The organism is Nocardioides sp. J54 (assembly GCF_000519005.1).
Classification (GTDB): Bacteria; Actinomycetota; Actinomycetes; order Propionibacteriales; family Nocardioidaceae; genus Nocardioides.
The window spans coordinates 1-49707 of sequence record NZ_JAER01000032.1 but is presented as its reverse complement, the minus strand read 5'-3'; the positions used below and the strand labels follow the sequence as shown (position 1 = coordinate 49707).

The 49707-nt window shown below is 73.5% G+C and carries 42 protein-coding genes; 23 read left to right on the top strand and 19 right to left on the bottom strand.

From position 1 onward, the window contains the following. Nucleotides 1–70 precede the first annotated feature (70 nt). The gene (locus tag NOCJ54_RS26640; protein WP_036517415.1) at nucleotides 71–358 is read right to left on the bottom strand and encodes a WXG100 family type VII secretion target; all 288 of its coding nucleotides are present in this window, start codon (nucleotides 356–358) and stop codon (nucleotides 71–73) included. 196 nt (nucleotides 359–554) lie between these two features. On the opposite strand from NOCJ54_RS26640, the gene NOCJ54_RS26635 reads away from it, so the two are divergent. The 5 genes from NOCJ54_RS26635 to NOCJ54_RS0117555 all read left to right on the top strand — a co-directional run bounded on the left by NOCJ54_RS26635 (nucleotide 555) and on the right by NOCJ54_RS0117555 (nucleotide 4825). Then, nucleotides 555–1751 carry a lytic murein transglycosylase gene (locus NOCJ54_RS26635; RefSeq protein WP_157514947.1) on the top strand — a complete coding sequence of 399 codons (1197 nt, stop codon included), beginning with the start codon at nucleotides 555–557 and terminating at the stop codon, nucleotides 1749–1751. A gap of 122 nt (nucleotides 1752–1873) precedes the next feature. Continuing rightward, entirely contained in the window at nucleotides 1874–2809 is a 936-nt protein-coding gene (locus NOCJ54_RS0117570) for a helix-turn-helix domain-containing protein (RefSeq protein ID WP_198020256.1), read from the top strand. A 168-nt stretch (nucleotides 2810–2977) separates the two neighbouring features. After that, entirely contained in the window at nucleotides 2978–3232 is a 255-nt protein-coding gene (locus tag NOCJ54_RS0117565) for a hypothetical protein (RefSeq protein WP_145723883.1), read from the top strand. 88 nt (nucleotides 3233–3320) lie between these two features. Beyond that, a complete protein-coding gene (locus NOCJ54_RS26630) occupies nucleotides 3321–3818 on the top strand; it encodes a hypothetical protein (RefSeq protein ID WP_051486004.1) in 498 nt (165 codons plus the stop codon). Beyond that, nucleotides 3815–4825: an NAD-dependent epimerase/dehydratase family protein gene (locus NOCJ54_RS0117555; RefSeq protein ID WP_028656537.1), complete on the top strand. Its 1011-nt coding sequence runs from the start codon at nucleotides 3815–3817 to the stop codon at nucleotides 4823–4825. Before NOCJ54_RS26630 ends, NOCJ54_RS0117555 begins: the two co-directional genes overlap by 4 nt. Before the next feature lie 85 nt (nucleotides 4826–4910). Here NOCJ54_RS0117555 and NOCJ54_RS28485 read toward each other — a convergent pair whose 3' ends face one another. Next, a complete protein-coding gene (locus NOCJ54_RS28485; protein WP_051486003.1) occupies nucleotides 4911–5894 on the bottom strand; it encodes a helix-turn-helix domain-containing protein in 984 nt (327 codons plus the stop codon). A 192-nt stretch (nucleotides 5895–6086) separates the two neighbouring features. On the opposite strand from NOCJ54_RS28485, the gene NOCJ54_RS30560 reads away from it, so the two are divergent. Next, a complete protein-coding gene (locus NOCJ54_RS30560) occupies nucleotides 6087–7946 on the top strand; it encodes a sigma-70 family RNA polymerase sigma factor (RefSeq protein ID WP_028656536.1) in 1860 nt (619 codons plus the stop codon). 192 nt (nucleotides 7947–8138) lie between these two features. Here NOCJ54_RS30560 and NOCJ54_RS26620 read toward each other — a convergent pair whose 3' ends face one another. From NOCJ54_RS26620 to hppD, 6 genes are all read right to left on the bottom strand, one after another. Next, nucleotides 8139–9455, bottom strand: a complete 1317-nt coding sequence (locus NOCJ54_RS26620) for an ATP synthase F0 subunit B (RefSeq protein ID WP_036518466.1) — start codon at nucleotides 9453–9455, stop codon at nucleotides 8139–8141. A gap of 104 nt (nucleotides 9456–9559) precedes the next feature. Then, complete coding sequence (locus NOCJ54_RS0117535) at nucleotides 9560–10798, bottom strand: Glu/Leu/Phe/Val dehydrogenase dimerization domain-containing protein (protein WP_028656535.1); 1239 nt, start codon at nucleotides 10796–10798, stop codon at nucleotides 9560–9562. Nucleotides 10799–10875: 77 nt separating this feature from the next. Continuing rightward, nucleotides 10876–12030, bottom strand: coding sequence for a fumarylacetoacetase (fahA, locus tag NOCJ54_RS0117530; RefSeq protein WP_028656534.1), 1155 nt, complete (start codon nucleotides 12028–12030; stop codon nucleotides 10876–10878). After that, nucleotides 12027–12908 carry a hypothetical protein gene (locus tag NOCJ54_RS0117525; RefSeq protein WP_028656533.1) on the bottom strand — a complete coding sequence of 294 codons (882 nt, stop codon included), beginning with the start codon at nucleotides 12906–12908 and terminating at the stop codon, nucleotides 12027–12029. The genes fahA and NOCJ54_RS0117525 overlap by 4 nt, the downstream gene beginning before the upstream one ends. Continuing rightward, a complete protein-coding gene (locus NOCJ54_RS26615) occupies nucleotides 12905–14158 on the bottom strand; it encodes a homogentisate 1,2-dioxygenase (RefSeq protein ID WP_051486002.1) in 1254 nt (417 codons plus the stop codon). The genes NOCJ54_RS0117525 and NOCJ54_RS26615 overlap by 4 nt, the downstream gene beginning before the upstream one ends. Before the next feature lie 30 nt (nucleotides 14159–14188). Continuing rightward, nucleotides 14189–15394, bottom strand: coding sequence for a 4-hydroxyphenylpyruvate dioxygenase (gene hppD / locus NOCJ54_RS0117515; RefSeq protein ID WP_028656532.1), 1206 nt, complete (start codon nucleotides 15392–15394; stop codon nucleotides 14189–14191). Between the two features lie 119 nt (nucleotides 15395–15513). Here hppD and NOCJ54_RS0117510 point away from each other — a divergent pair, with 119 nt between their 5' ends. After that, nucleotides 15514–16023 carry an Lrp/AsnC family transcriptional regulator gene (locus tag NOCJ54_RS0117510; RefSeq protein ID WP_028656531.1) on the top strand — a complete coding sequence of 170 codons (510 nt, stop codon included), beginning with the start codon at nucleotides 15514–15516 and terminating at the stop codon, nucleotides 16021–16023. Here NOCJ54_RS0117510 and NOCJ54_RS0117505 read toward each other — a convergent pair. Beyond that, complete coding sequence (locus NOCJ54_RS0117505) at nucleotides 16011–16460, bottom strand: hypothetical protein (protein WP_028656530.1); 450 nt, start codon at nucleotides 16458–16460, stop codon at nucleotides 16011–16013. The two genes, NOCJ54_RS0117510 and NOCJ54_RS0117505, sit on opposite strands and share 13 nt — an antisense overlap. A 43-nt stretch (nucleotides 16461–16503) precedes the next feature. Then, nucleotides 16504–17202 carry a hypothetical protein gene (locus tag NOCJ54_RS0117500; protein ID WP_028656529.1) on the bottom strand — a complete coding sequence of 233 codons (699 nt, stop codon included), beginning with the start codon at nucleotides 17200–17202 and terminating at the stop codon, nucleotides 16504–16506. 340 nt (nucleotides 17203–17542) lie between these two features. Between NOCJ54_RS0117500 and NOCJ54_RS0117495 the strand changes: the two genes are divergently transcribed. The 3 genes from NOCJ54_RS0117495 to NOCJ54_RS0117485 all read left to right on the top strand — a co-directional run bounded on the left by NOCJ54_RS0117495 (nucleotide 17543) and on the right by NOCJ54_RS0117485 (nucleotide 21054). Then, the gene (locus NOCJ54_RS0117495; RefSeq protein ID WP_157514946.1) at nucleotides 17543–17767 is read left to right on the top strand and encodes a hypothetical protein; all 225 of its coding nucleotides are present in this window, start codon (nucleotides 17543–17545) and stop codon (nucleotides 17765–17767) included. 231 nt (nucleotides 17768–17998) lie between these two features. Further along, on the top strand, nucleotides 17999–19822 hold the full coding sequence (locus NOCJ54_RS0117490) for a phosphoenolpyruvate carboxykinase (GTP) (protein WP_028656527.1): 1824 nt from the start codon (nucleotides 17999–18001) through the stop codon (nucleotides 19820–19822). A gap of 80 nt (nucleotides 19823–19902) precedes the next feature. After that, nucleotides 19903–21054 (top strand): zinc-binding dehydrogenase, encoded by a 1152-nt coding sequence (locus NOCJ54_RS0117485; RefSeq protein ID WP_028656526.1) that lies wholly within the window; start codon nucleotides 19903–19905, stop codon nucleotides 21052–21054. A gap of 262 nt (nucleotides 21055–21316) precedes the next feature. Here the strand turns inward: NOCJ54_RS0117485 and NOCJ54_RS0117480 are convergent, their stop codons facing one another. Both NOCJ54_RS0117480 and NOCJ54_RS0117475 read right to left on the bottom strand, forming a co-directional pair. Beyond that, nucleotides 21317–21658 carry a hypothetical protein gene (locus tag NOCJ54_RS0117480; RefSeq protein WP_028656525.1) on the bottom strand — a complete coding sequence of 114 codons (342 nt, stop codon included), beginning with the start codon at nucleotides 21656–21658 and terminating at the stop codon, nucleotides 21317–21319. A 1-nt stretch (nucleotide 21659) separates the two neighbouring features. Next, nucleotides 21660–23360 carry an FAD-binding dehydrogenase gene (locus tag NOCJ54_RS0117475; RefSeq protein WP_028656524.1) on the bottom strand — a complete coding sequence of 567 codons (1701 nt, stop codon included), beginning with the start codon at nucleotides 23358–23360 and terminating at the stop codon, nucleotides 21660–21662. 109 nt (nucleotides 23361–23469) lie between these two features. Here NOCJ54_RS0117475 and NOCJ54_RS26610 point away from each other — a divergent pair, with 109 nt between their 5' ends. Continuing rightward, a complete protein-coding gene (locus NOCJ54_RS26610; protein ID WP_051486001.1) occupies nucleotides 23470–26499 on the top strand; it encodes an MMPL family transporter in 3030 nt (1009 codons plus the stop codon). 24 nt (nucleotides 26500–26523) lie between these two features. Next, a complete protein-coding gene (locus tag NOCJ54_RS26605) occupies nucleotides 26524–27105 on the top strand; it encodes a TetR/AcrR family transcriptional regulator (RefSeq protein ID WP_051486000.1) in 582 nt (193 codons plus the stop codon). Nucleotides 27106–27110: 5 nt separating this feature from the next. Here NOCJ54_RS26605 and NOCJ54_RS0117460 read toward each other — a convergent pair whose 3' ends face one another. Next, nucleotides 27111–28274, bottom strand: a complete 1164-nt coding sequence (locus tag NOCJ54_RS0117460) for a hypothetical protein (protein ID WP_028656523.1) — start codon at nucleotides 28272–28274, stop codon at nucleotides 27111–27113. Further along, nucleotides 28274–29866, bottom strand: coding sequence for an adenylate/guanylate cyclase domain-containing protein (locus NOCJ54_RS0117455; RefSeq protein ID WP_028656522.1), 1593 nt, complete (start codon nucleotides 29864–29866; stop codon nucleotides 28274–28276). The genes NOCJ54_RS0117460 and NOCJ54_RS0117455 overlap by 1 nt, the downstream gene beginning before the upstream one ends. Before the next feature lie 75 nt (nucleotides 29867–29941). On the opposite strand from NOCJ54_RS0117455, the gene NOCJ54_RS0117450 reads away from it, so the two are divergent. From NOCJ54_RS0117450 to NOCJ54_RS0117435, 4 genes are read left to right on the top strand one after another with little or no spacing between them, the layout of a single operon-like run. After that, a complete protein-coding gene (locus NOCJ54_RS0117450; RefSeq protein ID WP_028656521.1) occupies nucleotides 29942–30457 on the top strand; it encodes a nuclear transport factor 2 family protein in 516 nt (171 codons plus the stop codon). Next, nucleotides 30454–30984: a PGPGW domain-containing protein gene (locus tag NOCJ54_RS26600; protein ID WP_036518475.1), complete on the top strand. Its 531-nt coding sequence runs from the start codon at nucleotides 30454–30456 to the stop codon at nucleotides 30982–30984. The genes NOCJ54_RS0117450 and NOCJ54_RS26600 overlap by 4 nt, the downstream gene beginning before the upstream one ends. Then, on the top strand, nucleotides 30981–31574 hold the full coding sequence (locus NOCJ54_RS0117440; RefSeq protein WP_028656520.1) for a sugar O-acetyltransferase: 594 nt from the start codon (nucleotides 30981–30983) through the stop codon (nucleotides 31572–31574). Before NOCJ54_RS26600 ends, NOCJ54_RS0117440 begins: the two co-directional genes overlap by 4 nt. Beyond that, nucleotides 31571–32524: a patatin-like phospholipase family protein gene (locus NOCJ54_RS0117435; RefSeq protein WP_028656519.1), complete on the top strand. Its 954-nt coding sequence runs from the start codon at nucleotides 31571–31573 to the stop codon at nucleotides 32522–32524. Before NOCJ54_RS0117440 ends, NOCJ54_RS0117435 begins: the two co-directional genes overlap by 4 nt. Before the next feature lie 18 nt (nucleotides 32525–32542). Here NOCJ54_RS0117435 and recD read toward each other — a convergent pair whose 3' ends face one another. From recD to recC, 3 genes are read right to left on the bottom strand one after another with little or no spacing between them, the layout of a single operon-like run. After that, nucleotides 32543–34342: an exodeoxyribonuclease V subunit alpha gene (gene recD / locus NOCJ54_RS0117430; RefSeq protein WP_157514945.1), complete on the bottom strand. Its 1800-nt coding sequence runs from the start codon at nucleotides 34340–34342 to the stop codon at nucleotides 32543–32545. Beyond that, a complete protein-coding gene (locus NOCJ54_RS0117425; RefSeq protein ID WP_028656517.1) occupies nucleotides 34339–37743 on the bottom strand; it encodes a UvrD-helicase domain-containing protein in 3405 nt (1134 codons plus the stop codon). Before NOCJ54_RS0117425 ends, recD begins: the two co-directional genes overlap by 4 nt. After that, on the bottom strand, nucleotides 37743–40970 hold the full coding sequence (gene recC / locus NOCJ54_RS26595; RefSeq protein WP_051485999.1) for an exodeoxyribonuclease V subunit gamma: 3228 nt from the start codon (nucleotides 40968–40970) through the stop codon (nucleotides 37743–37745). The genes NOCJ54_RS0117425 and recC overlap by 1 nt, the downstream gene beginning before the upstream one ends. Nucleotides 40971–41075: 105 nt before the next feature. Between recC and NOCJ54_RS0117415 the strand changes: the two genes are divergently transcribed. Then, nucleotides 41076–41684 (top strand): ACT domain-containing protein, encoded by a 609-nt coding sequence (locus NOCJ54_RS0117415; RefSeq protein ID WP_028656516.1) that lies wholly within the window; start codon nucleotides 41076–41078, stop codon nucleotides 41682–41684. Nucleotides 41685–41745: 61 nt separating this feature from the next. On the opposite strand, the gene NOCJ54_RS0117410 is transcribed toward NOCJ54_RS0117415, so the two are convergent. Continuing rightward, nucleotides 41746–42192 (bottom strand): nitroreductase family deazaflavin-dependent oxidoreductase, encoded by a 447-nt coding sequence (locus tag NOCJ54_RS0117410; RefSeq protein WP_028656515.1) that lies wholly within the window; start codon nucleotides 42190–42192, stop codon nucleotides 41746–41748. Between the two features lie 240 nt (nucleotides 42193–42432). Between NOCJ54_RS0117410 and NOCJ54_RS0117405 the strand changes: the two genes are divergently transcribed. Then, the gene (locus NOCJ54_RS0117405) at nucleotides 42433–43377 is read left to right on the top strand and encodes a 1,4-dihydroxy-2-naphthoyl-CoA synthase (protein ID WP_028656514.1); all 945 of its coding nucleotides are present in this window, start codon (nucleotides 42433–42435) and stop codon (nucleotides 43375–43377) included. Nucleotides 43378–43402: 25 nt separating this feature from the next. Here NOCJ54_RS0117405 and NOCJ54_RS0117400 read toward each other — a convergent pair whose 3' ends face one another. Continuing rightward, nucleotides 43403–43708: a hypothetical protein gene (locus tag NOCJ54_RS0117400; protein WP_028656513.1), complete on the bottom strand. Its 306-nt coding sequence runs from the start codon at nucleotides 43706–43708 to the stop codon at nucleotides 43403–43405. 131 nt (nucleotides 43709–43839) lie between these two features. On the opposite strand from NOCJ54_RS0117400, the gene NOCJ54_RS0117395 reads away from it, so the two are divergent. From NOCJ54_RS0117395 to NOCJ54_RS0117375, 5 genes are all read left to right on the top strand, one after another. Then, the gene (locus NOCJ54_RS0117395; RefSeq protein ID WP_028656512.1) at nucleotides 43840–45066 is read left to right on the top strand and encodes a cytochrome P450; all 1227 of its coding nucleotides are present in this window, start codon (nucleotides 43840–43842) and stop codon (nucleotides 45064–45066) included. Between the two features lie 129 nt (nucleotides 45067–45195). After that, the gene (locus tag NOCJ54_RS26590) at nucleotides 45196–46476 is read left to right on the top strand and encodes a GDSL-type esterase/lipase family protein (RefSeq protein ID WP_051485998.1); all 1281 of its coding nucleotides are present in this window, start codon (nucleotides 45196–45198) and stop codon (nucleotides 46474–46476) included. 43 nt (nucleotides 46477–46519) lie between these two features. Continuing rightward, entirely contained in the window at nucleotides 46520–47446 is a 927-nt protein-coding gene (locus tag NOCJ54_RS0117385; RefSeq protein WP_332249000.1) for a LysR substrate-binding domain-containing protein, read from the top strand. Nucleotides 47447–47601: 155 nt separating this feature from the next. Further along, nucleotides 47602–47787, top strand: coding sequence for a hypothetical protein (locus NOCJ54_RS0117380; RefSeq protein ID WP_028656510.1), 186 nt, complete (start codon nucleotides 47602–47604; stop codon nucleotides 47785–47787). 91 nt (nucleotides 47788–47878) lie between these two features. Then, on the top strand, nucleotides 47879–49123 hold the full coding sequence (locus NOCJ54_RS0117375) for an NAD(P)/FAD-dependent oxidoreductase (protein ID WP_028656509.1): 1245 nt from the start codon (nucleotides 47879–47881) through the stop codon (nucleotides 49121–49123). Nucleotides 49124–49707: the final 584 nt, after the last annotated feature.

Here is a 49707-nt window from a genome sequence, read left to right as displayed (position 1 = left end):
AGACGCAGGAGGCCGGCGGTCCCCCACGGGGCCGCCGGCCTCTGCTGCTCGCGGGCTGTGCGCGGTGTCGTCAGGACGACGCGAGGCTGCTGTCGAGGTCCTCGAACGCGGTCTTCATCTGGCGCAGCGAGGTCGCCATCGCCGGGATCGCCTCGAGGGCGGACTCCAGGCCGTCGCTGACCTCCTCGTAGGAGTCGAGGAACGAGACGGAGGCGGCGTTGGTGCTGAAGCTGCTCTCGGTCAGCTCCTGGACGAGGCTGCGCAGCTCGGACAGGAGGCTGTTGATGTCCTCCTTGCCGGTGTCCAGCTTGTCGGCGGCGGCGTCGATGTCGTCGTAAGTGAGTTCCTGGTCGGCCATGACGTGCTCCTTCGTGGTGAGGTTCCCGAGGCGTCGGCCGTCGGGTGGACAGGAGTCGTCTTCCGTCCCGCGTCCGCTTTCAAACCCCGGCCTCGCGATGCGTAGGCACGCGGGCGCCCGCACCACCCCAACGGGGGAGGGATCTCCTCACTACGGCAGATGTGTGGCGCCGGTCACGCGGGGTTGACTCCTCGCCATGGCAGCGAACCAGCAGACCCGAACGCGACGCATGGCGCGTCTCGCGGCGCTGGGGCCCCTCACCCTGGTCTCGGCGGCGTGGACGCTCAGCGTGGCCGGCGCCGGGGCCCTCCCCGCACCGACCGTCACGGCGGGCTCCGCCGGCCCGGCCGAGGCCGCTGAGCCGGCCGTCGAGGTGCCGGCGGACAGCGTCGAGGCACCGGCGAGCCCCCGGGGCAGCGCCACGCCCGGGCCGCGGACTGCCTCCGGCGGCGGACGAGTGGCGGTCGTCGCGGCGCGGAGCGGCACTTCGGTCCCGGCCCCGGCGATGGCGGCCTACCAGCGGGCGGCCGCGATCATGCGCGGCGCCGACGAGGACTGCGGCCTCGAGTGGCCGCTGCTCGCGGCGATCGGCTCCGTCGAGTCGGGGCACGGCACCGCCGGGGGCAGTGCCCTCGACGACGACGGCGTCGCGACCCCGCCGATCATCGGCATCCGGCTCGATGGCCGCCGCGGCACGGCGCAGATCTCTGACACCGACGGTGGCCGGTACGACGGCGACCGGGCCTGGGACCGCGCCGTCGGTCCGATGCAGTTCATCCCCACCACCTGGGGCATCGTCGGCGTGGACGCCGACAACGACGGGCAGCGCAACCCGCAGGACGTCGATGACGCAGCGCTGGCGGCCGCCGTCTACCTCTGCTCCGGCGACGCCGACCTCCGTCAGCCGGGGAGCGCCCGACGCGCCGTGCTGCGCTACAACCAGTCGTCGGCGTACGCGGACCAGGTCCTGGCCCTGGCCCGCTCGTACGCCGCCGGAAGTTCCGTCCCGCTGGCGGCCGGCATCGCCGTGCGCCCCACCGGGACGGTTCCCGCGGCGGGGAGCACGACCAGCCGCGACGGCCGCGGCGGCACGGATCGGGGGATACGTGCCGCCGCGCAGCCGGCGCGGGGCGGGCCCGGTTCCGCGAAGGGGAGCGACGGGTCTGGAGGTGCGCCCGCGTCGTCCACGCCGAGGACCGGGAAGCCGTCCGGTGGAGATGGGGACCGCGCGAAGCCCGCACCGAAACCCACACCGAAGCCTGCGCCGAAGCCCGCGGCGAAGGACGTGCTCGCACCCCTCGCCGAGACCCTCGACTGCACAGTGAGGAACCTCGACAAGCTCCTCCAGCCCGACGGCCTCGCCGCGTGCCTGGCGAAGCTGGGGGGTCGCTGAGGAGCAACCCGGCCCGCATTGCGGCGTGGCAGGCAGCGCGGGACTGTGGCCAGCAGCGACTTCCCGGGTTAGCGTGGCTGGGAAGCGTCCTCCAGACGACGGCGCGGGGGAGGTGGTTGCGCGTGCTGCTGTTCGAGAGCACCGAGCTCGGCGAGACCGAGGAATTCCTGAACGAGCACTACGCCCCGATGCGGATCGGGAGCACCGGGCCGACCCGCGCGAGGATCGCACGCGGCGCGTCCGACGGCGTGACCGTCGACCGCGTCGAGCTCGACTTCGTCATGTCGTACGACGTCGAGCCGCTCGGCCGGATCGGGCTCTGCGACGTGCGCACCGGCAAGGTCGAGGACCACGGGCCTGACGGGTCGGTGCACGAGTCCTTCGGACCGGGCGAGATGTTCTCCCTGGCCCCGCCGGACCGGTCCTACGGCGGCACGATCAACCGGTCGCACTACTCGGTGACGATGGTCGACCTCGCCCTGCTGAGCGAGGTCGCGGCCCCGACGGGCCGGGCCGAGTCCATCCAGCTCCTCGACCACCGACCCGTCGACGCCGCGGCCGCGCAGCGGCTGCGGGACGCGATCGACCACCTCGACCGGGCCGTGTTGAGCGACCCCGCCGCGGCAGCCAACCCCCTCGTCCTCGGCACGGCGAGCCGTTACGTCGCCGCCCAGCTGCTCGGTGCCTTCGCCACGACCGCCGACCCCGGGGGCGCATCGGACAGCCGGGACGCCCACCCGGCTGCGCTGCGGCGGGCGATGGCGTTCATCGACGAGAACGCCCACCTCGACCTCTCGCCGGCGGAGGTCGCCACCGCGGCGCACGTCAGCATCCGCGCGCTGCAGCTCGCCTTCCGACGCCACCTCGACACCACGCCGACGGCCTACCTGCGCGAGGTCCGCCTCGCCCGGGCCCGCCGTGACCTCCGCGCCGCGGAGGCGGGCGGCACCACCGTCGCCGAGATCGCGGCCCGGTGGGGCTTCTCCCACCAGGGACACTTCGGGCGGGCCTACCGGCAGCTGTTCGACGAGACGCCGGGCACCACGCTGCGCTCCTGATCCCGCCAGAAGGGCCGGGCGGTTCAGCGAGGCTTCGCAAACGGGACTGCAAGTCGGCGCTGCCCGGATACCGCGCGGGGCGATGCGTTCCTACGCTGGACGGAGTGCTGCTTGATCCCGGCCGACCCGGCCGTCCTCCGCTGCACCACCGACAGAGAGCGTGCAGCCATGACGACCGACTTCTCCTCGCGACCGCAGGAGCGGCCGCCCACCCCGCTCGAGCTGGCGGCGCTGGCCGCCCGGAACCGGAACGGCGGTGCCCGCATGTCGTCCGAGGCCCGTGAGGTCAAGCAGCTGGAGTGCCTGGTCTGCGAGGAGTGCACGCCCCACGAGATCGGTCCCGCGACGTACGGGCGCGACGGCGAGCTGCTGGTCCAGTGGTGGACCTGCCAGGCCTGCCGGGAGGGCCGCACCGTCGGCTGAGCGACCGACACCACCCCACGGCCGTCGTGTGTGATCGACGGCGAGGGGTACCTCGGGGGCCCACCACACCCCCTGAGGAGTGATCCCCGTGAACGACGCTGTGTTGAAGGGCTACCTGCAGCACCACTGGGTCGGCTCCACCGCCGGCGTGGCCGGCTTCCGGCGCGTCGGACGGTCGCACGGTGACCCCGCTGCGGCTGCCGAGATCCGCACCCTGTCCGACGAGGTCTTCGCCGACCGCGAGGCGCTGCGCGGCATCATGCGCAGCGTCGGCCTGCGCCCGAGCCTGCCCGGCACCGTGGTCGCGCGGGTCGGTGAGGTGCTGGGCCGGCTCAAGCCGAACGGCACCCTCTTCCGCCGCAGCCCGCTCACCGACGTGATCGAGCTGGAGACCCTGCGCCTGGCCGTGACCGGCAAGAAGGCCGGCTTCGAGGTGCTGCGCGCGGCCGCCGACTCCGACCCCCGCCTCGACCCCTACGCGCTGGACCGGCTGCTCGAGCGCGCCGACGAGCACGTCCGGGCCCTCGAGCGGCTGCACGTCACCGTCTCGCGCGAGCGCATCGTCTCCAGCAAGCCCGTCTCGTGAAGGTCGTCGTCACCGGCGCGACCGGCAACCTCGGGTCCGCCTGCCTCCGTGCGCTCGGCGCCGACGGGCAGCACGAGGTCGTCGGCGTGGCCCGGCGCGGTCCGCGGGTGCCGCAGGGCACGGAGGCGACGGCCGTCACCTGGCACCCGGCCGACGTCAGCGCGGACGACCTCGACGCGGTCGTCGCAGGCGCGGACGCGGTGGTCCACCTCGCCTGGAAGTTCCAGCCGACGCACCGGCCCGACGAGACCTGGGAGACCAACGTCGTGGGCACCCGTCGCCTCCTCGAGGCGGTACGACGCCAGGGCGTGCCCGCGTTCGTGACCGCCTCGTCGGTCGCGGCGTACTCCCCGGTCGACCACGACGAGCCGGTGGACGAGGGCTGGACGACCGACGGGGCGTCCGTCGCGGCGTACTGCCGCGAGAAGGCCTACAACGAGCGGATCCTCGACGCCTTCGAGGCCTCGACGTCAGGGACGTCCGGCACGCGGGTGGTTCGCCTGCGCCCGGCCTTCGTCTTCCAGCGCTCGGCGGCCAGCGAGCAGCGGCGCATCTTCGGCGGCGCCCTGCTGCGGCCGAAGATGCTGGACCGCCGCTTCCTGCCGGTGCTGCCGGTGCCGGCCGGGTTGCGGATGCAGGCCGTGCACGCCGGCGACGTCGCCCAGGCGGTCGTCGCCGCGGTCGAGCGCCCGGTAACCGGCGCCTTCAACCTCGCGGCCGACGACGTGCTGCGCCGCCGCGAGCTGGGCGAGGTCGTGGGTGCCCGCACCGTCGAGGTGCCCGCTGGCCTGGTCCACGGCGTCGTCGAGGCCGGGTGGTGGACCCGGCTGGTGCCGGTGCCCGGGTCCCTGCTGTCCGCGCTGCTGTCGGTGCCGCTGCTGCGCACCGAGCGCGCCCGCGACGAGCTCGGCTGGGTCCCCCGGCACAGCGCGGCGGCCGCGGTCAGCGAGCTGCTCGAGGGCGCGGCGATGGAGGCCGGGTCAGGGATGCCCCCACTGCACCCCTGACCCTTCCTCGAGTCCCGATCTGACCGGGACCGCGAGCCCCCCAGCCCTGCGGTCCCGGCCAGCCGTCACGCTCCCGTCGTGGCGGTCAGGTGGCGTCCTGGCGACGCGGTGCGAGCACCGGGTGGCCGGACTGGCGCTGCAGCATGCGGGAGGCCCGCTGGATGCGCAGCAACATGGCGGCGGACGGGGTGACCGATCCGCGCACGTAGGTGGACAGGCGCGAGGGCGAGGTGCCGATGCGCGAGGCGAACTCGCGCTGCGAGGCGCCGCTGACGGCGACGAGGTGCCGGATCTCGCGGGCGACCTGGTCGCGCTCGCGCTCGCGGCACCACTCCTGGCACTGCTCGACCGACCCGGCGACGGCCGCGAGGGCCGAGGGACGGTCGGAGGACTGCGCCAGCGCGAGCAGCTGGTCGGCGTACGGGCCCCAGGGGCTGGCCGCGACCGCGCTCAGCTGGGCGCGCCAGTCGGTGATCGAGCCGTGGTCGAGCAGGCGGTGCAGCTGGGCGACGGTGACGATCGGGGTGGCGGCGACGCCCTCCGGGTCGAGGTCCTCGAAGACGAGGTTCTGGGCGATCACCGCGCAGGTGGTGGCGACGTCGACGTCGACCTCCGTGGCCGGGTGGTTGCCCAGCTGGTTCTCGAGGTCCCAGCGCAGCAGGCGACGCACGGCGATCGTGGTCCACGGCAGCGCGGGGTCGTCCTCGAGCGCGATCGCGGCGCGCTGCTGCAGCCGGGCGAGGCGGGACTGGCCGACCTGCGCCTCGAGCTCGGCGGTCGCCGCGTAGTCCGCGGGCTCGTCGAAGACGATGATCGACACGAGGTTGGCGAGCACGGCGCAGCGCGCGGTCGAGCGCGGGTCGGCCTGGTTCTGCTCCAGGATCCGGACGAAGCGATCCCACAGCGCGGCGTGCTCGGCGGGGACCCGGTCGGCGCGGTCGAGCGTCGCGAAGAGGATGCGCCGCAGCGTCGTACCGGCCTGGACCGGCACCGGGTGGGAGGCGAAGAGGGAGCGCAGCTCCGGCGCAGGCGTCGGTGCCGGGCGGGTGCGGGTGGCGACGGAGCTCATGTGACGTCCTCGTCCTCGGGTGGTGCGGCCGCCGGAGCAGCCCTTGCACCCACCCAGACGGGACCCGGCACGGAACATCACGCGGTTTTCGCGATTTGCCCGAACTTTTTTCCGGAGCCACCGTTGGACCCGTAGCGGCCTACGATCGTGGGGTCGTCCCGCGCCTGTGGGGGCGGGGCAGGAGGAGGGAACATGAGCGCCGACGGGGCCGCCGAGCAGGGCCGGGACACCGTGCCCGTCGCCGGCGCGCCGCTGCCCGGCGGTCTCGACTTCGACCAGCTCTACCGCGAGCACGTCGACGACGCCCGCAAGCTCGCCACCATCCTCGTCGGTGCGGAGCAGGCCGAGGAGCTCGTCGCGGAGTCCTTCGCGCGGGTGCTCGCCCAGCTGCGGGCCGGTCGCGGTCCGCGTGACAATTTCCGCGCCTACCTCCACGTCACGATCCGCAACGGCTTCCGCGACTCGCTGCGCACCCCGCGCGAGGCGCCCGTCTCCGACCAGCCGTGGCTGCTCGACGACGCCCAGCCCTCGGCCGATGAGCTCGTCGAGGACCTGGCGGACGACACCGCCGCGCACGCCTTCGCCACGTTGCCCGAGTCGTGGCAGAAGGTGCTCTGGTACGTCGAGGTGGAGGGTCGCAAGCCCGGCGAGGTCGCCGACCTGCTCGGCATGCGCGCCGGGGCGGTGTCGTCGCTGGCGCACCGGGCCCGGGAGGGCCTGCGCCGCGCCTACCTCGACCAGCACGTCGTCGGCCAGCACGTCGTCGGCCAGGCCGCGGCGTCGGACTGCGCCTGGACCCGGGCCCGGCTCAGCCAGTACGTCCGCAGCGACCTCAGCGCCCGCGCCGAGGAGAAGGTCGCCGCGCACGTCGGGAGCTGCGAGGAGTGCCTCGCGGCCTACCTCCAGGTCGAGCGGGTCAACCGCAAGCTCGCCGCCTGGATCTTCCCGGCGGTCCTCGCCGGCGCCCTGCCCGCCTCGGGCAAGGGCCTGGCCTGGCTGCTCGGCGCCGCCGGGCTCGCCGGCGCCGGCGGGTCGGGCGGCAATAGCGCCGGCAGCTCGTCGTCGAGCGCGACGAGCACCACCGTGGTGGCCGCCGCCGCAGCGGTGGCCGCGGGCATCGCCGGCGTCACCTGGGCGGTCACTGCCAGCGACACCGACCCGGCCCCGTCCCGGGCCGGGGCCAGCAACGCCGCGCCGTCGGTGGCGGGTACGACGGCCGCGGCCGACCCGGCCCCGGCCAGCGACCCGGTCACCGACCCCGCGCCCGAGCCCGACCCGGTCGTGGTCTCCCCGTCCCCGGTGACGCCGGCGCTCGACCCGGGGCCGGGTCCCGCGCCGTCGCCCACCCCGTCGCCGGCGCCCTCACCGACGCCGAGCCCGTCGCCCAGCCCGTCGCCCAGTCCCTCGCCGCGCCCCGACCCGCCGGTCGTGGTGGTCGCGCAGGCACCGACCGCGACCGCGATCACCGCGTGTGGCACGTGGGGCAGCCTCACCCTCCCGACGACCCGCGGGGTCCGCTACGAGCGCACGGCCGGCGACGGACGCTCGGGTCGGTGGGAGGTGCGGGCCACGGCACGCGACGGCTACGCGCTGCGAGCCGGGAGTCGTCGTACCTTCAGCGGAGACCTGGGCGACCACCGCTCCTGCGTCACCCTCGCGTCGTTCGGCGTCTCGTCGCACGCGCTGGCGAACTTCAACCACTGGGACCTCGTCGTCGGCGTGGGTGCGGACGACGCGGACGCGGCCGACGACGTCACCGCGACCTTCGCCTTCGACCAGCCCGTCCGGCTCAGCCACGTCGAGGCCTTCGCGGGCGACGGGTGGTTCTGCCGCACCTCGAGCGGGACCGCGGTCAGCCCGCGGGCCAACCCCGGCCTCGTCCTCGGCCCCGGCGGCCAGGGCGCGCTGGTCTGCTCCTACGGCGAGTCCGGCACCCCGACCCAGCTGCGCGTCCACGCCGCCGCCTTCGACGGCCTCGACCAGCTCTACCAGCCCTCCGGCACCTTCACCCTCGCCAGCAGCGACGGCGTCGTCGCCACCCGCCCCTTCTGACCCGGGCCAGGGCGGTAGTCCCTGACGAAAAGCACCGCGACACGCCGTACGACGGTGCTTTTCGTCAGGGACTATCCCGCCGGAACGGGCCCGGAGATCGTCAGACAAGGGCGGTAGTCCCGGGTCAAAGGCACCGGGACACGCCGGTCGAGGGTGCTCTTGACCCGGGACTACCGCAGCTCGTCCACAGGGTCAGGAGCGGCGGCTGCGCCAGCCGCGCTTGCGCACGGGGGGCTCGTCGGCGGGGTCGGGGGTGGGGGAGGCCGCCGTGGGGGAGGAGCCGTCGGGGCGGTACGGCGTGATGGGGGCGTCGGCCGGGATGCCGGGCGGGGGCGAGACGAAGCCGGGGGTCGAGCCGTTGCCGTAGCCGGCGAAGCCGCCGTCCTCGGCCGGATCCGCCGCGTGGCTCGCCGTGGTCGGGCCGGTGCCGACGGCCTCCTCAGCCGGCGGCGCCTCGGCCGACGGGGCCGACGAGGCTGCCGGTGCCGCCGGGGCGGGGTCGGCGGCCGGCGGGTCGAAGAAGGACACGCGCTGGGGCTCGGGGGTCTCGACGGTCGGCTCGGGACTCGGGGCCGGCGCCGGGTCCGGCTGTGCCTCCACGACGGGCGGGAGCCCGGCGCGGGCCGGCTCGGGCGCGACGTGGGTGCGGAAGGACGGCGCGGCGTCGTACGCCGGACCGCGCAGGCCCTCGGTGATCGCCTCGACGCCGTGCAGGACGCGGGTCCGGATCTCGTCCATCCGCGCTGCGTGGCGGTTGGCCTCGGCGAACAGCTCCTCCTGGGCGGTACGACGGATCCGCTCCAGCTCGCCGTTGATCCGCTCGCGCTCGGCGGCGGCCTCGGCGCGCAGGCGCTGCGCCTCGCGGACGTCGTCCTCGCTGGCGCGCACGATCTCGGCCGCCTCGGCGCGGGCCTGCTCGAGGATCGCGGCGGCCTCGGCCTCGGCGGCGGTCTTGCGCTGCTCGAGGTCGCGCAGCGCCTCGCCCTGCAGCGCCTCGGAGGCCCGCATCGCCTCCTCGATGATCCGCGACGCCTGGCTGGTGGCCTCACGCCGCTCGTGCAGCGCGGCGGCCGCGGACTCCTCGGCCTCGCGGCGCAGCGCGATCAGGTCCTGGAAGGTCTGCGCCGACGGCAGCGTGGTGCTGTCCGGGACGGTCGGCTCGTCCGCCACCGGTCGCTCGTACGACGGCGCGCCGGTCGCGTCGTCCTCGGACTGCGCGGTCGACGGGGCGGAGGAGCCCGCGCCGTTCACGGCCGTCGACAGCGGCCACGACTCGCGCAGCGAGCGCGACTCCACCGTGGGGGCGGTGTCGGCCGGTTCCTCGGCGGGGTCGCCCGGGGCAGCGGTCCCCACCGGGGCGGCCGGGTCGGCCAGGTCGGCGGGGTCGAGCGGGTCCGTGAGCGGCTCGCGCGGCCGCGGGTCGGTCAGGGGCGACCCGCGCTCGGCTCCCGGGCCGCTGGTGGCGGTCTCGTCGGTCGGCGGGCGGAGGTCGTCGTCGGCCATGTCCATCGGTTCCCCTCAGCTGCGGCGCCCCGTCCCGGGCTGGGACGGTCCACGCGTCGCCGCTCGGGGGCCCACGATAGAAGGCGAGCCCCGCGCTGACCATGCCCCGGTCAGACCAGCTGGTCGAGCGCGATCTCCAGCGCCGTCGCGGCGACCAGGGTCGGGTGCGCCGAGCGCTCGTGGCACTTCTCCAGCGCGGTGCGGATGGTGCGGGACACGTCGCCGAGGATCAGCTCGTCGGAGACCTCGCCGATGCCCTCCATCAGCAGCGTGAAGGTCCGGGCCATGCCGCAGTTGGCGATGAAGTCGGGGATCACCGCGACGTGCTGGTCGGCGAACTCGTAGGTCGGGCCGTAGAAGATCTCCGGGTCCGCGAAGGGCACGTTGGCGCCGGCCGAGATCAGCTCGAGCCCGCCGGAGACCAGCCGCTTCACGTGCTCGGCCGTGACCAGCCGCGACGCCGCGCAGGGCAGGAAGATCTCCGCACCCATGTCCCAGATCCGGTCGTCGAGCTCCTCGAAGGGCACCAGGCCCTCGGCCCGCAGGGTGTTGCCCGCCTTGCCGAGGAAGAGCGCGTGCACCTCGTCGCGGGTGAAGCCGTCGGGGTTCATCAGCCCCCCGTTGCGGTCGATGATGCCGACGACGCGGGCGCCGGCCTGGGCGAGGTAGTAGGCCGCTGCGGAGCCGACGTTGCCCCAGCCCTGCACGATGACGCGCTTGCCCTCGAGCGACTGGCCGGCCGCGGCGCCGTACGTCGCGTAGTAGTGCACGACGGACTCGGCGACGCCCCAGCCGGTGACCAGGTCGGCGATCGTGTACTTCGCGTCGCGGTTCGGCGTGTAGCGCGGGTCCTCGACGACCTTGGAGACGCCGAGCCGCAGCATGCCGACGCGCTGCACCAGCTCGCGCTCGTCGGCGGCGAAGTGGCCGTTGACGATGCCCTCCTGCGGATGCCACAGGCCGTGGCGCTCGGTCAGCGGGATGACGTCGTGCAGCTCGTCGACGTTGAGGTCGCCGCCGGTGCCGTAGTAGGTCTTGAGCAGCGGGGTGACCGCCTTGAACCAGCGCGCCAGCACGCCCTCGCGGCGCGGGTCGGTCGGGTCGAAGTCGATGCCCGACTTGGCGCCGCCGATCGCGGGTCCGGAGACGGTGAACTTCACCTCCATGGTCTTGGCCAGCGACTCGACCTCGTTGCGGTCCAGCCCGGCGCGCATCCGGGTGCCGCCGCCGGCCGCGCCGCCGCGCAGCGAGTTGATGACCGCCCAGCCCTTGGCCTCGGTCTCGGGGTCGTGCCACTCGAAGACGATCTCCGGCGGTCGGGCCTCGAAGCGCTCGAGCAGGTTCTTCATGTCGGGTCCTCGCCTGGTGGAAGGGGTGGTGGTGGGGGTGGTGGTGGGGGTGGTGCTGGTGGTGGTCGCGGTAGCGGTCACGGGCGCGCCTTCGCGATCCGGCCGCGGCACTCGCCGAAGCCGATCCGGGTGCCGTCGACGCCGGGGGCGGTGGCCCGCAGGACGACCTCGTCGCCGTCCTCGAGGAAGCCGCCGCCGCGCTCGATGAACGAGCCGACCTGGTCCGGCTGGGGGCCGGAGATCGTGCCGGAGGCGAACAGGTCGCCGGTGCGGGTCGGGGCGCCGTTGACGGTCAGGTGCGCCAGCATCTGCGCGGGCGACCAGTACATCGAGGAGTACGGCGGCCGGCTGACGACCTCGCCGTTCCACTCGACCTCGAGCTCGATGTCCAGCCCCCAGGGACGGTCCATCGCGAGGTACGGCAGCACCGGCGGGTCCTGCACCGGGGTGTCGACGCGGGCGGCCTCGAGCGCGGCCATCGGCACCACCCACGGGGAGATGGTGGACGCGAAGGACTTGCCCAGGTGCGGGCCGAGCGGGACGTACTCCCACGCCTGGATGTCGCGTGCGGACCAGTCGTTGAAGAGCACCACGCCGAAGAGGTGCTCCTCGGCGTCGGCGGCGGCGATCGGCGTACCCATCTCGTTGCCGACCCCGACCACGAAGCCGAGCTCGGCCTCGATGTCGAGGCGCGTGGACGGGCCGAAGGCCGGCACCTCGGCGCCGGCCGGCATCCGCTGCCCGCAGGGGCGGACGACCTCGGTGCCGGAGACGACGACCGACGCCGCGCGGCCGGTGTAGCTGACCGGGAGGTGCTTCCAGTTCGGCAGCAGCGGGTTCGGGTTGTCCGGGCGGAACAGCCGACCGAGGTTCGACGCGTGGTGCTCGGAGGCGTAGAAGTCGACGTAGTCGGCGACCGTGAACGGCAGGTGCAGCACGACGTCCGCGACCGGGTGCACGCCGTCGGCCGGCAGGCCACCGGACAGCGCCTCGGTGATCGCGCCGCGCACCTCGTCCCAGCGCCGGCGGCCCTGGGCGAGGAAGGCGTCGAGCGTCGGCTGCTCGAGCACGGGGTCGCCGAGCAGCCGGCCCAGGTCGATGACGTAGTCGCCGAGGCGGGTGCAGGCGCGCGGCTGCGAGCCGTCGACGGAGTAGATCCCGTAGGGCAGGTTGGCCGGGCCGAACAGGTCGGGACCGGTGCCGGTGGCGCTGGCAGGGGCAGGGCTGCTCATCGGACCACCTCCGGGAGCAGGCCGAGGTCGGTCAGCTCGTCGACCGGCTCGGTGATCGAGCAGGTGCCGATGGAGCCGAGGAGCGTGGGCCGGGGCCGGTCCGGCAGCTTGTGGGGGTCGCGCTCGGCGAGGACGGCGGCCACCGCGTCGGCACCGGCGCCCTGGGCAGCGGCGTCGGTGGCGGCGAGCAGGTTGAGGAAGCCGTGCTGCTCGAACCCCGTCTCCGGGTCGGTGTTGCGCACCGCGTGGTGCAGCCCGGCGGTCGCCTTGAACGGCACGCCGCCGCGCACCAGCATCACGACCGCGTCCGCCAGCTCGGTCTCGTCGGGGTACATCTCGGCCCGCACCCCGCCGGTGCGCAGCTTGGCGTGGTGCGCCGTGCCGGCCAGCGCCGCGACCAGCGCCGGGCGGCGCTCGTCACGAGGGAGCTCGACGTAGGTCGTCGGGAGAGTTTCGCCGGTCGACCGGCGAAACTCCTCCTTGACCGACGAAGTTTCGTCGGTCAGGTGTGAGCTTCGTCGGTCAGGTCCGCCCAGGGCGGCGTCCAGCGCGGGGATGACGTCCCCGGCGGCCACCCCCTCCGGTACGGCCACCTCGAGCGCGGCCAGCCGGACGGCGCGGATGCCGCGCGCCCGCTCCACGGCAGCGGCCACGACCGCGGGGGAGGGGACGGTGACGCTGACCGCGATGCTGCCGGCGGGCAGGTCGGCGGTCGTCTCGGCCAGGGCCGGGAGGTCGGCGAGCGCGACGACCAGCGGGCCGAGCAGGTCGGCGTACGGCGCGACGCCGTGGGCGAGGTGGGCGCGGACCGCGTCGGGCAGGGGCAGGTTGCCCGGCGGGAAGATCGCGGCGTCGTCGAGCAGCAGCGGGAAGGTCACGACGCACCCCCACCGTTGCTGGTGTCTGTGCTGGCGTCTGTGCTCGTGTCGTTGCGCACCCACGACGTCACGTAGACGCCGTCGTCGCAGGCGAGGCCGCCCTCGCCGAGCTCCAGCGGGCGGAAGGTGTCGACCATGACGGCGAGCTCGTCGAAGAACTCCACGCCGATCGACCGCTCGTAGGCGCCCGGCTGCGGGCCGTGCGCGTGCCCGCCCGGGTGGAGGCTGATCGAGCCCGGCCCGATGCCGGAGCCCTTGCGCGCCTCGTAGTCGCCGCCGACGTAGAACATCACCTCGTCGGAGTCGACGTTCGAGTGGTAGTAGGGCACCGGGATCGACAGCGGGTGGTAGTCCACCTTGCGCGGCACGAAGTTGCAGATCACGAAGTTGTGGCCCTCGAAGACCTGGTGCACCGGCGGCGGCTGGTGCACGCGGCCGGTGATCGGCTCGAAGTCGGCGATGTTGAAGACGTACGGGTAGAGGCAGCCGTCCCAGCCGACGACGTCGAACGGGTGCTGGGGCACGACGTGCACCGTGCCGGCCAGCCCGTTCGCGCCGGGGCCTCGGTGCTTGATGAAGACCTCCACCGGCCCCGCGGTGCCGGCGTCGGCCAGCAGCGGCGCGGACGGCGTGCGCAGGTCGCGCTCGCAGTACGGCGCGTGCTCGAGCAGCTGCCCGAACCGCGACAGGTAGCGCTTCGGCGGGGTGATGTGGCTGTTCGCCTCGATCGCGTAGACGCGCAGCGGGTCCCGGCCCGTCGGCACCCAGCGGTGCGTCGTGGCGCGCGGCAGGATGACGTAGTCGCCCTGGCCGACCTCGAGGGCGCCGAAGACCGTCTCGACCAGCGCGGTGCCGGACTCGACGTACACGCACTCGTCGCCGATGCCGTTGCGGTAGAGCGGGGAGGGCGCCCCGCACACGGCGTAGGAGATCCGCACGTCACCGTTGCCGAGCACCAGCCGGCGCCCCGTCACGGCGTCCACCGACGTCCAGTCGTCACCGGGGAAGAGGTCGTGCAGCGCCAGGTGGCGCGGCACCAGCGGGTGGTTGGGGGTGGTCGCCTGGTCGGGCAGGTCCCACTCCCGCGCCTCCACGACCGCCGACGGCAGGTGGCGGTGGTAGAGCAGCGAGGAGTCGGAGGAGAAGCCCTCCTCGCCCATCAGCTCCTCGAAGTAGAGGGTGCCGTCCTCCGCCCGGTGCTGGGTGTGCCGCTTCGGCGGTACGTCGCCGATCCGCTGGTAGTGCGCCATGTCGCGTCCTCGACTCGAAGTTGTCGCGGCTCAGAAGTTGCCGCGGCGCGCCTGCTCGCGCTCGATGGCCTCGAAGAGCGCCTTGAAGTTGCCCTTGCCGAAGCCCAGCGAGCCGTGCCGCTCGATGAACTCGAAGAAGACGGTCGGACGGTCGCCGATCGGCTTGGTGAAGATCTGCAGCAGGTAGCCGTCCTCGTCGCGGTCGACGAGGATGCCGCGCTTCTGCAGCTCCTCGACGGGCACCCGCACCTCGCCGATGCGCGCCCGCAGCTCGGGGTCCTCGTAGTAGGAGTCCGGCGTGGCGAGGAACTCGATGCCCTCGGCGCGCAGGCGGTCGACGGTCTCCAGGATGTCGTTGGTCGCCAGTGCGAGGTGCTGCGCACCGGGGCCGTCGTAGAACTCGAGGTACTCGTCGATCTGCGACTTCTTCTTCGCGATCGCCGGCTCGTTGAGCGGGAACTTCACGCGGTGGTTGCCGTTGGCGACGACCTTCGACATCAGCGCCGAGTAGTCGGTCGCGATGTCGTCGCCGATGAACTCGGCCATGTTCGTGAAGCCCATGACCTTGCGGTAGAACTCGACCCAGTCGTCCATCTTGCCGAGCTCGACGTTGCCGACGATGTGGTCGAGGGCCTGGAACAGCCGCTTCGGCGCGCCGTCCCGCTTGACGAAGGTGGAGGTACGGGCGACGTAGCCGGGCAGGTACGGGCCGTCGTACCGGCTGCGGTCGACGAGGCTGTGCCGGGTGTCGCCGTACGTCGCGATCGCCGCGACGCGCACGGTGCCGTGCTCGTCGGAGACGTCGTGCGGCTCCTCGAGGACGGTCGCGCCGACCGATCGGGCGTGCTCGATGCACTTGTCGACGTCGGGGACCTCGAGCGCGATGTCGATGATGCCGTCGCCGTGCTTGCGGTGGTGGTCGAGCAGGGTGCTGCGCGGGTCGACGCCGCCCTTGAGCACGAACCGGACGGCGCCCGACTTGAGCACGTAGGCCATGTGGTCGCGGTTGCCGGTCTCGGGGCCGGAGTAGGCCACCAACTCCATGCCGAAGGCGGACATGAAGAAGTGCGCCGACTGGGTGGCGTTGCCGACCGCCCACACCGCGGCGTCCCAGCCGGTCACCGGGAACGGGTCCGCGTGGTCGTCGTACTCGACGAGGCCGACGAGCTGCTTGAGCGTGTCGAGGTCGAGCTCGGCGAGCCGCTCCTCGTTGGTCAGGGTCTCCTGGAGGGACATGTGAGCAGCACAACAGTCCCGCCCGGGGCTCACAACCTGCGCACCACGAGGTCGTCAGGTTGGCCAGTTCTGCCTAGGTCGAGGGTGCTTCGACTGGTCAATCTGGCTAGCATCACAGGATGCCGGAACCGCTCACCCTCGACCAGGTCGACATCGCCCTGCTGACCGCGCTGACCGAGCACCCCCGTGCCGGTGACCTCGAGCTCTCGCGCGTCACCCGGGTGGCCCGGGCGACCGTGCAGAGCCGGTTGCGGCGGATGGGCGAGGCGGGCGTGATCGCCGACTGGGACCCGACCATCGACGTCGCGGCCGCGGGCTACGAGGTGCAGGCGTTCGTCACCCTCGAGATCTCGCAGGGCGCGCTCGACGAGGTGGCGCGCGACCTGGCCGCCATCCCGCAGGTGCTGGAGGCCTACGTGACGACAGGGTCCTCGGACGTGCTGTGCCGGGTGGCGACGCGCTCGCACCCGGAGCTGCAGGCGACCCTCGTGCGCATCGACCAGTCGTCGTCGGTGGTCCGCTCCACCAGCGTGATGGTGCTGTCGGTGCTCATCGCGCCACGGGTGCTCCCGCTGCTCGCCAGCGCCGACCCGGCGCCGAGCCGGCGGGCACCGGCCTACCGGGACTGACCCGCCTCGCCGCCCTCGCCACCCTCGCGGTCAGCACCGTCGTCGTCACCGATGTCGTCGGTGTCGTCGGGGTCATCGATCACCTCGGCGTCGAGCAGGTGCTCGATCATGCCGAGCGCCTGGCCGGGCGTGAGCGTCTCCGCGTCCGGACCGCCAGCACCGTCGCAGGCCTCGCCAGCCTCGGTGGGATCGGCAGCATCGTCGGCGGCGTCGTCCCCCTCTGCCTTCCCGGCAGCGGCGAGCTCCTCGGCCACGGCCTCGCGGTCCAGCCGGGCGACCTCGCGGGCCACCTCGCGCCACCACGCGGTGCGCGCCGCCTCGACGTCACCCTCCCGGGCGTCGTACTCCTCCGACGCCGGCACGGTGCGGTAGAGCTCGCCCAGCGTGCTGCGCCCGCCCGGCCGGTCGTCCGGCGAGAGTGCCCCGTCGTCCCCCATGGCCCGAGCCTAGGGGGTGCGACGTGGTCGGCACCGGACGTGGTCAGGACTGGAAGAGCAGCGCGACCTTGTAGTCGGTGTTCATGTAGTTCACCAGCGACTGCAGCTTCTTCTCGTTGACCTTCGCGTTCGTGGTCCCGATCGTCACGCCGACGACGTTGCCGTAGACGCTGTGGTTCCACTTGCCCTGGACGAAGTCGTCGTGGATCGAGCCGTCGGGCAGGTCGAAGTCCTTGTCCTTGACCTTCGCCTCGGCAGCCTTCGCGTGCCGCTCGGTGTCGAAGACCAGGAAGATGTGCGTGACGCGGGCCTTGCCGTTGAGGGCGGAGTAGCTCCACTGCACGGCGTACTCGCAGCGCTGCTGGGTGAAGACCGAGCCGGTCTCGACGGGGGCGCAGCTGGCGTGGTCCCACGACTGGCGCAGCTTCGCCTTGTGCGTGACGTCGCCGTACTTGAAGTCCCAGTCGCCCTCGAAGTCCGAGGACTTCACGTCGAGGTGCACGTCGTCGCCGGTGTCGTCGCTCGGGGAGTACGGCGTCGACGGGACCGTCGAGGAGGGGCCGTCGGTCGGCGCCTCGGTCGTCGTGTCGGTGGTCGTGTCGGTGGTGGCGTCAGTCGGGGACGTGGCGTCCGTGGGGGACCCGTCGGTCGTCGCCGACGAGCCGCCGCTGGCCTTCTCGTCGCCGTCGTCGCGGTTGGCCACGATCACGGCGGTCGTCACGATGCCGCCGACGAGCAGCACGACGAGGGCGACGATGCCGATGATCAGGCCCGTGTGCCGGCGCGGGCCGCCACCGCCACCACCGCCGTACCCGGGCTGGCCGGGCGGGCCCCACCCGGGCGGCGGGCCCGGCGGCGGGCCCTGGGGCGGTCCCTGGGGTGGCTGGCCCCAGCCGGGCTGCCCCTGCGGGCCGCCCTGCGGCGGCGGTCCCCAGCCAGGAGGCGGGCCCTGTGGCGGGCCCTGTGGCGGGCCCTGTGGCGGGCCCTGCGGCGGGCCCTGCGGGGGTCCGGAGGGCGGCCCCCAGCCCGGCTGTCCGGAGGAGGGCGGGGGCGGCTGGTTCATCGGTGCTCCTGTCGTGCGGGTGCCACGGGCGCTTCCTACCCCACGACGCCGCTGCCCAACCCGGGGTCAGCGAGCGGCGAGCACCACCCTCGCCGAGGAGCCCGCGCTGCTCGACCTCGTCACCCAGCGCTACCTGACGCGAGGGGCCCCCCACGAGTCGGTGCTCCGCTCGACCTACCAGTCGCGGGCGACGTACTTCCGCCGGCTGCGCCGGGCCCGTGAGCTCCTCCTGGCGGCCACCTGAGAGGATCCGGGCCGCCGCTTCCTTGATCGATCCAAAGGGTTCGGGGCCGTTCACGGGTGTGATCTCGCTGGTTGGCGCGGATGTGCGTCGGCGGCGAAGCGGTGTCATGGTGACTGTCACGCGGACGACGGTGTCCACGGATCACAGTGATTCGAACCCCGGATTTTTCCGGGTGGCCGGTGGGGTAGCGTGCCCGCACGGCTGACTTGGACCGAAAGGCTGGCGAAACACATGGTTGATGTGGAGCGGACGCTCGACGAGGCGGGACTCACCAACCCCCACGTCCGTGAGTACGTCGCACACTGGGCCAACATCACGGGAGCAGAGCGCGTCGAGGTCGTGTCCGCGGCCGACGACGCGCGCCTGATCCAGGAGGCACTGGACGCAGGCGAGCTCCTCCCCGCCGGCGAGGGCCGTTACTACTCGCGCTCCTACTACAAGGACACCGCGCGCGCCGAGGAGCGCACCATCGTTGCCACCAGCAACGAGGCCGACAAGGGCGTCTACAACAACTGGAAGCCCTCCGCCGAGATGAAGCCGAAGCTCATCGAGCTGATGACCGGCGCCTCGGCGGGCAAGACGATGTACGTCATCCCCTACCTCATGTCGCCCAAGGGCTCCCCGGTGGAGAACTTCGCCGCCGGCGTCGAGCTCACCGACAACCGCAACGTCGTGCTCCAGATGATCCGCATGGCGCGGGTCGGCGTGGAGTTCATCAACGACCTCGGCGACTCCTTCGTCAAGGCCGTGCACGTCACCGGCGACCTGGAGAACCTCGGCCAGGGCACTCCCGACGACAAGCGCTACTTCGTGACCGTCGCCGACGAGCGCACGATCCTGCACTTCGGCTCGTCGTACGGCGGCAACGCGCTGCTCGGCAAGATCGCCCACGGCCTGCGCCAGGGTGCCTACGACGGCTGGAAGAACGGCTTCCTCGTGGAGCAGTTCATGCTGCTCGGCATCACCGACAAGCAGACCGGCAAGAAGTGGAACATCTGCGGCGGCTTCCCGTCGGCGTCCGGCAAGACGAACCTCGCCATGACGCTCGCGCCCGACGCCCTCGGTGACCGCTACTACGTCGAGTTCTACGGCGACGACATCGCGTGGATCTGGGTCGGCGAGGACGGCAAGCTCTACGGGATGAACCCGGAGAACGGCGTCTTCGGTGTCGCCAAGGACACCAACGAGAAGACCAACCCGACCGCGATCGACTCGATCGTCCCGGGCACCGGCGCGATCTTCACCAACGTCGCCTACAACACCAAGACCCAGGAGGTCTGGTGGGAGGGTCGCGGCGAGAAGCCGACCGACCTCGACGGCTGGGAGGACTGGAAGGGCGAGGTCATCGCCGACCGCGCGCCGGAGCACGCCGACGACCCGTGGGCGCACCCGAACAGCCGGTTCACCACCACCCTCGCGAACGTCCCGAACGTCGCCAAGGACTTCGAGGACCCGAAGGGCGTCGAGATCCACGGCATCATCTTCGGTGGCCGCACCCGTGACCGCGAGCCCCTGATCCGCGCGATCAAGGACATCGCCGAGGGCGTCTACGACGGCCTCACCCTGGGCGCCGAGGCGACCGCGGCCGCCGACGGCCTCGAGGGCGTGCTCCGCTACGACCCGATGTCGATGCGCCCGTTCATGTCCTACTCCGAGGCGGACTACGCCGCGCACTGGCTCGAGGTCCTCGGCCGCGCGACGACCAAGCCGATCTTCGCGCACGTCAACTGGTTCCAGCGCGGCGAGGACGGCCGCTTCCTGTGGCCGGGCTACCGCGAGAACCTGCGCCCGCTCGTGTGGCTGATGCAGTACCTCGAGGGCGAGGTCGAGGGCGTGCAGACCGCCGTCGGCGTCCTGCCGAAGCGCGAGGAGCTGCTCCTCGACGGCCTCGACGAGCAGGCCCTCGCCGACCTCGACACGGTGCTGAGCATCGACGTCGAGCGCTGGCAGCAGGAGATGGGCCACCGCGAGAAGCACCTCGCGCAGTTCGACGGCCTGCCCGAGGAGATCTGGGAGGCGCACCGCCGCGTCGCCCAGTCCCTCGACAACGCCTGACCCGTCCGGCGTCGTACCTGACGCAGCGCCCCGGCTCGACGAGCCGGGGCGCTGCGCATTTCCTCCCCTAGGCTGCGCGCATGCGCGCCGTCGTCTGCCACCAGTCCCGGCTCACCGTCGAGGACGTCCCGGACCTGCGGCCGGCGCAGGGCCAGCTCCTGCTCGACGTCGAGCGGGCCGGGATCTGCGGGTCGGACCTGCACGCGCGCACCAGCTGCGACGAGACCGCGGACGACGCCGCGGCCCTGGGCTACGAGGACTTCATGCGCTCGACCGACCGGGTCGTGATGGGCCACGAGTTTGTCGGCACCGTCGCCGAGCACGGGCCCGGCACGCGGCGCTCGGCCTTCCCCGCGGGCGCTCGCGTCGTCGCCCTGCCGGTGCTGCGCACCCCGGACGGCGTGCACCTCACCGGCCTGAGCGCGAAGGCGCCGGGCGGGTACGCCGAGCAGGTGCTCGTCGACGCCGCCATGACCATGCGGGTGCCCGACGGCCTCGAGGCCGACGCGGCCGCGCTGACCGAGCCGATGGCGGTGGCGCTGCACGCCGTGCGCCGTGGCCAGGTCGGCGCCCGCGACACCGCGGTCGTCGTCGGCTGCGGACCGATCGGGCTGGCGGTCATCGCGATGCTCAAGGCCACCGGCGTGCGCCACGTCATCGCCAGCGACTTCTCGCCCGCCCGCCGCGAGCTCGCCGCGCAGATGGGCGCCGACGTCGTGGTCGACCCCGCGACCGAGTCGCCGTGGTCCTCCTTCGCCGACTCGCGGCGCTACCTGACCGAGGCGATCGCGCTGGCCGAGGTCGGCCTCGACGCGATGGACAAGCTGCGCGCCGTACCCCTGCTGCCGTGGGCGCACGTCCTGCGCGCCGCCGACAAGGTCGGTGCGACGCCGCGCGGTCCGGTCGTCTTCGAGTGCGTCGGCCTGCCCGGCATGATCGAGCACGTCGTCGCGCACGCGCCGCTGCTCACCCGCGTCGTCGTGGTCGGGGTGTGCATGGGCCAGGACTCCTTCCGCCCGTCGATGGCGATCAACAAGGAGGTCGACCTGCGCTTCGTGTTCGCCTACGACCCCAGCGAGTTCCACCAGTCCCTGCAGTGGATCGCCTCCGGCAAGGTCGACGTCCGCCCGCTCGTCACCGGCACCGTCGGCCTCGACGGCGTCGCCAACGCCTTCGACGACCTCGCCGACCCCGAGCGGCACGCGAAGATCCTCGTGGACCCCACCCGTTGAGACGTCACCTCTGGCCTGTTGAGTGGTCAGTTCTGGCCTGTTGAGTGGTCAGTTCTGGCCTGTTGAGTGGTCAGGTCTGGCCTGTCGAGTGGTCACTTCTGGCCCGTCGAGTGGTCACGCCGTACGTCGATGGATCGGTTGGGCAGGAAATGACGTCTCGACGCGCCACAACTGACGCTTCGACCGGCCACAAGTGACGCCTCGACCGGCCGCAAGTGACGCTTCGACCCGCCACGAGTGACATCTCGACCGGGGAGTCGGGTCAGGTGGAGCCGAGCCAGATGGCGGCGAGCAGGGCGGCGCAGGTGGCCAGGACGATGCCGATGACCCACCACTGCCGGGTGCGGCGGGCGCGGAGCAGGCCGGTCACCAGGAGCACGAGCAGGCCGACGCCGCCCGCGGTGGCGCTGGTGGCCTTGAGTCCGGTGGACGCGGACTCCGACAGCGCGCCGGCCACGACGGCCACGCAGGCGGCCAGGGCCGCGAGCCGCGCCGCGAGGTAGCGCGCGACGTCCTCGGCGATCCACCCGGCGAGCTGGCCGCCGGTGGTGTCGTCGGGGACCTGGTCCGGCGAGAGTCGGTCCGGGTCCGTCGCGCCGGCCACGTCAGCCCCGTCCGATCGCGCGACCGGCGGCGCGGCCGGAGAAGATGCAGCCGCCGAGGAAGGTCCCCTCGAGGGCGTTGTAGCCGTGCACACCGCCACCGCCGAAGCCCGCGACCTCGCCCGCGGCGTACAGGCCGGGGAGGACCGAGCCGTCGGGGCGGACGACCTGGCTGTCGAGGTTGGTCTTGATGCCGCCGAGCGTCTTGCGGCTCAGGATGTTGAGCCGTACGGCGATGAGCGGGCCGTGTGCGGGGTCGAGGATCCGGTGCGGCTTGGCGACGCGCATGATCTTGCCGGTGCGGTCACGTCGTGCGTTGTGGATCGCCATCACCTGGGCGTCCTTGCAGAACGGGTTGTCGACCTGGCGGTCGCGGTCCTCGACCTGCCGGCGCAGGTGCTCGACGTCGAGGACCCGCCCGCCGCGGGCGATGCGGTTCATGCCGGCCACGAGGTCGTCCAGGTTGTCCGCCACGACGAAGTCGTCGCCGTGCTCCTTGAACGCCTCGACCGGGCTGGTGGCGCCCTTGGCGAGCCGCTCCTTGAGCATCAGCCGGACGTCCTTGCCGGTCCAGTCGGGGTTCTGCTCCGAGCCGGAGAGGGCGAACTCCTTCTCGATGATCGACTGGGTCAGCACGAACCACGAGTAGTCGGCGCCGGTGGCCAGGACCTGCTTCATGGAGCCGATCGAGTCGGCGCCCGGGACGCCGGACATGCCGGTGAGCCGGTTGCCGTCGGCGTCGAACCACATCGACGACGGGCCGGGCAGGATCCGGATCGCGTGGTTCGGCCACACCGGGTCCCAGTTGTGGATGCCCTCGACGTAGGCCCACATCCGGTCGCGGTTGACCAGGTTGGCGCCGGCGGACTCGCTGATCGCGAGCATCCGGCCGTCCACGTGGGCGGGCACGCCGGCGATCATGTGCTCCGGCACCGGCCCGACCCGCTCCGTGGGCCAGTTCGCGCGCATCAGCTCGAAGTTGTGGCCGATGCCGCCGGAGGAGACCAGCACCGCGGGCGCCCGCACCTCGAACTCGTCGACGACCTCCCGGCTGGAGGCCTCGCCGCGCGGCTGGCCGTCGTTGGGCTCGAGCACCGAGCCGCGCACGCCGACGCAGCGGCCGTCCTCGATGAGCAGCTCGTCGACACGGTGGCGGAACGCGAAGCGCACCAGGCCGCGCTCCTCGGCCTGCTCGACCGGCTCGAGGAAGACCCGCACGACCTCGGGGCCGGTGCCCCAGGTCAGGTGGAAGCGCGGGACGGAGTTGCCGTGGCCGCTGGCCGAGCCGTCGCCGCGCTCGGCCCAGCCGACGAACGTGAGCGACTTCAGGCCGAGTGCGCGCAGGTAGTCGCGCTTCTCGCCGGCCGCGAAGTCGACGTACGCCCGGGCCCAGCGGCTGCCCCAGTGGTCCTCGCCGCGGTCCGGCCCGTCGCCCTCGCCGATCCGGTCGAAGGCGGCCGAGCCCTGCCAGTCCTGCCAGGCGAGCTCGCGGGAGTCCTTGATGCCCATCCGGCGCTGCTCGGGGGAGTCGACGAGGAAGAGCCCGCCGAGCGACCACCAGGCCTGGCCGCCGAGGTTCTCCCGGTTCTCCTGGTCGAGCACCAGGACCTTCTTGCCGGCGCGGGTGGCCTCGAAGGTCGCGACGAGCCCGGCGAGGCCGGCGCCGACGACGATGGCGTCGGGGGTGAAGTCGTTCTCGGTCACGCGGCGAGCCTGCCACACGGGTGCCACCCGGAAACGGCGATCGGGGCCGCGGAGTGGGTCCGGACACACTTCCTTGCCACTGGCAAGGAACCGGTTCTAGTTTCCTAGGGTGACCAAGGGGACGGCCGGCGGGGACACCGGCACGAAGGCCGCGGGCTGGGCCCGCTTCGTCGTACGACGGGCGGCGTGGGTGGTGCTCGCCTGGCTCGCCTTCACCGCGGTGGTGAACGTCGCGGTGCCGCAGCTGGAGGAGGTCGCCGGGCGCGACTCCTCGCCGATGGTGCCCGGGGACGCGCCGTCGATGGTGGCCGTGAAGGCGATGGACGAGGCGTTCGGCAACGGCGGCAGCGAGAGCTTCGTGGTCGTGGCGATGGAGCGGGCCAGCGGCCTGACGAGGGCCGACCGGCTCTTCGCCGAGTCGCTGGTCGACGACCTCGGGGCGCTCGAGGACGACGTCGTGTTCGTCCAGGACATCCGCCAGCCCGGGCTGCGCAAGGCGCTGACCAGCGCGGACGGGCAGGCCCGCTACGTGCTCGTCGGCATCACCGGCGCCACCGGCGCGCCGTCGTCGCTGCGCCAGGTGTCGGCGGTGCGCGACGTCGTGCGGGACAAGGCCCCCGACGGCCTCGTCGTCGAGGTCACCGGACCGACCGCGACCGTCGTCGACCTCACGGTCGAGACGGAGGAGAGCGTCCTGCGGATCACGATCGTCACGATCGGGCTGATCGGGCTGATCCTCTTCGTCATCTACCGCGCGCTCGCCGTGCCGGTCATCGTGCTCGGCGTCGTGGGGCTGGGCCTGGCTGCCGGCCGTGCGGTCGTGGCGTGGTGCGGCATGGAGGACTTCTTCGCGGTCTCGACCTTCAGCGGGTCCTTCCTGACCGCGGTCATCCTCGGCGCCGGCACCGACTACGCCGTCTTCCTCGTCGCCCGCTACCACGAGCAGCGCCGCCTCGGCGTCGACCCGGTGCGGGCCGCGGGCATCGCCGCCAGCCGGGTCGGCGGCGTCATCGCCGGCTCCGCCGTCACGGTGGTGCTCGCGACGCTGTGCATGGTCGTCGCCGACCTCGGGTTCTTCAACACGACCGGCCCGGCGATCGCGGTGAGCATCGCGGTCAACCTGGTCCTCAGCCTCACCCTCACCCCGGCGCTGCTCGCGCTCGCCGGCAGGCGCGGCTGGGCCGAGCCGCGGGAGTCGAAGGCGGGCGAGGTCTGGCAGCGGGTCGCCAACGTCGTCGCGGCGCACCCGGTGCGGATGCTGGCCGCGTCCGCGGTCCCGCTCACCCTGCTGGCCGCCCTCTTCCCGCTCCTCGACCTGTCGTACGACATCCGCGACCCGCTGCCGGAGGAGGCCGAGAGCAACCGCGGCTTCGCCCTGCTGGCCCGGCACTTCCCGGTCAACGAGGTGCTGCCCGACTACGTCCTCGTGCAGGCCGACCACGACCTGCGCAACACCAGGGACCTCGCCCTCATCGAGCGGGCGGCCGCCGCCGTGGAGCAGCACGAGGGCGTGGCGCTCGTCCGCACCGTCACCCGCCCCACCGGCGAGCCGATCACCCAGGCGTCGGTGGCCTACCAGTCCGGCGAGGTCGGCGACCGGCTCGGCGACGCGAAGGCCAGGGTGGCCGAGGGAGCCGGCGGCGCGCGGCAGCTGGCCGACGGCGCCACCCGGCTCGACGACGGCGCCAGCCAGCTCGCCGAGGGCGCCGGCCAGGCCGTCACCGGGGCCGACCGGATCGCCACCGCCAGCGCCCGCCTCTCCGCCGGCATGGAGCAGCTGCTCGACGGCGCCGACGCCGCCGTGTCCGGCACCGGTGACCTGCGCACCGGCGCCGCCGCGCTCGCCACGGGCCTGAGCACCGCCGCGGACCAGGTGGAGGTCGCCGTCGAGGGCCTCGCCCTGGTGCACGAGGCGCTGTCCCGCAAGAGCCTCACCTGCGGCCTCGACCCCGCGTGCCGCCAGGCGCGCGACGGCATCAAGCAGATCTGGGAGGCCGAGCGCGACCAGCTGCTGCCCGGCCTGCGCGAGGCCGCGAAGGGCGCGCGCACGCTCGCGAGGGGCACCGGCGACCTGCGCGGCGGCCTGCGCCAGCTGCGCGGCGGCCTGGCCCAGGCGCGGACCGGCACCGAGCAGCTTGCAGCCGGGCAGCGGACCTTCGCCGACCGGCTCGAGGAGCTCGCCGGCGGCGCCGACGAGCTCGCCTCCGGCGCCGACCGCCTGCGCGGCGGGACCGAGCAGGTCGCGGCCACGCTGCCCGAGCTGGAGGAAGGGCTCGCGGCGGCCGCCCGCCACCTCAAGAAGACCCGCCGCGCCGCCGACGGCCCGGGCGCCGGCGGCTTCTACCTCCCGCCGACGGCTCTCGAGAACCAGTCCTTCGCCGCTGCCAGTCGGCTCTTCGTCTCCGAGGACGGCCGCACCGCGCGGATCGCCGTCCTCGGCAGCACCGACGCCTTCGGGCCCGAGGCCTCCCGGCGTGCGGCCGACGTGCGCGACCTCATCGAGACGTCCTTCAACGGAACCCGCCTCGACGACGCCACCGTGTCGGTCACCGGCATGGCGGCCACGAACAACGACCTCCGCGCGTACTCCACGTCCGACCTCGAGGTGATCGCGCTCTGCTCGCTGGTCGCGGTCTTCCTCGTCCTGCTCCTGCTGCTGCGCAGCCTGGTCGCGGCGTTCGCGCTGATGGCCACCGTCGTGCTGTCGTACGGCGCGGCGATGGGCCTGTCCCTGCTGGTCTGGCAGTACGGACTCGACGTCCAGCTCGACTGGACCGTCGCAGCCATCGCGTTCGTGATCCTCGTGGCGGTCGGTGCGGACTACAACCTGCTGCTGACGAAGCGGATCCACGAGGAGGCGCCGGACGGCTCGGCCACCGGCATCGCCCGGGCGACCGCCGCCACCGGCGGGGTGATCACGACCGCGGGCGTGATCTTCGCGGTCAGCATGCTGGCCCTGCTCGCGGGACGGGTGACCACCATCGGCCAGGTCGGCTTCACCATCGCGGTGGGCCTGTTGCTGGACACCTTCATCGTGCGCTCGTTGCTCGTGCCGGCCATCGCCACACTGCTGGGCCGTCGGCTGTGGTGGCCGCAGCGTGTGGAGCCGGCCGCCGGCGGGGCAGACTCCGGGGCATGAGGAACAGGTCATGAGGGACGCGTCGTGAGGCGGGGGGACCTGCGCCAGCGCCTGCTGCGGGCCGCCGAGCAGGAGATCGCCTCCAGCGGCCCGGCCCGGGCCAGCCTGCGCGGCATCGCTCGCCGGGTCGGGGTCTCCCACCAGGCCACGGCGCACCACTTCGACGATCGCGCGGGGCTCTTCACCGCGCTCGCCGTCGAGGGCTTCGAGCTGCTCGTGGAGCACACGGCCGCCGCGGTCGCGGGCGCGGAGGTCGGCTCGGGTGCGCAGGTCGCGGCAGCGGGCGCGGCCTACGTGGAGTTCGCGCTGCGCCGACCCACGATGTTCGACGTCATGTTCCGCCCCGAGCTGCTGCACGCCGACGACCCGGCGCTGGTCGACGTGCGCGGCCGCCACCGCGAGCTGATCGTCGGCGTGGTCGCCGCGGCGCAGGCCGCCGGTTGGGGGACCGCCGTGCCGACCGAGGAGCTCGCCACCATCGGCTGGGCAACCGTGCACGGCCTGGCCGTCCTCCAGCGCGACGCGCAGCTGGCCGACGTGCTCCCGGAGGCGGACACCGCCCGGCTGCTCGCCCTGGTCGCGCGGGCGCTGGACGCGCTGGCCTGAGCGGCTCAGCGACCGATCGAGCGTGCCTGGCTGACCGCCCTCACCGCAGGAAAACCGCTGCGCCGCGCGGTGACCCGCACCGAGATCCGGCGACCGCGGTCGGCCTTCGTCGTCGTGTAGGTGCTCCGGGTCGCCCCGCGGACGACCTTGCCGTTGCGCAGCCACTGGTAGGCGTAGGTGTGGCCCGGCGCCTGCCACGTCCCCCTCCGGGCGGTGAGCCTGCGGCCGACGCGGGCGGTGCCGGTGAAGGACGGGCGGGTCAGGTTGAGGGCGGCGACGTTGACGAATCCGCTCGTGACCGGAAGGGCGCTCGGTTTGCCGTCCAGCGTGGCAGTCACGCGAACGGACACACGGCGACCAGCGTCGGCCTTGCCCAAGCGGTACGTCGGAACGTTCGTCACGGCGATCGGCGTGCCGTCATGCAGCCAGGTCCAGGTGCGGGTCGCGCTTGTCGGTGCAGGAGCCGCTCCACTGGCCGTGAGCGTCTGACCCGGCCGGCCCCTTAGAGGCAGGCTGACGGTTGCGAGAGCGATCCGCACGGTGATCCGCTTCGTCGCCTCGGCCGGGAGTGCCCCGGGGGCTTGTTCGTCGTGACCTACGCGAACACCGACAAGGTGGATCCCGGGCTCGGTCCAGTCCAGGGTGACGTACTCAGCGGAGGGCGGCGCGTCGTCGTAGTCCCCGTCGCCGTCGAGCTCCCACTGGTAGGTCCGGGTGCTCCAGAAGGGGAAGTTCGAGACCGTGGCGCCGATGGAGACCTGGTCACCGACGGCGACCGAGATGTCAGGGCCGAGGCTCACCTTGAACTGCTCGATGACGTGGATCGTCCACGTGTCGACGAACTGTTGCCCACCCACGACTGCCTGCACGGACACGTCGTAGGCGCCCACCCCGACGGTTGCCCGCAGCGCGGGGTTCCAGAGTGCGGCGTCGCCGGACGCATCATCGAACTGTCCGTCGTCGTCGAGGTCCCACGCGAACGCAACGGGTGTGCCGTCGGGCGGTGACTCGTCGAGACCTGCGACGAGGAGCTGTGCGACGGCATCGATCGGGACGAACTCAGGCGGGTCGATGATGCGCACCGCTGACGGGGCCGCCGTCGCCGGTCCCACCAGCACGCCCGCCACCAGTGCCAGTGCGGCCACCACCGCGCCCGTCACGCGTCGCATCAGCAGCTCCCGTCCTCCGGCACGGCCAGCCGGGTCGTCGTGCTCCGGCCCCGCAGGATCGTCTCACCGTCCTCCACCCAGCGGCCGGCCTCGGCGGCGTCGGTGCGGCGGGCAGCCTCGACGGTGTCCCACGCGGCGAGGACGCAGCCGGGGACGTCCTTGGCGAGGTCGGTGAGGCGGGCCGCGGAGTTCACCGCGTCACCGATGACGGTGTACTCGAAGCGCTGCTCGTGCCCGACGTTGCCGGCGACGACCTGGCCGGTCGCGACGCCGATCCCGGCGCCCACCTCCGGCACCTCCTCGCGGAGCCGGCGGGCGATGGCGCGGGCGGCCGCCAGCGCAGCCGCGGCGTGGTCCTCGTGCTCGACGGGCGCGCCGAAGATCGCGAGCACCGCGTCGCCGATGAACTTGTTGACCAGGCCGTGGTGGCGGTCGACCTCGTCGACGACGACCGCGAAGAACCGGTTGAGCACGGCGACGACCTCGGTCGGCCCGTGCTGCGTGGCGTACGTCGTCGAGCCGACCAGGTCGACGAAGAGCACCGAGCACTCGCGGGTCTCACCGCCCAGCTCGATCTCGCCGGCGCCGAGGGCGGCGGCCGCAGCCGCGACCTCCTCGCCGACGTGGCGCCCGAAGAGGTCACGGATCTGCTCGCGCTCGCGCAGCCCTGCGACCATCGCGTTGAAGCCGCTCTGCAGCTGCCCGAGCTCGGTGCCGTCGTACACGACGACGTCGGTGTCGAGGCGGCCGTTCTCCACGGCGCGCAGGGCGTCGCGCACCGACAGGATCGGCGCGACCACGGAACGGGCGTTGAGGTCGGTGAGCAGGAACCCGAAGACCAGCACGATGACGCACACGATGATCGTCACGACCGCCAGCTGCTCCAGGGTGGCGTCGTTGCCGGCCGGCGTGATCGCGAGGATCGCGGCGATCATCAGCCCCACGACCGGGGCACCGGTGCCGAGGGTCCAGAAGATCGCCATCCGCGGGCCGACCCCCACCCCGCGGACCCGGCCGGTGACCCGCACGTCGGTCAGCGCCCGCGCCGCGATCGGGCGCAGCGAGAACTCCGTCAGCAGGTAGGAGACCCCGGCGACGACGACGGCTCCGATGCCGACGGTCAGCGCGGTGCCGAGCGCCCGGGACGGCTGCAGGACGATCGTCAGCACCGTGAACAGGGCCGTGCCGACGCCCCACATCAGCAGCTGCGCGCCGGTCAGCACCAGCGGCACCCGCAGGGCGCGAGCGCGCTGGGTGCGGTCGGGGTCGACCTCCGGCTGGGTCGCCCAGCGCAGCGCGCGCAACGCGGCGGTCGTGCCCCAGACGGTGCCGACCGCGGCGGCGAGCATGACGTAGGTCGGGATCGCGATCGCCAGCGCGACGACCATGTCCCGGTTGGGGGCCGGCGAGGGGATCGCCCAGGTGTTGATGACGAAGACGACCAGGGCGCCGATGAGGTTGGTGCTGACCAGCAGCACGGTCAGCAGCAGCTGGATCCGGACGCGCAGGTGCCGCGGCGGCTGGTCGCGCGGACCGAGCAGCCGCGAGCCGAAGGGGCTGCGGCGCGGTCCGGTGCTGGCTCGCCGGGGCATGGGCCGAGCGTAGGGGGTGCCGGACGATCCCGTGGTCGTGCTGTGGCGGTTGACGAGACCTGATTGGATCGACCCATGACGGGCTCCCCGACCGTGGCATTCTCCGCTGCCGAGATCACGGAGGCCTACGCGGCCTTCCACGAGAAGGTCGCCGGTTTCACCGCGACGGGTGACTGGGCCGGGTACGCCGACCTCTTCACGCCCGACGCGGTGTACGTCGAGCACGCGATGGGAACGTTCCACGGGCGTGAGGAGATCCGCGAGTGGGCGGTGCGCACCATGACGTCGTACCCCGGCCGGCTGATGACCGGCTTCCCGATCAGCTGGCAGGTGGTCGACGAGCAGCAGTCCCGCCTGGTCTGCGAGGTGCTCAACCCGATGCCGGACCCCGGTGACGGCACGGTGCTCACCGAGCCGAACATCACGATCATGACGTACGCCGGCGACGGGCTCTTCTCGCGCGAGGAGGACGTCTACAACCCGCTCCGCTTCCACGCCCAGGCGAGAACGTGGGCGCGGATCGCGCAGGCGCACGGCAACGCCGACGAGGACGTCCTCGCGTGGCTGGACAAGTGGGACGGTGGCCGGTGACCGGCGCAGCGAAGCGGGTCGCCCTCGAGGTCCTCGGCTGGGTGCTGCTCCTGGCCGGTGTCGCCGCGCTGGTGCTGCCGGGCCCCGGCCTGCTGCTGATGGCGGCCGGCCTCGCGATCCTGTCGCAGCAGTACACCTGGGCCGAGCGCCTGCTCGAGCCGGTGCTGCTCCGGGCGCTGCGGGCCGCGGCGGAGGGCGTCGAGACCTGGCCGCGGATCCTGATGTCGACCGCCGGCGCGCTCGCCCTCGGCGGCTTCGGCGCGCTGTGGCTGGTCGGCCCGGACGCCCCGTCGTGGTGGCCGGTCGCGGACAAGTGGTGGCTGGTCGGCGGACCCTGGACCGGTGTCACCCTGGTGCTGTCGTCGCTGATCGCCCTCGGCCTGCTCGTCTACTCCTACCGCCGCTTCCACGGCAAGCCCGAGGCGCGGGCCGCCCTCGAGAGCCAGATCGAGGAGGCCGACGAGGACGCGCACGAGCAGCGCGACCGGCTGCGCAAGCGTGAGCCGCACGAGCGGGAGGACTCGTGACCTTCGAGCCGCCCCCGTCCGACGACGGACGCACGATGACCGAGCGGATGCTCGCCGGTGACTGGTACGTCGCCGACGACCCCGCGATCGTCGAGGCCCAGCGCCGTGCGGCCGCCCTCGTGTCGGCCTACAACGGGCCGGAGGCGCTCGACGGCACCCGACGGCGCGAGCTGCTCGTGGAGCTGCTCGGGTCGGTGGGCGAGGACACCGAGATCCGTCCGCCGCTGCACGTCGACTACGGCTCCCAGCTGCACGTCGGGGCTCGGTCCTTCGTGAACTTCGGCCTGATCGCCCTCGACGTCGTCGACATCGTCATCGGTGACGACGTGCAGATCGGCCCGAACGTGCAGCTGCTGACGCCGGTGCACCCGCTCGAGGCCGGTCCGCGCCGCGACAAGTGGGAGGCGGCGCGGCCGATCACGATCGGCGACAACGTGTGGCTCGGCGGGGGCGTCATCGTCTGCCCAGGCGTCACCATCGGCGCCGACACCGTGGTGGGTGCCGGCTCGGTCGTCACGAAGGACCTCCCCGCCGGCGTGCTCGCCCTGGGCAACCCGGCGCGGGTCCTGCGGGAGCTGGACCGGTCGTGAGCGGCACCTCCCTGCTCGACGCCCTCGCCCTCCGCCGGCGCACCGGCAGCCGGCCGGGGCAGCGCGACGACGACTTCCGGATCGCGCTGGCGATCGAGGGCGGCGGCAACCGCGCCGCCTACTCCGCCGGAATGGCCCTCGCGCTCGACGAGGCCGGTCTCACCGACGCCTTCGACGACGTCTACGGGACGTCCGCCGGCGCCCTCAACGGCGCGTGGCTGCTGACCGGCCACGCCCGGCGCTGGATCCGCAGCTGGGCCTGGCCCGAGGTCGCTGCCGCCGGCGTCACCGACCCGCGCCGGGTGCTGCGCGGCGGCCCCCTTATCGACCTCGGCCGCCTGGTCCACCACGTCTACGAGTCGATCACCCCGATGGACTTCGAGGCCGTGCTCGCGAACCCGGTCCGGTTCCACCCGATGGCGACCGACGCCCGCACGGGGGAGGCGACCGACCTGTCGCCGTACGTCGAGGACCGGCTCAGCCTCCAGACCGCGCTGCGTGCCAGCTCCTGCCTCCCGCTGCTCGCGGGCCGGCCGGTCCGCCTCGCCGGTCGCACGTACGTCGACGGCGGGCTCTCCGAGGGCGTGCCCTACCGGACCGCGCTGGCCGACGGTGCGACCCACGTGCTGGTGCTGCGCACCCGCCGCACCGACCAGCACGCCGCGCCACCGTCGCGGCTGGAGCGGGCCCTGCTGGCGCCGTACTTCCTGCTGCACGGGCGGCACGCCGGTCGCGCGCACGTCGAGCGGCACCAGTCCTACGCCGCGGACGACCTCCACCTCGCCGAGGCGTCGGTCGCGCCCGTCGCGACGCTGGTCGAGGTGCGCCCGCCGCTCGGCTCCCCGGACATCAGCCGGCTGAGCAGCAAGCTGGACGAGATCGCCGACGCCATCGAGCGCGGTCGGGTCACGATGAGCGGCGTGCTGCAGCGGCGCGAGTCGCCCGCCTGACCCGATCGGGCGGACAGGTCAGCCGGGCAGGTCAGCCGACAGCCGCGCCGCCAGCCCGGAGGCACGGCTCGCCTGGCGCTCGATGGCGTGCGCCACTGCCTCCGGGGTGCCGACGACGGTGACCGTCGAGCGGGCACGGGTGATGGCGGTGTAGAGCAGCTGTCGGGTGAGCAGGCGCGAGTCGGCCTCGGGGAGCACCACCGTGACCTCGTCGAACTCGCTGCCCTGGCTGCGGTGCACGGTCAGTGCGTGGGCGACCTCGACGTCGGAGAGGCGGGCGAGCGACACGACGCGGCCGCCGTCGCCGTCGTCGAAGAGCGCCTGCCGCTCGTCGCCACCGAGCACGACCCCGGTGTCGCCGTTCCACAGGCGCAGGCCGTAGTCGTTGGCGGTCTGCAGCAGGGGTTGTCCGGGGTAGCGGGCCGGCAGCCAGTCCAGGCCCTCCTCGATGCGCAGCCACTGCTCGACGAGGTCGTTCCAGTGCGTGACCCCGAACGGTCCCTCGCGGTGCGCGCAGAGCAGGCGGTGGCGGGAGAGCTGGCGGACCACCTCGGCGTGGTCGCCGGCGACGGCTGCGGCGCGGAGCGCCGTCACGGTGGGCATCACCAGTCGGCGGACCTCGTCGACGTCGGCCGGGTCGACGAGCCGGACGTCCGGCGCGGTGCCGGTCAGCAGCCCCGTCGCGATGCCGGCCTCCCCGTCGCGGACCGCCTCGGCGAGCCGGCCGATCGTGCCGCCGAAGCGGTGCGAGGTCTCGAGCCGGCTCACCGGCGTGGGGACGCGGTCGGCGAACCCGGCGACCACGTCGTGCAGCACGGCGCCAGCCTCCACGGACGCGAGCTGGTCGGCGTCACCGAGGAGGACGAGCCGCGCGTCCGGACGGATCGCCTCGACCAGGCGGGCCATCAGGCTCAGCGAGACCATCGACGCCTCGTCGACGACGACCACGTCGTGCGGGAGCCGGTTGCCGCGGTGGTGGCGGAACCGGCTGTGGTTGTCGGGGCGGAAGCCGAGCAGCCGGTGCAGGGTCGAGGCGGTCAGGCCCTGGAGCCGCTCCCGGTCCTCCTCGGGGAAGGGCACGTTCTCGTTCGCGAGCGTGCCTGCGAGTGACTGCGTCATCCGGGCGGCGGCCTTGCCGGTGGGCGCCGCGAGGGCGATCCGCAGGGTGCCGTCGGCCTGGTCGGCGAGCACGGCGAGCAACCGAGCGAGGGTGGTGGTCTTGCCCGTGCCGGGACCGCCGGTGATGACCGACGTCCAGCGCCGCGCGGACTCCTCGACGGCCTTCCGCTGCTCCGACCAGTCGACCTGCTGTTGGGGCTCCCCGGCCGCCACGGCACCGGCCGGGTCGGCGACGACGGGGAAGAGCCGATCGAGAGCGGCGGAGAGCCGGGCCTCGTCGACCGCGGGCTGGGGCCGGGCGAGCCGGTCGTGCAGGTCCAGCACCACGGCGCCCTCCTCGCCCCAGTACCGGTGGAGGTAGACGAGGTCGTTCTCCACCTGCAGCGCCACGCCCGTCAGCGGGCTGGCGGTCACCGCCGCGAGCCAGGCGTCCGGGGCCGGCCACGGGTGCTCGGGCAGCAGCTCGCCCGGCTCGCGGAGGTCGACGCACACCGAGCCGTGCCGGGCCGCGCGGACCAGCAGCGCGACGGCCAGCTGCACGTCGGCCGACAGGTCGCCGCCGAGCCGGCACACGGCCTCGGCGGTGCGCACGTCACCCGCGGTCAGCAGGCCCGCCTCGTTGAGGACGGCCAGCGGGCCGTCGTACCCCTGGAGGAGGCGGTGGTCGGCGAGGTCGGTGGTCTCGAAGAGCTCGGTCATGCCAGGCCTCCCACGGGTGCGCCGTCGAGCAGGTCGGACAGCTCGACGACCAGCGCGGCGGGCGGGCGCCACGAGAACACCCCGCAGGGGTCGTCGCCGACCAGCGGGGTCTCCGGCCCGCACATCCCGCGCAGGTAGAGGTAGACGACGCCGCCGAGGTGGCGCTCGGGGTCGTAGCCGGGGACCCGCCAGCGCAGGAAGCGGTGCAGCACGACGGCGTAGAGCAGCGCCTGGAGGGGGTACGACGAGTGCCCCATCGCCGCGGCCAGCCGGTCGGGTGCGTAGGCGGCCGCGGTGATCGGTGCGTCCGCGTCGCCGAGCCGGTTGGTCTTGTAGTCGCAGATGACGAAGCGCTCCTCGCCGTCGTCGCCGGCCACGCGGAAGACGACATCGACCGAGCCGGTGAGGAAGCCGCGCAGCACCTGGTCGCCGAGCGCCGGGTCGTCGAGCGCGCCGGCGTAGGGGAGGAGCGGGTCGTCGGCCGGCAGGTGGCGGCGCAGCAGGGTGGCGATCTCGCCCAGCCGGCGCAGGTCGGGGACGGGCTCGTCGCCGCCGCCCATCGGCAGCTCGAAGTCGAGCTCGCGCAGCCGGTCGCGCAGCGGAACGCCGCGCAGCGTGCGGCCGGGCAGCAGCGGACCGAGGGGCGAGTCGCAGACCTCCACCAGTGCAGCGGCGAGCGCCTCGGGGGCGAGGTCGACGGGCCACTCGACGAGCTGCTCGCGCACGTGCCGGAGCAGCTCGGCCTCCCAGTCGGGGGCGTCGGGGTCGGCGTGCTCGAGCACGGCGTGCACCAGCGAGCCGAACCGGGCCCCGGCCGCGAAGCCGGCGAGCGGGGACGGCACGTCCAGCCCGTCGGCGACCTCCCCCGCCTCCTCGGTCGCACCGGCCGCGGGCGCGACCAGCTCGGGCTCGTCGTCCTTCTCGACGACCTCCGGCTCGCTGCCGACCGCGGGCTGCTCGGCCTCGCCGGCCGCCGCGAGGGCGGAGTACGAGGTGCGCCGCCACAGCTGGTCGACCTGGCGGTCGAAGGTGCGGGTGGCGAGCTCCGTCGGGTCGTCACCGGCGGGCAGCGGCGGGGGCTCGACCGGCTCCGCCCGGGCCAGGGCGGGTCCACCGATCTCGGGGTCCCCCCAGCGGCGGAACCACTGCACGACGACCTCGTCGGCGGGCGGGTCGACCAGGTCGGGGACGTCGGGCCCGTCGGGCGTGCGACCGAGCAGCACCCGGTGGAGGGCGGAGCAGCGGACGTTGTTGCCGGCCGCCCACCACACGACGAGGCGGGACCGGGCGCGGGTGAGGGCGACGTACAGCATCCGCAGCGACTCGCCGGCGTCCTCGGACCGGTGCCGCGCGACCATCGCCCTGGTGCGCTCGCCCGGGGCGCCGATGTCGAGGACCCGCTCGCGGTCGTCGTCGTGGTAGATCAGCGTCGGCGGCAGCTTGTCGTTGACGTAGCGGTCGGAGAGGAAGGGCGCGAGCACGACGGGGTACTCCAGGCCCTTGCTGCCGTGGATCGTCACCAGCTGCACGGCGTGCGCGTCGGAGTCGATGCGCCGGGTCCGCTCGGAGGTCGCGTCGTTGGCGTCGCGCTGCCGCTCGAGGAACCACGCGAGCAGGCCGGACAGGCCGAGGTTCTCGCGGGTCGCGGCCGAGTGGAGGAGCTCGGCGAGGTGGCGCAGGTCGGTCAGGTCGCGCTCGCCGCCGACCGCGCCGAGCACCCGCGCGGAGAGTCCGTCGGTGACGAGCGCCTCGAACACGGCGGCCACGCCGCGGGAGGTGAAGACCGCAGCCAGCTCGCGCAGCCGGTCGGAGAGCTGGTCGGTGAGGTCGTCACCACCGGCGTCGAGGTCGGTGCCGGTCAGCCCGAAGAACGCCGTGATCGCCGCGGCCCGGGCCAGGCGGGTGCGGTGCGGCTGCGCCATCGCCTCCAGCAGCGCGCGCCAGTGCCGCCCCGCCTCGGTGGCGAAGACGCTCTGCCCGCCGGTGATGACGGCCGGTACGCCGACCTTGCGCAGGGCGTCCTGCACGAGCTCGAGGTCGCGGCGGGCGTGGGCGAGGACGGCGACGTGACCGGCGGTCAGCGGCACCCAGCGGCACTCCTCGCCGTCCCAGACCTCGGCCCCGGCGCCGAGGTAGGTGCGCACCTGGAGCGCGACGTCCTGCGCGATCCGGGGGCGCACGACGTCGACCCTCGCCAGCTCGTCCGGCCCGACACCGAGGTCGGCGCGGAGCAGCGCGCGCAGCTGGAAGGACGCACCGGGCAGGCCGCGCACGCGGTCGTCGTCGGCGGAGCGGGCCGCCTCGATCGGGTGGACCGCGATGAGCGGGTCGCCCAGCCGGGCGTGGTTGAGGATCGTGTGCACCGACGCCACCAGGTCGTGGTCGCTGCGCTGGTTGGTGGTCAGCGTCTGCCGGGTGTCGGCGACGTCGGCGGCCCTGAGGTAGGTGAACACGTCACCGCCGCGGAACGCGTAGATCGCCTGCTTGGGGTCGCCGATCAGCACCAGCACCCCGTGCCGGTGGAAGGCCTTCTCGAAGACCTGCCACTGCACCGGGTCGGTGTCCTGGAACTCGTCGATGAGGACGATGCGCCACCGGTCGCGCATCCGCGCGCCGGCGACCGAGGTCGGGTCGAGGAGCACGTCGCGCAGCTGCACCAGCAGGTCGTCGAACGACAGCACGCCGAGCCGGCGCTTGCGGTGGTCGAACTCGCGGGCGACCTGGCGGGCGAAGGAGACCCGGGCGTCGTCGACGGAGCCCTCCTCCGGGTCGACGGGGGCGAGCCGGGCGCCGGGGTTGCTGACGATCGCGCGGGCGATGGTGCCGGCGTCCTCGTGCGACAGCCGGTCGTCGCCGGCCCAGCTTCCGAGCCAGACGTCGTCGACGACCTCGCGGCGCAGGTCGGTGAGGTCCTCGACGAGGGTCGCGCGGGGGTCGGTGTCGCCGGCGATGCCGAGCCCGCGGAGCACGAGCTGGCAGAACTGGTGGATGGTGACGATCGTCGAGGTGTCGAAGGTCGCCAGCGCCGCGCGCAGCCGGTCGCGGCGGGCGAGCAGCTCCTCCGGCGGCGCGTCGACCAGGTGCGCCATCAGCGTGTCCGGCGTCGTCGGCGGGTGGCCGGCGAGGGTGTCGTCGATCCGCGCCGCCACCTCGGCGAGCCGCCTGCGCACCCGGTCGCGCAGCTCGCTGGTCGCCGCGTTGGTGAAGGTCACCGCCAGCACCTGGTCGATCGTGGCGTGGCCCTCGGCGACGTAGCGCGCCACCAGGGCGGCGATGGTCCACGTCTTGCCGGTGCCCGCGCTCGCCTCCAGCAGCGTGGTGGTCGGGACGAGGCCGTCGGGGCCGACCCCGGGAAGGCCCGCGGTGATGTCGAACGGCGTCGGGTCGGCCGGGTTGCTCATCAGCTCCACCCCTTCTCGTGGGCGACCAGGTCACCCCAGGCGTGCTCGGCGATCCGGGCGAGGTCGGTGAGTCGGTCCATGCCCGCGCCGGGCCCGAGGAAGTGCGTCCACGCCGCGTCGTCGCGCTCGGGGCGGAACCTGTCCCACTGCCATGCGCGCATCGCGTTCTTCCACGCCGCCGCCCGGTGGCCGCGACCGAGCGCCCAGGCCCGGCCGGTCGTCAGCGGCAGGTGGCACAGCTGCTGGAGGCCGTCGTGGCGCAGCCGTGCCCACGCCGCCAGCGTCGAGCGGGCGAGGTCGGGGGCGACCGGGAGGACCTTGCCGACCCGGTTCTTCGCGACCACGCAGCCGGAGACCTGGAGGTCGGGGCGCATGGCCTGGACGGCCAGCACGTCGAGCCACAGCTCGAGGGCGTGCCGGGCGCCGAGGCTGGAGTAGGTGACGTGCACGACCGTCGACCCGTGCAGGTCGCCGACCCGCCCGGTGAGCTGCCGGCCGTCACCGAGGTCGAGGGTCACGTCGGTCGTCACGGGTTCGCCGACCCGGAGGTTGCGGGCGCGGCCGACGACGTCCTCGGCGGCCTTGCCGATCTCGCGCAGCGCCGCTGCGCCGAGCTCGCCCGGCGGCAGGGCGCCGCGGTGCCGCTCGGCCGCCGCGATCGCCTCCGCGGGGCGGTCGTCGAGCAGGGCCGCGACGATCCGGCCGCCGACGGCCCACTTCTCGAGCCCGTTCGGCGAGATCGGGATGTCGTTGGCGGGCGGGTCCACGTCGTACGGCAGGGCGACGTCGAGGTGGTCGAGCAGCGCCCGGGCGGGGTTGGCCAGGAAGCGGCGCAGGTCCTCGAGGGTGAGGTCGGGGTCCGGCGGCGACACCGGCGCGGAGAGGAAGGCGGGCGTGGGTCCGGGCGCCCGGGCGGCCGTCGCCGCCCGCAGCGCGACCGGGTCGAAGGTGCGCGGGGCCGAGGCCTGCAGCAGGCGCTCGTCGTGCGGCTGCAGCGGCTGGCGGACCAGCACGTGCGCACGGACCGGCTCGGCGGCGGTCAGGTCGAGGGCGTCGAGCAGCTCGCCGACCGGGATCGCCGGCGGTCGGTCCTGGCCCGAGTGCTCGGACATCCCGGCGTAGGTGATGACGAGCGCGTCGCGGGCCGACATCACCGCGTCGAGCAGCAGCTGCCGGTCCTCGGCGCGCAGGTCGCGCTCGCCCGTGCGCGGGTCGCGGGCCAGCGCGTCGTCGCCGTCGACCGTCATCGAGCGGGGGAACGCGTCGGCGTCCATCCCGAGCAGGCACACCACCCGGTGCGGCACCGAGCGCATCGGCACCAGCGTGGAGACGGTGAGCGCGCCGGTGCGGAAGCTCGCGCGGGTCGGCCGCGGCGCGACCCGGTCCTCGAGCAGCCGGCGGACGTCGGCGACGCCCACCCGGGTCGCGGTGGAGGCGGCGGCCAGGCCGGTGAGCTCGTGCGCGAGCTGGGCCGCCTGCCACTGGTCGTCGTACGACGTCGCGGTGAGCCGGGTGACGTGGGTGAGCAGCGCCTCGCTCCACTCGGCGGGGGTGCTCGCGGCGCCCAGCGCCTTCACGGCGTCGTCGAGCCGGGCCATCACCTCGGCGAACCGGCCGGCGAGCTCGAGGTCCGACGACCCGACGTCGTCGAGCGGCAGCGCGCGCCCGAGCAGCACCTGCTCCTCGGGCATCACGACGCCGGCGAGGATCCGTTCGAGGCCGAACCGCCAGGTGTTGTCGTGCAGCGGCAGCCCGTGGTGGGCGCGGTGCTCCTCGTCGAGGCCCCAGCGGACGCCGGAGCTGACCACCCAGCGGGTGACCGTCTCGAGCTCGTCGTCGGTGAACCGGAACCGGCGGCGCACCGGCGCGGAGCCGAGCAGGTCGAGCACGTCGGTGGCCCGTGCCCGGCCCTCGACGAGCCCGACGAGGTCGGCGGCGAGCGCGAGGAGGGCGTTGGTGCTGGCGAGGCCGCGGTCGGCCATCGACACGCGCAGCTGGCGCGCCGGGTGCTCGTCGGGCACGGCGCCGAACACCGCGTGGATGAGTGGCGCGAACGCCTCCACGTCGGGGCACATCACGATGATGTCGCGCGGCTCGAGGGTCGGGTCGTCGGCGAGCAGCGCGAGCAGGGCGTCGCGCAGCACCTCGACCTGGCGCAGCGCGCCGTGGCAGGCGTGCACCTGCACCGAGCGGTCGTCGGGGCGCAGCGCGCGGGCGGCACGGTCGGCCGACGTGGTGCCGAGGTCGCGGTCGGCGCGCAGGTCGGCCTGCAGCCAGCCGAGCAGGTGGTCGCCCGGCGCGGGCGCGTCGGCGACCTCCTCGGCGGGGGAGAGCGGGGCGAGGACGGCGAGCTGGCGCTGCACCTCGCGGGCGTCGCGGCCCAGCGTGGCGAGCAGCGGGTGCCGGACCACCTGCGCGGAGGTGTCGTCAGCTCGCTGCACCGGGCCCTCGGCGACGGCCGGGGCCAGGCCCTCCCACAGCGACGACGACACCTGCGGCAGGAACAGGTGCACGTCGCGGTGCTCGGCGAGCGCGCCGACCAGCTCCACCTCGGTGGCCGGCAGGCGGGTGTGGCCGAACAGGCTGAGCCGGGCCGGCAGCGGGAACGCGTCGGGGCGCTCACGCAGCGCCGCGCAGGTCTCGGCGTGGCGCACGTCCGGCGTCGGGGCGTCCACCAGCGCCACGACCCGGCGCCACAGCTCCGGCTGCCACGCGAGGTCGGCGGGCAGGCCGTCGGTGCGGCCCGCGGTCCAGTCGGTGAGCAGCGTCGGCCGCTGGACGGCGTACGACGCGAACAGGCCGGCCAGGCGCCGAGCCAGCGAGTAGCGCCGGGCCCGGCGCAGCTCGCGCTCGACCTCCTCCGGCCGGTCGGCGCCGAGGTGCCTGGCCAGCGGCTGCGCCCAGGCCTCGCCGAGGCTGTCGTCGACGACCTGCAGCACCGGCCACGCCAGCCGGTCGGGGTGCCACGGGTCGGTGCGCTCGGTGCCGGTCAGCATCGCGACCAGCGAGCGCGGCCGGAGCAGGTCGATGCCGGCGCACACGCCGTCGCCGCCGCGCGGCCCCGCGCCGAGCCGGGTGGACAGCCGCTGCGCGAGCCACCGCTCGACGCCCTTCGCCGGGACCACCACGACCTCCTTGGCGAAGGGGTCCGCCGGCGGGGTCGCGAGCAGCGCCGCCAGCGAGTCGGCGAGCGCAGCGGTCCCGGGGCCGCGGTGGATGGTCAGCACAGGGGGAACCCTAGAACGCGGGTCCGAGCCATGCCCGGGGAACTGCCACGCCCGACGTGTGGGCGTGCAACGACCACGAAACCCGCTCCGGTTAGGGTCGACGCCATGCCATTCCTGCTGCGCGTGCTGCTGCCCGACGTCCCCGGTTCGCTGGGCCGGGTCGCATCGGCCATCGGTATGGCGGGCGGTGACATCGAGGCGATCGAGATCGTCGAGAAGCGCGACGACGGCACGGCCGTCGACGACGTGCTGCTGGAGCTCGAGCAGGGGATGATGCCCGACTCCGTGGTGTCGGCGTGCAGCGCGCTGGACGGCGTCGAGGTGCTGTGGGTGAGTCGCTACCCCGCCGGCGGCAACCTGGTCATGGACCTCGAGGCGGTCGAGGAGCTCACCGCCTCGCCGGCCGAGGCGTTCGACCGGCTGGTCGACCTGCTCCCCGCGACCTTCCGGGTCGACTGGGCCGCGCGGGTGCACCGCGCCAAGGGCGTCGTGCACCGCACCAGCGCCGCGCCGGAGGAGTTCGACTTCGTCGAGATCGAGAGCCCGACCCGGCTCGAGGTGCCCGAGGACGAGATCACTTTGTACGCCGCCAGCCGGCTCGACGGCAACGAGGTCGTCGTCATCGGCCGGCGCGGCGGGCCGGAGTTCGCGGACTCCGAGATCGCGCGCCTGGGCCACCTGTGCGGGCTCGCGGTGACGATCGCCAACAGCTGAGGCACGGGCGCTCCTCGCGCCCGTCGGTGGGGCTCAGTCGGTGGGGCTCAGTCGGTGGGGCTCAGTCGGTGACCGGCTCGAGCACGAACACCGGGATCTCCCGGTCGGTCTTCTCCTGGTACTCCGCGTAGGTCGGCCAGGTCGCGACGGCGTGCGCCCACCACTTGCTGCGCTCGTCACCCTCGACCAGGCGTGCCTTGTACGGCTTCGGCTCCGGGCCGTCCTGCAGGTCGACGAGCGGGTGGGCGAGGAAATTGGCGTACCAGCTCGGGTTCTCGTCCGCGCCGCCCTTGGAGGCGACGGCGACGTAGACGCCGTCCTTCTCGACCCGCATGACCGGGTTCTTGCGCAGCTTGCCGGACTTCGAGCCCACCGAGGTGATCACGACGATGCGGTCCTTCGAGCCGCGCAGCGTGTTCGCCTCGCGGCCGCCGGACTTCTCGTACTGCTCGACCTGGTCGCGGACCCACTGCCACTGGCTCGGCTCGTACTCGCCCTGAAGTGTCATGGCTCCAACAAGACCACGCAGGGGCGCGCTATTCCAGCACGGCGCCGGACGGCCCTGCCTGAGCCGGCCAGGGCCGGGCCGATCTCCCGGTCCAGCGCCGCCTTCGGCCGTGCGCCGCGCGGCTCGTGCACCGGCTCGCGGCGCGAAAGAGGATCCTCGTCGGCAGGACGCGCGACTCGTGGAAGCGCAGGTCAAGCCCCGCTCGGGAGGCAGCCCGCTGATGCCCTAGGTTCAGGTGCCATGAGTGCGATCGAGGGTGTGAGCGAGACGTTCGACGCGAGCCAGTGGGACGTCGTCCCGGGCTTCGAGGACCTGACCGACCTGACCTACCACCGCGCGAAGGCGCACGGCACGGTCCGGATCGCGTTCGACCGCCCGGACGTGCTCAACGCCTTCCGGCCGCACACCGTCGACGAGCTCCTGCGCACGCTCGAGCACGCGCGCCAGTCGGCGGACGTCGGCTGCGTCCTGCTCACCGGCAACGGCCCGAGCCCGAAGAACGGCAAGCGCTCCTTCTGCACCGGCGGCGACCAGCGCATCCGCGGCAAGGCCGGCTACCAGTACGAGGACAAGGAGATCGGCGCCGACGACACCGGCGCCGAGGAGCCGAGCGTCATCGACAAGGCGAAGCTCGCCCGCCTGCACATCCTCGAGTGCCAGCGGCTGATCCGCTTCATGCCGAAGGTCGTCATCTGCGTCGTCCCCGGCTGGGCGGCCGGCGGCGGCCACAGCCTCTTCGTGACCTGCGACCTCGCGCTGGCGTCGAAGGAGCACGCCCGCTTCAAGCAGACCGACGCCGACGTGGGCTCCTTCGACGGCGGCTACGGCTCGGCGTACCTCGCCCGCCAGGTCGGCCAGAAGTTCGCCCGCGAGATCTTCTTCCTCGGCCAGGAGTACGACGCCGAGGACGCCGTCCGCATGGGCGCCGCCAACCGCGCCGTCCCCCACGACGAGCTCGAGGCGACCGCGCTGGAGTGGGGCCGGATCATCAACGGCAAGAGCCCCACCGCCCAGCGGATGCTCAAGTACTCCTTCAACCTCCTCGACGACGGCCTCGTCGGCCAGCAGCTCTTCGCCGGCGAGACCACCCGCCTCGCCTACATGACCGACGAGGCGCAGGAGGGCCGCGACCAGTTCCTCGAGAAGCGCGAGCCCGACTGGTCGCCGTACCCCTGGTACTACTGAGCCGCCGCTGGCCGGCGTCCGCCGGTCAGGGGTCTGCGGAGCCGGTCTGGTGCGGTTCGTACGATAGGTCGCTGGACCACCACCGCCAGTCGACGGGCGAGCCGGGTACGAGCTCGACGTAGTTCTTCGGGGTCAGCGTCACGCTCGCGACCGCCAGCGCCCACCCCAGGAGGCCAGCCTCGAGGACGGCGTCGGCGACGGCCGTGGCGCTACCGCGGCGACGGAGCACCCGAGCCCGGACGAGGACGAGCACCAGACCTGCAGGGGCGGTGAGGGTCACCAGTAGGGCGAGGTCGTCACCGAGCTCGCGGACGACGTTCGTCAGGTCCACTGGCAGCTCCTGGACAGGGGGCACGGGCGTCGCATTCTCGACCGAGTTCGCGGAGGGCCGTTGACAATCATTCTTATTGTGCGCAGGATCTCACCCAATGTAACGCAGCCCACTTCCGGACGGAGCTATCCATGAGGCCCTCGCAGCAGCGCACCGACCTGGGCGGTTGCCCGGTCGCCCACACCGACTACCGGCTCGACCGCCCTGCGTTCGAGACCTACGAGCTGCTCAACGCCGAGCGCGAGCTGGGGCCGGCGGTGTGGAACGACAGCACCGAGCACGGCTTCCTCATGGTGAGCCGGTACGACGACGTCACGGCCCTGCTGCGCGAGCACGACACGCTCGTCAACGACTGCGTGAACGCGTTCGACCCGACGATGACGACGCCGCTGCTGCCGAACTCGCTGAACCCGCCGGAGCACAACAAGCTGCGCCGGGTGCTCAACCCGTTCTTCTCGCCCGCGGCGGTGAAGCGGCTGCAGCCGCTGGCGCGGCAGCGGGCCAGGGAGCTGGTCGCCTCGATCGCCGCCCGCCCCGACAAGTCGGTCGACCTCGGCGTCGACTTCGCGATGATCTACCCCACGGAGCTGTTCCTCGCCCTGCTCGGCCTCCCGGTGGAGGACGGCGAGATGTTCCTGCCGCACGTCGAGGCGATCTTCGGAGGCTTCTTCGCCTCGACGCCGGAGGAGATCGAGGCCTCCGGCAAGGCGGTCGAGGCGATCATGGCCTACTTCGCCGAGGCCGTGGAGGAGCGCCAGAAGAACCCGGGCGACCCGGAGACCGACCTCGTCAGCCGGCTGCTCAGCGTGACGATCGACGACCAGCCGCTCGAGCGCGAGCAGGTCCTGACCATCTGCATGACGCTGATGGTCGCCGGCCTCGACACCACCCGCAGCGCGCTGGGCTACCTCTTCCACCACCTCGCCACGCACCCCGAGGACCGCAAGCGAGTTGTCGCGGACCCCGGCCTGTGGCCGAAGTTCATCGAGGAGGCGATCCGCCTCTACTCGCTGATCATCCAGGACGGCCGGATGGTCGCCGAGGACCGTGAGGTGCTCGGCTGCCCCATGAACAAGGGCGACATGGTGTGGCTCGGGCTCGCCCAGGCCAACCGGGACCCCCGGAAGTTCGCGGACCCCGACACCTTCGACATGGACCGGGAGAACCTCAACCACCACCTCGGTTTCGGCGCCGGCGTGCACCGCTGCATCGGCATGCACCTCGCCCGGGCCGAGCTCGTCATCGCCCTCGAGGCCTGGCACGAGGTGATCCCGGACTACCGGCTCACCGAGGGCGTCGAGCTCACCGAGCGGGGTGGCCAGCTGCGGCTGCAGAGCCTGCCGCTCGAGTGGGACTGACGGCAGGCCGCGGCAGCCACCACTGATCCACAACGGAGAGGTTGTCTATCACGCCGGATCAGGTGTTTCCCCCGGCAGGGTGGCGGGACCGAGACTCGTCGGGCCCGTCCACCCTGCGAGGGAGAACCCGTGCGTCGCATCCTGACCAGCCTGCTCGTCCCGTTGCTCGCCGCGCCGCTGGCGGCCGTCACGACCGCCGCACCGGCCCGTGCGTACGACGTGCCGGAGCCCGGCATCCGCAACTATGTCGCGCTCGGTGACTCGTTCACGGCCGGTCCCCTGGTCCCGTTCTTCGCCGACGTGCCGTGCGTACGGTCGACCAACAACTACCCGAGCACGCTGGCCGTGAAGCTCGGCATCTACGACACCGGGTTCCGTGACGTCTCCTGCAGTGCGGCGGACACGACCGCGATGGAGGGGCGCTTCGCGCCGCCCGCCGGGCTCGGCACCACGGTCGCGCCGCAGCTCGACGCGCTGCGACCGGACACGGACCTGGTGACGATCGGGATCGGCGGCAACGACGAGAGCTTCTTCGGGACGATCATCGGGGAGTGCCCGGACCTCGCGTCGGCGGACCCCGACGGCAACCCGTGCCAGCGGAAGTTCACCGTCGACGGCGTCGACACCCTCGCCGCGATCATCCCGCGCACCGGCGCTCGCGTCGCCCGGGTGCTGGAGGCGATCAGGGAGCGCTCGCCCCGCGCCCGGGTCGTGTACGTCGGCCCCCTCCGGCTGCTGCCCGCCAACGGCATCCCGTGCCCCGACGTGCCGCTGGCCAGGGGCGACATCGCGTGGGCCGACGGGCTGCTGCGCAAGCTCAACGAGGCGATGGCGCGCGTCGCGGCGCGGCAGGGCGTCGAGTTCGTCGACGTGTACGGCGCCTCCCTCGGCCACGACGCGTGTGCCGGTGACGACGCCTGGGTGCAGGGCGGCTGGGTCAACCTGTTCAAGGCCGTCTCCTGGCACCCGTTGCGCTCGGGCATGGACGCCGTCGCGCAGATGGTCCACGAGAAGCTCAACGGCAAGGACCTCGCCGCCGGCCGCCTGGTGACGGCCTCGTCCACCGAGAGCGGGCTGGCGCCCTCGCGCGCGATCGACCGGGACCCCTACGCGCGCTGGGCCAGCTACCACTGGCGCGACGGTGAGTGGCTCGCCGTCGACCTCGGCTCCCGGCAGACCGTCCGGCGCCTCGAGCTGAACTGGGAGGACGCCTGGGCCCGTGCCTACCGCGTCGAGGTCTCGGACGACGGTCGCACGTGGCGCACGGTGTGGTCGACCATCAACAGCGACGGCGGGCACGACACGGTCCGGTTCCCGGCGACGACCGCTCGGCACGTCCGCGTCGTCGGGGTGACCCGCGCGACGTGGTACGGCATCTCGCTGTGGGACCTCGAGGTCTACCGGACCTGAGCCGCCGCCGTCGCCGTACGCCGCGGTCGGGAACTAGCATCCGATCATCGACATCCACGTCCGCAAGCTCCGCCAGTTCATCGTGGTGGCTGAAGAGCTGCACTTCAGCCGGGCTGCCGCGCGGCTCTACGTCGCGCAGCAGGCGCTGAGCCGCCAGGTCAAGGAGCTCGAGGAGGAGCTGGGCGCGACCCTGTTCCGCCGCAGCACCCGCAGCGTCGAGCTCACCGCCGCCGGCCGCGCCCTGCTCGAGGGTGCCCGAGCGACGGTCGAGGCGTGGGACCGGGCGGTCGCCCGGACCACGAGCGCGGCCCGCGCGGAGCAGGGGGTGCTCCGCGTGGGCTCGTGCCCGGCCGCGGCGCTCGAGCTGACCAGCCCGATCCTGCGCGAGCTGGAGGAGCGGCTCCCCGACGTCGAGGTGGAGATGCGCGAGCACCTGCTCACCGACCCCTCCGCCGGCCTGCTCGACCACTCCGCCGACGTGGCGTTCGTCCGGGTGCCGGCCACACTGCCCGGGATGGAGGTGGTGCCGCTGTTCACCGAGCCGCTGGTCGTCTCGGTCGCCGCCGGCCACTGCCTCGCCGAGCGCGACCGGGTCAGCGTCGCCGAGGTCCTCGACGAGCCGATCACCGTGTCGCGCACGGAGGACGCGGCCTACCGGGCGTTCTGGCAGCTCGCCGGGTTTCGCGACGAGGCGCCGGCAGTCCTCCTCGACCACACCTCGGTCATCGAGGAGGGCATCCTCGTTGCGTCCGGACGGGCGGTGTCGGTGACGGTCGCAGCCGCCGCCCGGTACGGCGGACACCCGGACCTGAGGTTCGTCCCGATCGTCGACGCCCCGCGGTCGACGCTGGCCGTGGCCCTGCCGGCAGCGGAGCCCAGCCCGCTGGCACGCGCGTTCCTCGACGCGGCCGTCACGGTCCGCGACCGCGAGGCCGGCCTGGTTGCCGCAATCGAGGACCCGGAGCTGTAGCCCGGGTGCCTCACCGGCGTGGGTGGTGGGTGGCTCCACCCCTGCCGCCCGGGATGTGCGGATGCGTAGCCGAATGGGTAGTCCTGCTGACGCGTCCGCCCGTCCCAGCGAGGTGCACTGGATCCCTGGCAACGAGGCGAGGAGGGCGGGACGACATGGACACCACCACCGGGGCCACCGCACCGGACCTGCAGGCGGAGCTGCTGCGGATCGCCCGCAAGTACGAGGAGCTGGGCGCCCAGGAGGCGGCCTCGACGCCGTACTGGGCGCCGTGCCCGGCGACCGTCGTCACCTTCCGCGCCGTAGCGCGGGCGCTGCGGGCCGAGGTCGGCGCGGTCTGACGATCCTGTTGTCCGGCCAGCACAACGAGTGCGGAGGACCTTGTCGGATCCGGACAACGCCGTGCGCCAGCGGTCGGGTCACGCTGGGGCCATGACCACAGACCGTGTGCCTGCCCCTGACCACGTGGCCGTGCTGGGCGCCGGGATGGTGGGCCTCTCCACCGCCTGGTTCCTCCAGGAGCGCGGGGTGCAGGTGACCGTGATCGAGAAGTCCGCCGTCGCCGCGGGCTCGAGCTGGGGCAACGCGGGCTGGCTGACGCCGAGCATCGCGGTGCCGCTCGCGGAGCCGTCGGTGCTGCGCTACGGGCTGCGCGCGGTGCTCAGCCCGAAGTCCCCGGTCTACGTGCCGCTGACCACCGACCCGCGGCTGCTGCGCTTCCTCGCCCAGTTCGCGCTGCACTGCACGCAGCGGCACTGGCAGCGGTCGATGCAGGCGCTGATCCCGCTCAACAACGGGGCTCTCGACGCGTTCGACCAGCTCGAGCGCGGCGGCGTCGAGGCGCGCACGATGGCGGCCAACCCGTTCACCGCCGCCTTCCGCACCGCCGAGGACAGCCAGGCGCTGCTGCAGGAGTTCGAGCACATCGAGGCGAGCGGGCAGCGGGTCGCGTTCGACGTCGTCGACGGCGACGTGGCACGCAAGGATGAGCCGGCGCTGTCCGAGGAGGTCGGCACCGCAATCCGGATCCGTGACGAGCGGTTCATCAACCCGCCCGCCTTCGTCGCCGCGCTCGCCGCCTCCGTGCGCGCCCGCGGCGGCACGATCATCGAGGACGCCGGCGACCGCGCCGTCACCACGACGCCGACCGGGGTTCTCGTCGGCGACGACCGGTACGACGCCGTCGTGCTCGCGACCGGCGCCTGGCTCGACCGCGACGCCCGCCAGTACGGCGTGCGCCGGATCATCCAGGCCGGTCGCGGCTACTCCTTCACCGTCGACATCGACGAGCTCCCGCGCGGCCCGGTCTACTTCCCGACCCAGCGGGTCGCCTGCACGCCCGTCGGCGACCGGCTGCGGATCGCCGGGATGATGGAGTTCCGCGACGTCGGCGCCCCGCGCGACCCGCGCCGCATCGACGCCCTCGTCGAGCAGGCCGGACAGCTGCTGGCCGGTGCCCACCTCGACGAGCGCCACGACGAGTGGGTCGGCGCCCGCCCCTGCACCGCCGACGGCCTGCCGCTCGTCGGGGCGACCCGCGACCCCCGGGTCTTCGTCGCCGGCGGCCACGGCATGTGGGGCATCACCCTCGGCCCGGTCACCGGCCGCCTGCTCGCCGAGCAGGTCGTCACCGGCCGGACCCCCGACGCCCTCCGCGGCGTGGATCCGCTGCGGTAGTCCTGGTCCACTTGCGCGAGCGTGTCGCCTGTCGACGGAAGCCGCACGGGCGCTCGCTGCGCTCGGCCCGCGGGCATCCGTCGACGCGCCTTCGGCGCGGGCGCCACGCTGCCGCGCCGCGGTTGCCTTGCGCAGGTCCAGACCCCGCCTGGCGGCACGCCTGACGTAGGTGGTCCGAGCGTTCCTCCCGGTGGTTGAGGTGCGAGGCCGCCCGCGGCCGAGCCTCGAAACCTCCGGGCCTGCGAGGCGGGCTGTGCGGGCACAGTCCGGTGCACCGGGGCCGCTGGTTTCGAGGCTCGGCGCTGGGGCGCCTCGCGCCTGAACCACCGGCGGTTCGGTGCGCCGCGCTGCCGCGCCGCAGTTGCCTTGAGTGGGTGGCACAGTCCGCCTGGCGGCACGCCCTTCTCCCGGTGGTTGAGGTGCGGCGAGCGCCAGCGAGGAGCCTCGAAACGGTGAGGATGTGGGGAGTGCTCCGGGGTGGGTTCTGACTTGCCTCGAAACTGACGGCTCTGGTCTGTCTTGAATTGGACGTGTCGGCCTGTCCCCGGGGCGCGTGACCTAGCCATAAGGGCGCCGTGAGGAGG

Excerpts from the sequence above, each read along its gene's own strand:
- NOCJ54_RS0117505 (WP_028656530.1), bottom strand. The coding sequence starts at position 16,460 with ATGGGGGACGACGGGGCACTCTCGCCGGACGACCGGCCGGGCGGGCGC.
- NOCJ54_RS26620 (WP_036518466.1), bottom strand. The coding sequence starts at position 9,455 with ATGGACATGGCCGACGACGACCTCCGCCCGCCGACCGACGAGACCGCC.
- fahA (WP_028656534.1), bottom strand. The coding sequence starts at position 12,030 with ATGAGCAGCCCTGCCCCTGCCAGCGCCACCGGCACCGGTCCCGACCTG.
- NOCJ54_RS0117375 (WP_028656509.1), top strand. The coding sequence starts at position 47,879 with ATGACCACAGACCGTGTGCCTGCCCCTGACCACGTGGCCGTGCTGGGC.
- NOCJ54_RS0117535 (WP_028656535.1), bottom strand. The coding sequence starts at position 10,798 with ATGAAGAACCTGCTCGAGCGCTTCGAGGCCCGACCGCCGGAGATCGTC.
- NOCJ54_RS0117425 (WP_028656517.1), bottom strand. The coding sequence starts at position 37,743 with ATGAGCAACCCGGCCGACCCGACGCCGTTCGACATCACCGCGGGCCTT.
- NOCJ54_RS26615 (WP_051486002.1), bottom strand. The coding sequence starts at position 14,158 with ATGGCGCACTACCAGCGGATCGGCGACGTACCGCCGAAGCGGCACACC.
- NOCJ54_RS26635 (WP_157514947.1), top strand. The coding sequence starts at position 555 with ATGGCAGCGAACCAGCAGACCCGAACGCGACGCATGGCGCGTCTCGCG.
- NOCJ54_RS0117395 (WP_028656512.1), top strand. The coding sequence starts at position 43,840 with ATGAGGCCCTCGCAGCAGCGCACCGACCTGGGCGGTTGCCCGGTCGCC.
- NOCJ54_RS0117460 (WP_028656523.1), bottom strand. The coding sequence starts at position 28,274 with ATGCGACGCGTGACGGGCGCGGTGGTGGCCGCACTGGCACTGGTGGCG.
- NOCJ54_RS0117565 (WP_145723883.1), top strand. The coding sequence starts at position 2,978 with ATGACGACCGACTTCTCCTCGCGACCGCAGGAGCGGCCGCCCACCCCG.
- NOCJ54_RS0117485 (WP_028656526.1), top strand. The coding sequence starts at position 19,903 with ATGCGCGCCGTCGTCTGCCACCAGTCCCGGCTCACCGTCGAGGACGTC.
- NOCJ54_RS0117410 (WP_028656515.1), bottom strand. The coding sequence starts at position 42,192 with ATGACACTTCAGGGCGAGTACGAGCCGAGCCAGTGGCAGTGGGTCCGC.
- NOCJ54_RS0117450 (WP_028656521.1), top strand. The coding sequence starts at position 29,942 with ATGACGGGCTCCCCGACCGTGGCATTCTCCGCTGCCGAGATCACGGAG.
- NOCJ54_RS28485 (WP_051486003.1), bottom strand. The coding sequence starts at position 5,894 with ATGAGCTCCGTCGCCACCCGCACCCGCCCGGCACCGACGCCTGCGCCG.
- NOCJ54_RS0117510 (WP_028656531.1), top strand. The coding sequence starts at position 15,514 with ATGCCGGAACCGCTCACCCTCGACCAGGTCGACATCGCCCTGCTGACC.
- NOCJ54_RS0117380 (WP_028656510.1), top strand. The coding sequence starts at position 47,602 with ATGGACACCACCACCGGGGCCACCGCACCGGACCTGCAGGCGGAGCTG.
- NOCJ54_RS0117405 (WP_028656514.1), top strand. The coding sequence starts at position 42,433 with ATGAGTGCGATCGAGGGTGTGAGCGAGACGTTCGACGCGAGCCAGTGG.
- hppD (WP_028656532.1), bottom strand. The coding sequence starts at position 15,394 with ATGTCCCTCCAGGAGACCCTGACCAACGAGGAGCGGCTCGCCGAGCTC.
- recD (WP_157514945.1), bottom strand. The coding sequence starts at position 34,342 with ATGACCGAGCTCTTCGAGACCACCGACCTCGCCGACCACCGCCTCCTC.
- NOCJ54_RS0117415 (WP_028656516.1), top strand. The coding sequence starts at position 41,076 with ATGCCATTCCTGCTGCGCGTGCTGCTGCCCGACGTCCCCGGTTCGCTG.
- NOCJ54_RS0117455 (WP_028656522.1), bottom strand. The coding sequence starts at position 29,866 with ATGCCCCGGCGAGCCAGCACCGGACCGCGCCGCAGCCCCTTCGGCTCG.
- NOCJ54_RS26640 (WP_036517415.1), bottom strand. The coding sequence starts at position 358 with ATGGCCGACCAGGAACTCACTTACGACGACATCGACGCCGCCGCCGAC.
- NOCJ54_RS0117490 (WP_028656527.1), top strand. The coding sequence starts at position 17,999 with ATGGTTGATGTGGAGCGGACGCTCGACGAGGCGGGACTCACCAACCCC.
- NOCJ54_RS30560 (WP_028656536.1), top strand. The coding sequence starts at position 6,087 with ATGAGCGCCGACGGGGCCGCCGAGCAGGGCCGGGACACCGTGCCCGTC.